The 50,133-nt window shown below is 59.7% G+C and carries 51 protein-coding genes; 33 read left to right on the top strand and 18 right to left on the bottom strand.

The features are described from left to right. The 4 genes from livH to ACIPIZ_RS12285 all read left to right on the top strand — a co-directional run. On the top strand, nucleotides 1–875 hold an 875-nt coding region (gene livH, locus ACIPIZ_RS12270; RefSeq protein WP_401165491.1), incomplete at its 5' end, for a high-affinity branched-chain amino acid ABC transporter permease LivH. Next, nucleotides 872–2,128 (top strand): high-affinity branched-chain amino acid ABC transporter permease LivM, encoded by a 1,257-nt coding sequence (locus tag ACIPIZ_RS12275; RefSeq protein WP_401165493.1) that lies wholly within the window; start codon nucleotides 872–874, stop codon nucleotides 2,126–2,128. The genes livH and ACIPIZ_RS12275, both read left to right, overlap by 4 nt. Continuing rightward, complete coding sequence (livG, locus tag ACIPIZ_RS12280) at nucleotides 2,125–2,892, top strand: high-affinity branched-chain amino acid ABC transporter ATP-binding protein LivG (protein ID WP_016771357.1); 768 nt, start codon at nucleotides 2,125–2,127, stop codon at nucleotides 2,890–2,892. The genes ACIPIZ_RS12275 and livG overlap by 4 nt, the downstream gene beginning before the upstream one ends. Then, on the top strand, nucleotides 2,893–3,594 hold the full coding sequence (locus ACIPIZ_RS12285) for an ABC transporter ATP-binding protein (RefSeq protein ID WP_008082262.1): 702 nt from the start codon (nucleotides 2,893–2,895) through the stop codon (nucleotides 3,592–3,594). It begins immediately after the preceding gene. Nucleotides 3,595–3,751: 157 nt separating this feature from the next. On the opposite strand, the gene ACIPIZ_RS12290 is transcribed toward ACIPIZ_RS12285, so the two are convergent. Together ACIPIZ_RS12290 and ACIPIZ_RS12295 are read right to left on the bottom strand one after the other, a co-directional pair. Continuing rightward, nucleotides 3,752–4,990 (bottom strand): DUF2599 domain-containing protein, encoded by a 1,239-nt coding sequence (locus tag ACIPIZ_RS12290; RefSeq protein WP_105707483.1) that lies wholly within the window; start codon nucleotides 4,988–4,990, stop codon nucleotides 3,752–3,754. 32 nt (nucleotides 4,991–5,022) lie between these two features. After that, nucleotides 5,023–6,744, bottom strand: a complete 1,722-nt coding sequence (locus ACIPIZ_RS12295) for a DUF2599 domain-containing protein (protein ID WP_401165495.1) — start codon at nucleotides 6,742–6,744, stop codon at nucleotides 5,023–5,025. A gap of 295 nt (nucleotides 6,745–7,039) precedes the next feature. On the opposite strand from ACIPIZ_RS12295, the gene ACIPIZ_RS12300 reads away from it, so the two are divergent. From ACIPIZ_RS12300 to ACIPIZ_RS12315, 4 genes are read left to right on the top strand one after another with little or no spacing between them, the layout of a single operon-like run. Then, nucleotides 7,040–7,342, top strand: a complete 303-nt coding sequence (locus ACIPIZ_RS12300) for a DUF2282 domain-containing protein (RefSeq protein ID WP_008086321.1) — start codon at nucleotides 7,040–7,042, stop codon at nucleotides 7,340–7,342. A gap of 25 nt (nucleotides 7,343–7,367) precedes the next feature. Next, nucleotides 7,368–8,255: a DUF692 domain-containing protein gene (locus tag ACIPIZ_RS12305; protein ID WP_064393064.1), complete on the top strand. Its 888-nt coding sequence runs from the start codon at nucleotides 7,368–7,370 to the stop codon at nucleotides 8,253–8,255. Further along, on the top strand, nucleotides 8,252–9,010 hold the full coding sequence (locus ACIPIZ_RS12310) for a DNA-binding domain-containing protein (RefSeq protein WP_122853607.1): 759 nt from the start codon (nucleotides 8,252–8,254) through the stop codon (nucleotides 9,008–9,010). The genes ACIPIZ_RS12305 and ACIPIZ_RS12310 overlap by 4 nt, the downstream gene beginning before the upstream one ends. Beyond that, nucleotides 9,007–9,483 carry a DoxX family protein gene (locus tag ACIPIZ_RS12315; RefSeq protein ID WP_401165498.1) on the top strand — a complete coding sequence of 159 codons (477 nt, stop codon included), beginning with the start codon at nucleotides 9,007–9,009 and terminating at the stop codon, nucleotides 9,481–9,483. Before ACIPIZ_RS12310 ends, ACIPIZ_RS12315 begins: the two co-directional genes overlap by 4 nt. A gap of 67 nt (nucleotides 9,484–9,550) precedes the next feature. Here the strand turns inward: ACIPIZ_RS12315 and ACIPIZ_RS12320 are convergent, their stop codons facing one another. Further along, nucleotides 9,551–10,465, bottom strand: coding sequence for a LysR family transcriptional regulator (locus ACIPIZ_RS12320; RefSeq protein ID WP_064393067.1), 915 nt, complete (start codon nucleotides 10,463–10,465; stop codon nucleotides 9,551–9,553). Nucleotides 10,466–10,569: 104 nt separating this feature from the next. On the opposite strand from ACIPIZ_RS12320, the gene ACIPIZ_RS12325 reads away from it, so the two are divergent. The 3 genes from ACIPIZ_RS12325 to ACIPIZ_RS12335 all read left to right on the top strand — a co-directional run bounded on the left by ACIPIZ_RS12325 (nucleotide 10,570) and on the right by ACIPIZ_RS12335 (nucleotide 13,647). Beyond that, nucleotides 10,570–11,169, top strand: coding sequence for a short chain dehydrogenase (locus ACIPIZ_RS12325; RefSeq protein WP_064393068.1), 600 nt, complete (start codon nucleotides 10,570–10,572; stop codon nucleotides 11,167–11,169). A gap of 113 nt (nucleotides 11,170–11,282) precedes the next feature. Further along, a complete protein-coding gene (locus tag ACIPIZ_RS12330; protein ID WP_064393069.1) occupies nucleotides 11,283–11,936 on the top strand; it encodes a COG3650 family protein in 654 nt (217 codons plus the stop codon). Between the two features lie 97 nt (nucleotides 11,937–12,033). Then, nucleotides 12,034–13,647 (top strand): NAD(P)/FAD-dependent oxidoreductase, encoded by a 1,614-nt coding sequence (locus ACIPIZ_RS12335; protein WP_064393070.1) that lies wholly within the window; start codon nucleotides 12,034–12,036, stop codon nucleotides 13,645–13,647. A 119-nt stretch (nucleotides 13,648–13,766) separates the two neighbouring features. On the opposite strand, the gene ACIPIZ_RS12340 is transcribed toward ACIPIZ_RS12335, so the two are convergent. Continuing rightward, on the bottom strand, nucleotides 13,767–14,861 hold the full coding sequence (locus ACIPIZ_RS12340) for a PLP-dependent cysteine synthase family protein (protein ID WP_105707476.1): 1,095 nt from the start codon (nucleotides 14,859–14,861) through the stop codon (nucleotides 13,767–13,769). A 250-nt stretch (nucleotides 14,862–15,111) separates the two neighbouring features. Here ACIPIZ_RS12340 and nhaA point away from each other — a divergent pair, with 250 nt between their 5' ends. The 5 genes from nhaA to ACIPIZ_RS12365 all read left to right on the top strand — a co-directional run bounded on the left by nhaA (nucleotide 15,112) and on the right by ACIPIZ_RS12365 (nucleotide 19,100). Next, nucleotides 15,112–16,299, top strand: coding sequence for a Na+/H+ antiporter NhaA (gene nhaA, locus ACIPIZ_RS12345; protein WP_064393072.1), 1,188 nt, complete (start codon nucleotides 15,112–15,114; stop codon nucleotides 16,297–16,299). A gap of 119 nt (nucleotides 16,300–16,418) precedes the next feature. Beyond that, nucleotides 16,419–16,565 (top strand): hypothetical protein, encoded by a 147-nt coding sequence (locus ACIPIZ_RS12350; RefSeq protein ID WP_224790786.1) that lies wholly within the window; start codon nucleotides 16,419–16,421, stop codon nucleotides 16,563–16,565. Nucleotides 16,566–16,897: 332 nt separating this feature from the next. Next, nucleotides 16,898–17,428 (top strand): zeta toxin family protein, encoded by a 531-nt coding sequence (locus ACIPIZ_RS12355; protein WP_256585442.1) that lies wholly within the window; start codon nucleotides 16,898–16,900, stop codon nucleotides 17,426–17,428. A gap of 189 nt (nucleotides 17,429–17,617) precedes the next feature. Further along, the gene (locus tag ACIPIZ_RS12360; RefSeq protein WP_122853604.1) at nucleotides 17,618–18,838 is read left to right on the top strand and encodes an S-type pyocin domain-containing protein; all 1,221 of its coding nucleotides are present in this window, start codon (nucleotides 17,618–17,620) and stop codon (nucleotides 18,836–18,838) included. 7 nt (nucleotides 18,839–18,845) lie between these two features. Further along, nucleotides 18,846–19,100, top strand: a complete 255-nt coding sequence (locus tag ACIPIZ_RS12365) for a colicin E3-like toxin immunity protein (RefSeq protein WP_064393075.1) — start codon at nucleotides 18,846–18,848, stop codon at nucleotides 19,098–19,100. A gap of 61 nt (nucleotides 19,101–19,161) precedes the next feature. On the opposite strand, the gene ACIPIZ_RS12370 is transcribed toward ACIPIZ_RS12365, so the two are convergent. After that, entirely contained in the window at nucleotides 19,162–19,626 is a 465-nt protein-coding gene (locus tag ACIPIZ_RS12370) for a glycine zipper 2TM domain-containing protein (protein WP_007918566.1), read from the bottom strand. A 178-nt stretch (nucleotides 19,627–19,804) separates the two neighbouring features. Between ACIPIZ_RS12370 and ACIPIZ_RS12375 the strand changes: the two genes are divergently transcribed. Then, nucleotides 19,805–20,041 carry a hypothetical protein gene (locus ACIPIZ_RS12375; RefSeq protein ID WP_095119201.1) on the top strand — a complete coding sequence of 79 codons (237 nt, stop codon included), beginning with the start codon at nucleotides 19,805–19,807 and terminating at the stop codon, nucleotides 20,039–20,041. Between the two features lie 5 nt (nucleotides 20,042–20,046). On the opposite strand, the gene pdxH is transcribed toward ACIPIZ_RS12375, so the two are convergent. From pdxH to dinG, 5 genes are all read right to left on the bottom strand, one after another. Beyond that, nucleotides 20,047–20,694 carry a pyridoxamine 5'-phosphate oxidase gene (gene pdxH, locus ACIPIZ_RS12380; RefSeq protein ID WP_105707465.1) on the bottom strand — a complete coding sequence of 216 codons (648 nt, stop codon included), beginning with the start codon at nucleotides 20,692–20,694 and terminating at the stop codon, nucleotides 20,047–20,049. A gap of 24 nt (nucleotides 20,695–20,718) precedes the next feature. After that, on the bottom strand, nucleotides 20,719–21,819 hold the full coding sequence (locus ACIPIZ_RS12385; RefSeq protein WP_122662107.1) for an OmpA family protein: 1,101 nt from the start codon (nucleotides 21,817–21,819) through the stop codon (nucleotides 20,719–20,721). Between the two features lie 113 nt (nucleotides 21,820–21,932). Further along, nucleotides 21,933–23,078 (bottom strand): serine hydrolase domain-containing protein, encoded by a 1,146-nt coding sequence (locus tag ACIPIZ_RS12390; RefSeq protein WP_064393078.1) that lies wholly within the window; start codon nucleotides 23,076–23,078, stop codon nucleotides 21,933–21,935. 189 nt (nucleotides 23,079–23,267) lie between these two features. Beyond that, nucleotides 23,268–25,748 (bottom strand): beta-galactosidase, encoded by a 2,481-nt coding sequence (locus ACIPIZ_RS12395; protein ID WP_401165504.1) that lies wholly within the window; start codon nucleotides 25,746–25,748, stop codon nucleotides 23,268–23,270. Between the two features lie 95 nt (nucleotides 25,749–25,843). Further along, nucleotides 25,844–27,988, bottom strand: a complete 2,145-nt coding sequence (gene dinG, locus ACIPIZ_RS12400) for an ATP-dependent DNA helicase DinG (RefSeq protein WP_064393080.1) — start codon at nucleotides 27,986–27,988, stop codon at nucleotides 25,844–25,846. A gap of 99 nt (nucleotides 27,989–28,087) precedes the next feature. Between dinG and ACIPIZ_RS12405 the strand changes: the two genes are divergently transcribed. Then, a complete protein-coding gene (locus ACIPIZ_RS12405) occupies nucleotides 28,088–28,546 on the top strand; it encodes a CopD family protein (protein ID WP_095125631.1) in 459 nt (152 codons plus the stop codon). A gap of 107 nt (nucleotides 28,547–28,653) precedes the next feature. On the opposite strand, the gene ACIPIZ_RS12410 is transcribed toward ACIPIZ_RS12405, so the two are convergent. From ACIPIZ_RS12410 to ACIPIZ_RS12425, 4 genes are all read right to left on the bottom strand, one after another. Then, the gene (locus tag ACIPIZ_RS12410) at nucleotides 28,654–29,412 is read right to left on the bottom strand and encodes a hypothetical protein (RefSeq protein WP_105707455.1); all 759 of its coding nucleotides are present in this window, start codon (nucleotides 29,410–29,412) and stop codon (nucleotides 28,654–28,656) included. Then, on the bottom strand, nucleotides 29,405–29,686 hold the full coding sequence (locus ACIPIZ_RS12415) for a DUF1145 domain-containing protein (protein WP_064393083.1): 282 nt from the start codon (nucleotides 29,684–29,686) through the stop codon (nucleotides 29,405–29,407). The genes ACIPIZ_RS12410 and ACIPIZ_RS12415 overlap by 8 nt, the downstream gene beginning before the upstream one ends. 162 nt (nucleotides 29,687–29,848) lie before the next feature. Further along, nucleotides 29,849–30,571, bottom strand: a complete 723-nt coding sequence (locus ACIPIZ_RS12420; RefSeq protein WP_064393084.1) for an OmpA family protein — start codon at nucleotides 30,569–30,571, stop codon at nucleotides 29,849–29,851. Nucleotides 30,572–30,660: 89 nt separating this feature from the next. Further along, entirely contained in the window at nucleotides 30,661–31,356 is a 696-nt protein-coding gene (locus ACIPIZ_RS12425; protein WP_064393085.1) for an OmpA family protein, read from the bottom strand. A 199-nt stretch (nucleotides 31,357–31,555) separates the two neighbouring features. On the opposite strand from ACIPIZ_RS12425, the gene ACIPIZ_RS12430 reads away from it, so the two are divergent. The 4 genes from ACIPIZ_RS12430 (at nucleotide 31,556) to ACIPIZ_RS12445 (ending at nucleotide 33,348) form a co-directional block, all read left to right on the top strand. Then, a complete protein-coding gene (locus ACIPIZ_RS12430) occupies nucleotides 31,556–32,053 on the top strand; it encodes a DUF6231 family protein (RefSeq protein ID WP_064393086.1) in 498 nt (165 codons plus the stop codon). A 4-nt stretch (nucleotides 32,054–32,057) separates the two neighbouring features. Continuing rightward, nucleotides 32,058–32,534 carry a YchJ family protein gene (locus ACIPIZ_RS12435; RefSeq protein WP_064393087.1) on the top strand — a complete coding sequence of 159 codons (477 nt, stop codon included), beginning with the start codon at nucleotides 32,058–32,060 and terminating at the stop codon, nucleotides 32,532–32,534. 113 nt (nucleotides 32,535–32,647) lie between these two features. Next, nucleotides 32,648–33,142, top strand: coding sequence for an LEA type 2 family protein (locus ACIPIZ_RS12440; RefSeq protein WP_064393088.1), 495 nt, complete (start codon nucleotides 32,648–32,650; stop codon nucleotides 33,140–33,142). Then, complete coding sequence (locus ACIPIZ_RS12445; protein WP_008083915.1) at nucleotides 33,139–33,348, top strand: SEC-C metal-binding domain-containing protein; 210 nt, start codon at nucleotides 33,139–33,141, stop codon at nucleotides 33,346–33,348. Before ACIPIZ_RS12440 ends, ACIPIZ_RS12445 begins: the two co-directional genes overlap by 4 nt. Before the next feature lie 201 nt (nucleotides 33,349–33,549). Here the strand turns inward: ACIPIZ_RS12445 and ACIPIZ_RS12450 are convergent, their stop codons facing one another. After that, on the bottom strand, nucleotides 33,550–34,107 hold the full coding sequence (locus tag ACIPIZ_RS12450) for a cysteine hydrolase family protein (RefSeq protein WP_064393089.1): 558 nt from the start codon (nucleotides 34,105–34,107) through the stop codon (nucleotides 33,550–33,552). Nucleotides 34,108–34,253: 146 nt separating this feature from the next. On the opposite strand from ACIPIZ_RS12450, the gene ACIPIZ_RS12455 reads away from it, so the two are divergent. From ACIPIZ_RS12455 to ACIPIZ_RS12495, 9 genes are all read left to right on the top strand, one after another. Next, nucleotides 34,254–34,898, top strand: a complete 645-nt coding sequence (locus tag ACIPIZ_RS12455; protein ID WP_105707448.1) for a glutathione binding-like protein — start codon at nucleotides 34,254–34,256, stop codon at nucleotides 34,896–34,898. 191 nt (nucleotides 34,899–35,089) lie between these two features. After that, nucleotides 35,090–37,540 (top strand): penicillin acylase family protein, encoded by a 2,451-nt coding sequence (locus tag ACIPIZ_RS12460; protein ID WP_150646995.1) that lies wholly within the window; start codon nucleotides 35,090–35,092, stop codon nucleotides 37,538–37,540. A 622-nt stretch (nucleotides 37,541–38,162) separates the two neighbouring features. Next, nucleotides 38,163–39,197 (top strand): ligase-associated DNA damage response exonuclease, encoded by a 1,035-nt coding sequence (locus ACIPIZ_RS12465; RefSeq protein WP_064393092.1) that lies wholly within the window; start codon nucleotides 38,163–38,165, stop codon nucleotides 39,195–39,197. Then, entirely contained in the window at nucleotides 39,194–40,882 is a 1,689-nt protein-coding gene (locus ACIPIZ_RS12470) for an ATP-dependent DNA ligase (protein ID WP_401165509.1), read from the top strand. Before ACIPIZ_RS12465 ends, ACIPIZ_RS12470 begins: the two co-directional genes overlap by 4 nt. 317 nt (nucleotides 40,883–41,199) lie before the next feature. Further along, nucleotides 41,200–41,982, top strand: coding sequence for a transporter substrate-binding domain-containing protein (locus tag ACIPIZ_RS12475; RefSeq protein WP_007918608.1), 783 nt, complete (start codon nucleotides 41,200–41,202; stop codon nucleotides 41,980–41,982). Nucleotides 41,983–42,038: 56 nt separating this feature from the next. After that, on the top strand, nucleotides 42,039–42,767 hold the full coding sequence (locus tag ACIPIZ_RS12480) for an ABC transporter permease (protein WP_105707439.1): 729 nt from the start codon (nucleotides 42,039–42,041) through the stop codon (nucleotides 42,765–42,767). Next, on the top strand, nucleotides 42,764–43,474 hold the full coding sequence (locus ACIPIZ_RS12485) for an ABC transporter permease (protein ID WP_008083897.1): 711 nt from the start codon (nucleotides 42,764–42,766) through the stop codon (nucleotides 43,472–43,474). The genes ACIPIZ_RS12480 and ACIPIZ_RS12485 overlap by 4 nt, the downstream gene beginning before the upstream one ends. 13 nt (nucleotides 43,475–43,487) lie before the next feature. Next, a complete protein-coding gene (locus ACIPIZ_RS12490; protein ID WP_064393095.1) occupies nucleotides 43,488–44,606 on the top strand; it encodes a succinylglutamate desuccinylase/aspartoacylase family protein in 1,119 nt (372 codons plus the stop codon). Between the two features lie 13 nt (nucleotides 44,607–44,619). Beyond that, a complete protein-coding gene (locus ACIPIZ_RS12495) occupies nucleotides 44,620–45,384 on the top strand; it encodes an ABC transporter ATP-binding protein (protein WP_401165512.1) in 765 nt (254 codons plus the stop codon). Between the two features lie 58 nt (nucleotides 45,385–45,442). On the opposite strand, the gene ACIPIZ_RS12500 is transcribed toward ACIPIZ_RS12495, so the two are convergent. Further along, nucleotides 45,443–45,649 carry a hypothetical protein gene (locus ACIPIZ_RS12500; RefSeq protein ID WP_401165514.1) on the bottom strand — a complete coding sequence of 69 codons (207 nt, stop codon included), beginning with the start codon at nucleotides 45,647–45,649 and terminating at the stop codon, nucleotides 45,443–45,445. A 49-nt stretch (nucleotides 45,650–45,698) separates the two neighbouring features. Between ACIPIZ_RS12500 and ACIPIZ_RS12505 the strand changes: the two genes are divergently transcribed. Then, entirely contained in the window at nucleotides 45,699–48,188 is a 2,490-nt protein-coding gene (locus ACIPIZ_RS12505; RefSeq protein WP_253479941.1) for a ligase-associated DNA damage response DEXH box helicase, read from the top strand. Further along, nucleotides 48,185–48,841: a ligase-associated DNA damage response endonuclease PdeM gene (gene pdeM, locus ACIPIZ_RS12510; protein WP_064393098.1), complete on the top strand. Its 657-nt coding sequence runs from the start codon at nucleotides 48,185–48,187 to the stop codon at nucleotides 48,839–48,841. The genes ACIPIZ_RS12505 and pdeM overlap by 4 nt, the downstream gene beginning before the upstream one ends. A 117-nt stretch (nucleotides 48,842–48,958) precedes the next feature. Here pdeM and ACIPIZ_RS12515 read toward each other — a convergent pair whose 3' ends face one another. Both ACIPIZ_RS12515 and dcd read right to left on the bottom strand, forming a co-directional pair. Beyond that, a complete protein-coding gene (locus ACIPIZ_RS12515; RefSeq protein WP_064393099.1) occupies nucleotides 48,959–49,168 on the bottom strand; it encodes a hypothetical protein in 210 nt (69 codons plus the stop codon). A 107-nt stretch (nucleotides 49,169–49,275) separates the two neighbouring features. Continuing rightward, entirely contained in the window at nucleotides 49,276–49,842 is a 567-nt protein-coding gene (gene dcd, locus ACIPIZ_RS12520; RefSeq protein ID WP_008083888.1) for a dCTP deaminase, read from the bottom strand. Nucleotides 49,843–50,133 lie beyond the last annotated feature (291 nt).

Genomic DNA, 50,133 nt, shown 5'->3' on the forward strand with positions numbered 1-50,133 from the left:
GTGGCAGCATGTATGCCTTGATCGCCATCGGCTACACGAGGGTTTACGGCATCATTGGAATGATCAACTTCGCCCACGGCGAGGTGTACATGATCGGCTCCTACGTGGCGTTCATCGCCATCGCCGGGTTGACCATGATGGGACTCGACAGTGTCCCGCTGTTGATGACTGCGGCGTTCATCGCCAGCATCGTCGTCACCAGTTCCTACGGTTACAGCATCGAACGCATTGCCTACCGCCCCCTGCGCGGCAGCAACCGTCTGATCCCGCTGATTTCCGCGATCGGTATGTCGATCTTCCTGCAGAACACGGTTCTGCTGGCGCAAGACTCCAAGGACAAAGCTATCCCCAACCTGATTCCGGGCAACCTTGCCTTCGGCCCAGGTGGCGCACAAGAAGTGCTGATTTCCTACATGCAAATCGTGGTGTTCGTGGTGACGCTGATCGCCATGCTCGGCCTGACACTGTTCATCTCCCGCTCTCGCCTGGGTCGCGCCTGCCGCGCCTGCGCCGAAGACATCAAGATGGCCAACCTGCTCGGCATCAACACCAACAACATCATCGCCCTGACCTTCGTCATTGGTGCCGCGCTGGCAGCCGTTGCGGCTGTACTGCTGAGCATGCAATACGGGGTGATCAACCCGAACGCCGGTTTCCTCGTCGGCCTCAAAGCCTTCACCGCAGCGGTACTCGGCGGTATCGGCAGCATCCCTGGCGCCATGCTCGGCGGGTTGGTGCTTGGGGTGGCGGAAGCGTTTGGCGCCGATATCTTCGGCGACCAGTACAAGGACGTCGTGGCTTTCGGCTTGTTGGTTCTGGTGCTGTTGTTCCGTCCGACCGGCATTCTGGGCCGTCCGGAGGTTGAGAAAGTATGACTAGGAATCTTAAACAGGCGCTGTTCAGCGCTTTGCTGGTGTGGGCCGTGGCCTACCCGGTACTCGGTCTGAAACTGACCATCGTCGGCATCAACCTGGAAGTGCACAACACCAGTCCGACCGTGCTGGCGACCATCGCCATCTGCTCGGTGCTGATGTTCCTGCGGGTGCTGTTCAACCAGCAGATCAGCAAGGCCTGGCGTTCATCGCCGGGTCTGCCGCTGATCCCGGCCAAAGCGAGCAACTTCCTCACACTGCCAACCACCCAGCGCTATTTCATCATTGCGCTGATCCTGGTGGCGCTGGTGTGGCCGTTCTTCGGTTCCCGTGGCGCGGTGGACATCGCGACGCTGATCCTGATCTACGTGATGCTCGGCCTGGGCCTGAACATCGTCGTCGGTCTGGCCGGTCTGCTCGACCTTGGTTACGTCGGCTTCTACGCCGTCGGCGCCTACAGCTACGCGCTGCTGTCGCACTACTACGTCCTGAGCTTCTGGATCTGCCTGCCGATTGCCGGCCTGATGGCGGCGACGTTCGGCTTCCTGCTGGGCTTCCCGGTGTTGCGTCTGCGCGGTGACTATCTGGCGATCGTGACCCTCGGCTTCGGCGAGATCATCCGTCTGTTCCTGCGTAACCTGACCGACATCACCGGTGGTCCGAACGGCATCAGCAACATCGAGAAACCGACGTTCTTCGGCCTGACCTTCGAACGCAAGGCCGCGGAAGGCATGCAAACCTTCCACGAGTATTTCGGCCTGCAATACAACTCGATCAACAAGGTGATCTTCCTTTACCTGGTTGCCCTGTTGCTGGCGCTGGCGGCGCTGTTCGTCATCAACCGCCTGCTGCGCATGCCGATCGGCCGTGCGTGGGAAGCGCTGCGTGAGGACGAAATCGCTTGCCGCGCACTGGGTCTGAATCCAACGATCATCAAGCTGTCCGCGTTCACCCTCGGTGCTGCGTTTGCCGGTTTCGCCGGTAGCTTCTTCGCTGCGCGTCAGGGGCTGGTGACGCCGGAATCGTTCACCTTCATCGAGTCGGCGATCATCCTCGCCATCGTCGTATTGGGTGGCATGGGCTCGCAGCTGGGCGTGATTCTCGCGGCCGTGGTGATGATCCTGTTGCCGGAAATGATGCGTGAGTTCAGCGAGTACCGCATGCTGATGTTCGGTGCCCTGATGGTATTGATGATGATCTGGCGTCCACAAGGTCTGCTGCCGATGCAACGCCCACACATGGAGTTGCGAAAATGAGCCGCGAGATCTTGAAAGTTGAGAACCTGAGCATGCGCTTCGGCGGCTTGCTGGCGGTCAACGGCGTGGCCCTGACCGTCAAAGAGAAACAAGTGGTTGCACTGATCGGGCCGAACGGCGCCGGCAAGACCACCGTGTTCAACTGCCTGACCGGTTTCTACCAGCCAACCGGCGGTAGCATCCTGTTGGACGGCGAGCCGATTCAAGGCCTGCCGGGGCACAAGATCGCGCTCAAAGGCGTGGTGCGCACCTTCCAGAACGTGCGTTTGTTCAAGGACATGACGGCGGTCGAGAACCTGTTGATCGCCCAGCACCGTCACCTCAACACCAACTTCCTGTCCGGTCTGTTCAAGACTCCGGCGTTCCGCAAAAGCGAGCGCGAGGCCATGGAGTTTGCCGAGTACTGGCTGGAAAAGGTCAACCTCAAAGAGTTCGCCAACCGTACCGCCGGCACCTTGGCTTACGGTCAGCAACGGCGTCTGGAAATCGCTCGCTGCATGATGACCCGTCCACGGATCCTCATGCTCGACGAACCGGCCGCCGGCCTGAACCCGAAGGAAACCGAAGACCTCAAGGCGCTGATCGGCGTGCTGCGTGAAGAGCACAACGTCACCGTGCTGTTGATTGAGCACGACATGAAACTGGTCATGAGCATTTCCGACCACATCGTCGTGATCAACCAAGGCACGCCTCTGGCCGACGGCACGCCGGAACAGATCCGCGATAATCCTGAAGTGATCAAAGCCTACCTGGGGGAAGCGTAAATGCTGCAGTTCGAAAACGTTTCCACCTTCTACGGCAAGATCCAGGCCCTGCACAGCGTCAACGTCGAAGTCCGCCAGGGCGAGATCGTGACCCTGATCGGCGCCAACGGTGCCGGCAAGTCGACGCTGCTGATGACGCTTTGCGGTTCGCCGCAGGCGCACAGCGGCAGCATCCGCTACATGGGTGAGGAACTGGTCGGCCAGGACTCGTCACAGATCATGCGCAAGAGCATCGCGGTGGTGCCGGAAGGTCGTCGGGTGTTTGCCCGTCTGACCGTTGAAGAAAATCTGTCCATGGGCGGCTTTTTCACCGACAAGGGCGACTATCAGGAGCAAATGGACAAGGTTCTCGGCCTGTTCCCACGCCTGAAAGAACGCTTCAACCAGCGTGGCGGCACCATGTCCGGCGGCGAACAGCAAATGCTCGCCATCGGCCGTGCGTTGATGAGCAAGCCGAAACTGCTACTGCTCGACGAGCCGTCGCTGGGCCTGGCACCGATCATCATCCAGCAGATTTTCGACATCATCGAAATGCTGCGCAAGGACGGTGTGACGGTGTTCCTGGTCGAGCAGAACGCCAACCAGGCGCTGAAAATCGCTGACCGCGCCTACGTTCTGGAGAACGGTCGTGTGGTCATGCAAGGCACCGGTGAAGCACTGCTGACCGACCCGAAAGTGCGCGAGGCGTACCTCGGCGGTTGATGCATTTCACTGAACAAAAAAACGGCCTTCGGGCCGTTTTTTTTTACCTCACACATCCCCCCGTAGGAGCTGCCGAAGGCTGCGATCTTTTGACTTTGGTTGTTAAAAACAAGATCAAAAGATCGCAGCCTGCGGCAGCTCCTACAGAGCATCGGTGTCAGTACGGATTGCAGTGCTGTGCTACCGCCGTGGCCTGATCGACATACGGACGTGCCGGTTCCAGATTCCATTCAGGCTTGTTGCGCACAGGCTTGCCCTCGTACGTTGCCGCGAGGTGGCAAACCATCTGCCGACGCAACGAGCCACCATTGACGCTGTACTGCCGCCACTGCTGATCGTCTTTGTGCTTGTTGTACAGCTCGGCAAACATGCGATCAGTCTGGTCATCCTTGATCGCGCGACCGCAAGCGGTCGGTACCACCGAGAGTGACCAGGTGTTCGGCCCCAGTTTCGGATCAGGACGCTGTGTCCAGGTGCTGGATTCGATGTACTTGTCGCAGAATTTCGGTTCTGCCGGCGTCGAGGTCTGGATGCACGAGAACGAAGCCTTGGCGACCGGGGTTCGCGGGAAGTCGATCTTGATGATATTGCGGTCCTTGCCAGTCTTGGCTTTGTAGTCCTTTTGATTGGCCAGTGCGTCATTCAGGCCGCGTTGATCGCTGTAGAAAAACGCCAGAATCGGCAGCTCATCGGTTTTCGGATTGCCCAGACGCAGCTCCGTCTGCGTTTGAAACTCGCGGCTGTTGATGACTTTGCGCGCGCCCAAGAAATTGCGAAAGGCATCGACACGCTCCCTGCTGCTCATCGGATTGCGCATGTTGAAACCACACTGCAACTGATCCTGCTGCCGATTGTTGTTGTACTGGGTGAAGTGTGCGACCCAGGCATTCGGGCTGGTGATCGGTGGTTTCATGGCCTGGCAAACCGCTTCGGCCGGCGCAGTGTTTTTGTTGTCGCCACAGCCGCGGTCGTTTCGATAGTCGGTCCAGGCATCATTGGGAAAGGCGCAATAGACGTGCACGGGTGTTTCCGGATCGCGGATCAGATCTCTTGGTGTAATCAGATAGCCGTTTTGCGTACTCATGCCGGGGTCTTCATAGCTGATGCCGTCGGCACGCATATACGAAGCGGCGAACGTGCCCAGCTCCACGGCTTTCGGGCTGGGATTCCACACATCCCATTTCTGCCCCTTGGCCGGATCGGCGCGGTGGGTGCCACGAACCAACAGTCCCGAACAGTCCGACGCGGGGTCCTGACCGCAACTGTCGACGGTTTTGTTGTACAGGCTTTCGACCTTCTTCAGCGTCTCGTCGCAAGATTCGGCACGGGCCCATGTCGCGTGCAACAGCAGCGGCAACATCAGCAATGGAGCGGTCCTGATCAGACGTTTTTTCATGGCTTGCATCTCCTTGATTAGCCAATACACACTCAACGGGGAACGGGGTTGCAGCCGGCCGCCCGGGTCTCGGCGTCCGATAACGCCGGCCGGAACGGCTCGAGATTCCACGGTGTCTTGTTGCGATAATTGGCCAGGACACAGCCCAATTGCTGACGCATGCTGCCGGCCGACGTTTCGTTATCGCGCCAATGGCTGTCCGCGCCCTTGAGGGCGAACAGTTGCGCATAGATCGCCTCGAGTTGCTCGTTGGGCAAGGCACGTCCCGTCGCCGTGGGCACGATGCTCAGGCTCCATTCCTCCTTGCGGGTGCCGGGGTCGAAACGATTGACCCAGTCGGCCGAGGCGATGTATTGCGGTGACGCAGCCGCCACCGGATTGCACCCGGCCTTCGCCGCTTGCTGCGGGCTGACAGCAGGACGGAAGGGTTCCAGATTCCATTCGGTCTTGGCCGGATAGTTCTGCACCAGACAGGCCAGTTGCTGGCGCATGCTGCCCGCCGACTTTTCGTTGTCGCGCCATTGGCTGTCAGCCCCCCGCAGCGCCAGCAGTTCCTGATAGACAGCATCCTGATTGCTGGCCTGAATCGCTTTGCCCTGGACGGTCGGCGTCACGCTGAGCGACCATTCGTTTTTCTTGCTGCCCGGGTCGTAGCGCTCGATCCAGATGGCGTTGGCGATGTATCTCGAGGTCGGTGCATCCGGTGGCGGCCGGGTATCCCCCGTCACCGTCAGATCAATCGCCTGATCGGCGGCGACATAACTGAAACGCTGTTCGGCAGGCTTGGTGAAATCCAGCCGCAGGATCGGCACGCTGTAGCCTTGCGCCTGAAGTTTTTTCTGAAAGTTGCGCGCACTGTTCAGGCCGTTCTCGGGCTTGGGTGGCGCCTGATCACCGCGGGTGGCGAAGTTCTGCGTGCTGTTGACGTTGTAGATGAAGGCGTCGATGTACTTCATGTTTTCGCTGCCATCGTTGGTTGCCGTGGCATTTTTCAACATGAACTCGTTGACCTGGGCGCTGAAGGCAAACGGATCCTTGTTGGTCGTGTTTGGCCGCGACTCGTGCACCCGAATCATTGCGTTCCAGTCGCTGGGTTTTTCCGCGTTCCATGAGCATTGGCCGTACTGAATCGGCCCCTTCATCAACCCGGTGTATTTCTGCGTCCATTGCTCGGCCGTGCTGACCCCCGCCTCGGCGCAAGTGCCGTAGGCCAGTGCAGCATTGCGATTGTTCATCGTGCCCTGAGCCGCGCGCGGCGGTTCACGGCTGTCGAAGAAACCGCAGCCATACCATTTGCGCTCCGGTCCGGTACCGCCATCAAAGGCATAGATGCAGGTAAAGCCCTGCTCCTTGACCGGTAGATTCAGCGCCGCCGCATCGGTGGGTGTACGCAGGATGAAGCCGGCCGGATGAATGAGAATGCGCGTGCTCAGATCCTTGCGGATCCATGAGTAGGAGGTCGCGCCAATCCTGATCGCGTAAGGACTGTAGTCCCACGGATTGAAAGGCCCGTCATTGACCATGCGTAGCGTCACACCGCTGCAATAGTAGAGACCGCGCGCGGCACCGGTATCGGGCTCCTGGCATGAGTCCTTGAGGGTGTTGTAGTTGTGATTGATACGCTTGAGTGTGTCCTGCGGATCGGCTTGCGACTGGGCGTGAACCGTGGAGAACAGCAAAGGCAGCGTGCAGGCCAGAGCAAACGATGAAGCCTTGCGCGACAGCACAGCGAAGACTGAGCGATCCTTGGTCATGAGATACCGTCCTGGTAAATCGGCCTGTTGGAGTGGCCGTTGAAGTGACTATAGAACACTGCCGGCAACTCGGATAAATCACTGCAGGAGCTGCCGCAGGCGGCGATCTTTTGATTTTGATTCACCAGGTAAAAAGCCAGATCAAAGGATCGCAGCCTGCGGCAGCTCCTACAGGGGTTTTGCATTATCTGGAAAAAAATTGCTGTGGGCTGTAACGCATCGTCGACTGGTTTCTCTAGAGGGGTAAGCAAGCGCAAATCGCTTGTAAAAACCCTGACAAGACTGGAGAAACATCATGACTGCTACCACTCGTACCCTGTCCGCCACCGCCCTGGTTCTGGCCCTCGGTTCTGCCCTGAGCATGGCCGCCGTCTCCACCGCCCACGCTGCCGACGACATGGAAAAATGCTTCGGCGTGGCCATGAAAGGTCATAACGATTGCGCCGCAGGCGCAGGCACTACCTGTGCCGGCACGGCGAAAATGGACTACCAGGCCAACGCCTGGAAACTCGTCCCGAAAGGCACCTGTGCTACCACCGAAAGCAAGACCTCGCCGACCGGCTTCGGTCAGATGGAAGCGTTCAAAGCCAAGTCCTGATCCGCGATCTGCCTGAGTGACGATCATGTTCACAACACAACAAACTCCTCTACCCGGCACCCAGGCAGCCCTCACAGAACTCCCGCCGCGTGCCGGGCTGGGGCTCAAGACCGGGCATTTTCGTGAAGTGCTCGGTTTGCAACCGGACCTCGGTTTCTTCGAGGTCCACGCCGAAAACTACATGGTCGACGGCGGCCCGTTTCATCATTTTCTGGGTTTGATTCGCCAGCAGTATCCGCTGTCGCTGCACGGTGTCGGGTTGTCCATCGGCGCTGAAGGGCCGCTGGATAAAGACCATCTCAAGCGTCTTGCCGAGCTGAACCGGCGCTATCAACCCCAGTCCTTTTCCGAACATCTGGCCTGGTCCAGCCATGGCCCGGTGTTTCTCAATGATCTGCTGCCACTGGCCTACGACATGCCGACACTGAACCGCGTCTGCGCGCATATCGATCAAGTGCAGGACTGCCTGCAACGGCCCATGCTATTGGAGAATCCGGCGACTTATCTGGCGTTTCAGCGCTCGACCATCGATGAGCCGGAATTCATCGCCGAGGTCATTCGCCGAAGTGGCTGTGGCCTGTTGCTCGACGTGAACAATGTCTACGTTTCGTGCATCAATCATCAGCGCGCTCCGCTGGCCTATCTCGACGCACTGCCGTTGCACCGGGTGGGCGAGATTCATCTGGCCGGGTTTGCCGAAGATTCCGACAACCCGGGTGAGCGCTTGCTGATTGACGATCACGGCGCAGCGATCGATGACGCGGTGTGGGATTTATACCGGCAAGTGCTCGAACGCATTGGCCCGGTAGCCACGCTGATCGAACGTGACAATCAAGTGCCAGCGTTCAATGTGTTGCTGGCCGAAGCACAGCAGGCCGATGATTTTTTGCTGCAAGCGAGGGGGCGCGCATGAGCACGCACAGCGCTTTCGCTGCCGCGCTCATCGACACGCGACTAACCTGTCCAGAGGGCTTGTGCAGTGCCAGCGGCGCCGATCCGGCCAGGCGTTTCGCGGTGTATCGCAACAACGTGCAAAGCTCGCTGATCAACGCATTGGCCGACAGTTATCCAGTGGTCAGGCAATTGGTCGGCGAGGAGTTCTTTCGGGCGATGGCGGCCGTTTTCGTTCAGGCCCAACCGCCGCAAAGTCCGCTGATGAGCCGTTACGGCGAAAATTTCGCTGACTTCACTGCCGCGTTCGAACCGGCGTCCAGTGTGCCCTATCTGGCCGATGTCGCGCGCCTTGAGCGTTTGCGCACCTGTGCTTATCACGCGGCCGATGCGCTTGCGGTGCGGCCGGAAGAAATCACTGCCGCATTCGCCAATCCGCACTCCCTGAGCGCACTGACCGTCAAGCTGCATCCGTCGCTGCATCTGCTCGACTCGCCCTGGCCGACGGTGGCGATCTGGGCAGCACATCAACGGCAAGCAACGCTCGCGGGCCTCGACTTGCAGCAAGCACAGCACGCGCTGGTACTGCGCAACCATCTCGACGTCGAAGTGTTTGTCATCGAACCCGGCGCCAGCGCGTTTATCCGCCATCTCATCGATGGCCAGCCATTACTGGCGGCAGTTGCACACAGCCCTCCCTTCGATCTTGCACAAACCCTCGGCTTGTTGATCGCGCACAACGTCATCACCCACTTGAGCTACAAGGAACTGCCATGAGCAACCTCATCACCCGCGCCATCGCGCTGCTGGAAAAAATCCCCCACAGCCTGATCGCCTTCATCGCGCGCTTCTCGATTGCAGCGGTGTTCTGGAAGTCCGGGCAGACCAAGGTCGAAGGGTTGGCCATCGACCTGATCGACGGCACCTTTGAATTAGGCTGGCCACGACTGGCGGACTCGACGATTCCGCTGTTCAAGAGCGAATACCCTGTGCCGCTGTTGTCGCCAGAGATTGCTGCGCACATGGCCGCATTCGCCGAGCACTTTTTTCCGGTGTTGATCCTGATCGGTTTCGCCACACGGTTTTCTGCGTTGGCATTGCTGGGTATGACCCTGACGATTCAACTGTTTGTGTACCCGGATGCGTATCCGACTCACGGCACCTGGGCGGCGGTATTGCTGTACCTGATGGCGAGCGGGCCTGGGAAGCTGTCGATCGATCATCTGATTGCCAGACACCACAACCGCTGATATTCCTCCAGCAGGCTTCGACAGCTCCAGGGAATGGGTTGGCAGGGAACGGGATAGCAGGGGATGGTCAGCGCTGGAGACGATCCAGCGCCTCTCCGCTGCGCTTGAACCAGCCGATCAGATAGTCCGCCAGCACCTGCGTACGTTTGGGCAGCCCTCCCTGATACGGATGCACCAGGTACATCGGCATGCGTCGGGTCTGAAAATCGCGCAGCAGCCATTTCAATCGCCCGTCCGCCAATTCCGCTTGCAGCAGGTACGAAGGCAATCGAGCGATGCCGGCGCCGGACAGCGCAGCTTTTTTGAGCAGGCTGTAATGGTTGCTGGCGAACGGCCCGGACACCCGCACCCGCAACAGTTCGTGCTGCAGGTGATATAGCCACTCTTCGCGCCCGCTGTAGTGGCTGTTGAGCAAGCAACGGTGTTCGGCCAATGCCTGCGGCATCGTCGGCTCACCGAAACGCTCAAGATAAGCCGGGCTGGCGCAGGTCATTTCCTGCCAGGCCAGCAGCGGCTTGGCCACCAGCCGCTGATCATTGGCGACCTCGGAACGAATCGCCAGATCAAAACCATCCCGCGACAGGTCGCGATAACTGTTGTTCAGTTCCAGCTCGATCTGCACCTCGGGGTATTTCTGCGAGAACTCCAGCAGCAAGCCGTCAAAGAAGGTTTCCCCCAACGACACCGGAACCGTCATACGCACGGGACCGGCCATATCGTCCTTCAAACGCGCCAATGCCTGACGCGCCTTTTCGACCTGGACTACCAGCGCCTGGGCCTGCGGCAACAACGCCGCGCCCGCGGCGGTCAGGCTCAAACGCCGGGTGGTCCGTTGCAACAACACCACAGAAAACTGCGCTTCGAGCTGGCTGATGCGCTTGGACAACTGGCCCTTGCTACAGCCCAGTTGCTGCGCCGCCAGGGTGAAACTGCCAGCCTCGATCAGCACGGCAAACGCCGCCAGATCATCCATTTCGCTCATGGATTGTTTCCATTTGAAAACCAAAGGTTGCCTATTAGTGCGCTTATCGGCAGAAAAAACCACTCTAGACTGAAACCTCGTTCAATCACTTGAGGCACAGCACGATGAAAATTCTGTTGATAGGCGCTGGCGGCACCATCGGTTCGGCCGTGGACAAAGAACTGGCGCAACGCCACGAAGTCATTCGTATTGGCCGCAATAGCGGTGACTTGCAGGTGGATATCAGCGACAGCACCTCGATTCGCAAGCTGTTCGAAAAAACCGGCAAGTTCGATGCACTGGTCTGCGCCGCGGGCAACGTGACCTTTGCCTCGCTGGATGAAATGACTGAAGACAGCTTTGCCCTCGGTCTCAAGGACAAACTGATGGGCCAGGTCAATCTGCTACTGATCGGCCGTGAATTCGCCAACGACGGCGCCTCGTTCACCTTCACCACTGGCGTGCTCAGCCACGATCCGATTCGCAGTGGCGCATCGGCAGCGCTGGTCAACGGCGCACTCGACAGTTTTGTCCGCGCCGCCGCCATCGAACTGCCACGCGGCCTGCGGGTGAACTCGGTCAGCCCGACCGTATTGCTGGAAGCGATGGGTAAATATGCGCCGTACTTCCGTGGCTACAAGCCAGTTGCTGCGGCAGATGTGGCGTTGGCTTACGCGAAAAGTGTCGAAGGCTTGCAGACAGGTCAGACGTTTCACGTCGGTTAAGATCAAAAGATCGCAGCCTGCGGCAGCCCCTGCAGGAGAATGTCGGGGCGGCGATCTTTTGCATTTGCCTGACAGGCTGCGTAACGTGGCGGCACTTGTCTGGAGAGCCGAAGATGCGTGTTGCCCGATCGTTAGCCGTTGTTGCCCTGCTGCCGTTGTTTGCCGCCTGCCAGTTGTTCGATGGCCAGCGAGAAAGTGCCTCGCACGTCGGGCAGACGCGGATGCAAGGGCAATTGACCGCCGCTGACGGCAAACTGGTGTTTCAGCCGTGCCAGGATCAGCGCCAATTGGTGGTCAATGACATCGGCGGCACCAGCGTCCTGCAAGAAGCCGCCACTCTGGCCGACGAGCAAGGCAAACTGTTTGCCGATGTTCGCGGCAAAGTCTCGGGCGATCGACTCGATCTGACTCAGTTGTACCGCGTCGAACGCTCCGGCACAGCCTGCGACGACCCCAATTTCAAACTGCTGATCCTGCGCGCTGCCGGCCATGGCCCGGAATGGAACGTCAAGGTCAGCGGCAAAGGCATGGTCATTGACCGCGAAGGCCAGCCACCACTCGCCGTACCTTATGTTGAAGAACAACTGGGCGACGGCCGCTTCAACCTCAGCAGCGAGGCCAACAACCAGCGCATCGAATTGTGGGTCGCGCCGCAACGCTGCGTCGACAGCAGCACCGGCAGCGTGCAGCACATGAGCGCCGAGTTGCGCATCGACGGCCAGGTGCAGCGCGGTTGCGGGTATTTCGGCGGATCGCGCAACGACTGAGCGTTTTAGCCTCACCGGATCCGGCCTTTGCGGCTTATAATCGCGGCCTTCAAACGCCTTGGCGCAGTTGTGCGCCCCGCGAACCCGGATCCTCGCCATGTTACGAATCACTGAACTCAAGCTGCCAATCGACCATCCCGAAGAAGACCTGCGCCCTGCCATCGTGCAGCGCCTGGGCATCGCCAGCGATGACTTGCTCGATTTCACCTTGTTCAAGCGCAGCTACGATGCGCGCAAAAAGTCCTCCGAACTGTGCTTCATCTACACCATCGACCTCCAAGTGCGCGACGAGGCCAAAGTGTTGGGCAAGTTCGCCGACGACCGTAACGTCAACGTGGCGCCGGATGTCAGCTACAAATTCGTCGGTCAGGCGCCGAGCGACCTGAGCCAGCGCCCGATCGTCGTCGGTTTCGGCCCGTGCGGAATCTTCGCCGGCCTGCTGCTGGCGCAAATGGGCTTCAAGCCGATCGTCCTCGAGCGTGGCACGGAAGTCCGTCAGCGCACCAAGGACACCTGGGGCCTGTGGCGTAAAAGCGTACTCAACCCCGAGTCCAACGTGCAGTTCGGCGAAGGCGGCGCGGGCACGTTCTCCGACGGCAAGCTGTACAGCCAGATCAAGGATCCGAAATTCCTTGGCCGCAAAGTCCTGCACGAGTTCGTCAAGGCCGGCGCGCCGGAAGAAATCCTCTACGTCAGCAAGCCGCACATCGGTACGTTCCGTCTGACCGGCATGGTTGAAAACATGCGCGAACAGATCCGCGAATTGGGCGGTGAAGTGCGCTTCCAGGAACGCGTCACCGACGTGCTGATCGAAGACGGCCAATTGGTCGGCGTCGAATTGGCCAGCGGCGAAACCCTGCATTCGAAACACGTGGTTCTGGCCCTCGGCCACAGCGCCCGCGACACTTTCCGCATGCTCCACAGCCGTGGCGTGTTCATGGAAGCCAAACCGTTCTCGGTGGGTTTCCGCATCGAACACCCGCAATCGCTGATCGACCGCGCGCGTCTGGGCAAATATGCCGGCCACCCGAAACTGGGCGCCGCCGACTACAAACTGGTGCACCACGCCAAAAACGGCCGTTCGGTCTACAGCTTCTGCATGTGCCCGGGCGGCACCGTGGTCGCGGCGACTTCCGAGCCAAATCGCGTGGTCACCAACGGCATGAGCCAGTACTCGCGTAACGAGCGCAATGCCAACTCCGGCATCGTCGTTGGCATCACCCCGGAAGTCGATTATCCGGGCGGGCCGCTGGCCGGGATCGAGTTGCAGGAACGTCTGGAATCCCACGCCTTTATCCTCGGCGGCAGCGATTACAAGGCGCCGGCGCAACTGGTTGGCGACTTCATCAACGACATTCCTTCGACCGAACTGGGCGAAGTCGAACCGTCGTACAAACCGGGTGTGGCGCTGGGTGATCTGGCCTTGGCCTTGCCGGATTTTGCCATCGAGGCAATCCGCGAAGCGTTGCCGGCGTTCGAGAAGCAGATTCGCGGTTACTCGTTGCACGATGCGGTGTTGACCGGGATCGAGACCCGCACTTCCTCGCCGCTGCGCATTACCCGTAACGAGACGCTGCAGAGCATGAACGTCAAAGGCTTGTTCCCGGCCGGTGAAGGCGCGGGTTATGCGGGCGGGATTCTGTCGGCGGGTGTGGACGGGATTCGCATTGCTGAAGCCGTGGCGCGCGATATTCTCGGCCTGACTGACTGACTGACACAAAACCCTGTAGGAGTGAGCCTGCTCGCGATAGCGGTAGTCCATTCAACATCAATGTTGAATGTTATTCCGCCATCGCGAGCAGGCTCACTCCTACAGTTGATTTCGGTGTGTCAGATATTGGCACGCAGGACTGAAGTCGGCAGCGCCTCACCGCGCTCGGCACTCGCCGCCACCGCTTCGATCAACCCAGCCAGCTCATACCCCTGCGCCTGCAGCCAATCCTGATCGTAATACGTGTCGGCATACCGCTCGCCGCCATCGCACAGAATCGCCACGATCGACCCCGACTCCCCCGCCGCTTGCATCTGCTGCGCCGCCATCAAGGCGCCGATCAGATTGGTCCCGCTCGATCCGCCGACATGCCGGCCCAGACGCTGCGCCAGATAATGCATGGCCGCCAGCGACAAGGCGTCCGGCACCTTGACCATCGCATCGATCACCTTGGGCAGAAACGACGCCTCAACGCGAGGCCGACCAATGCCTTCAATGCGCGACCCACAATCCAGCCGCAAACTGGCATCGCCAGTCTGGTAGTAATCGAAGAACACCGAACGCTCGGCATCGGCGCACAACACGCGAGTGCAATGCTGGCGATAGCGCACGTAACGACCGAGGGTAGCGGTGGTGCCGCCGGTGCCCGGACTGGAAATCAGCCAGCTTGGTTCCGGGTGCTTTTCGTAGCGCATCTGCTGGAAAATCGATTCGGCGATGTTGTTGTTCGCACGCCAGTCAGTGGCGCGCTCGGCGTAGGTGAACTGATCAATGAAATGGCCATCGTGCTCACGGGCCAGACGCTCGGATTCGGCGTAGATCTGCGTCGGATCTTTTACCAGATGGCTTTTGCCGCCATAGAACTCGATCTGCGCGATCTTCTCTTTGGAGGTGGTCGCTGGCATTACGGCAATGAATGGCAAACCGAGCATCCGCGCGAAATACGCCTCGGAAATCGCCGTCGAACCACTGGACGCCTCGATCACCGGCGCACCAGGTTTCAGCCAGCCGTTACACAGCGCGTAGAGAAACAGCGAACGGGCCAAGCGATGTTTAAGACTGCCGGTCGGATGGCTGGACTCATCCTTGAAGTACAACTCGATGCCCGCAAAACCTGGTAGCGGCAAAGGGATCAGGTGGGTGTCGGCGCTGCGCTGAAAATCCGCTTCGATGATGCGGATGGCTTCGCGGGCCCACTGTCGGTTGTCGCTCATGGTGATGGTTCTCGTTGAATCGGCAGGAGATGAACCTGTTCGAAAGGCTCACTCATCAGCTTAGGAAAATTCCGATAGCGCGCACAGATACAGCTGAGTCTCAATATGTCAGGCAACTGCTAGGCTCAGCGTGGCTTGGGCCAGACACCTTGTAACGACATATAACAAAAAAGAATATAACTTTTGTTTTAACAACTAACAGTACGGGTTAGGGTGTCCCACCTTTTTGACGATTCGATGGAGAGCGACCTTGCCTCTGCGTAGCACTTTCACGCGTTTCTTTCAGTTGGAAGCTGCCAGCGGTCTGTTATTGATCGCCGCAGCCGTCCTGGCCCTGATTATCAACAACTCGCCGCTGTCGTGGCTGTACACCGGCCTGCTCGACACCCCCGTGGTGGCGCAGATCGGTGCGTTGAAAATCGCTAAACCCCTGCTGCTGTGGATCAACGACGGTCTGATGGCGATGTTCTTCCTGCTTATCGGCCTGGAAGTGAAGCGCGAAGTCCTCGACGGCCAACTGTCAAAGCCCTCGCAAATCGTCCTGCCCGGCGCGGCAGCGATCGGCGGCATGCTGGTACCGGCGCTGATCTACTGGTTCCTCAACCGTGACAACCCGGCAGCCCTTGATGGCTGGGCGATTCCGACCGCGACCGACATCGCCTTCGCCCTCGGCGTATTGGCCTTGCTCGGCAAGCGTGTGCCGGTATCGCTGAAACTGTTCCTGATGACCCTGGCGATCATCGATGACCTCGGTGCCATCGTGATCATCGCGATCTTCTACTCCGGCGAACTCTCGACCCTGTCGCTGGGTCTGGCGGCGGCGTGCATTGCGTCGCTGGTGGCGATGAACCGGCTCGGGGTGGTCAAACTCGGGCCGTACATGATCATCGGGTTGATCCTTTGGGTCTGCGTCCTCAAGAGCGGTGTCCACGCGACGCTGGCCGGCGTGACCCTGGCCTTCTGCATTCCACTGCGCACGAAAAACGCCGAGCCGTCGCCACTGCTGACCCTGGAACATGCGCTGCATCCGTGGGTGGCCTACGGCATCCTGCCGCTATTCGCCTTCGCCAACGCTGGCCTGTCGCTGAGCGGCGTCACCATGGAAAGCTTCACCCATCACGTGCCGATGGGTATTGCGGTCGGCCTGCTGCTGGGCAAGACCGTCGGTGTGTTCGGTCTGACCTGGCTCGCGGTCAAAACCGGCATCGCCGCCCTGCCGCAAGGCGCCAACTGGGGTCAGGTGCTGGGCGTGGCGATCCTCTGCGGCATTGGCTTCACCATGAGCCTGTTTGTCGGCTCGCTGGCGTTTGAGCCGGGTGTGAGTGACTACGCAGGCATGGACCGGATGGGCATTTTGACCGGGTCGATTCTGGCGGCGTTGATTGGTTATGCGGTGACGGCGGCGGCGAGTCGCCGGAATACTCTGCAAAACGTCTGAAACGCTTCCTTAAGAAATCATAGCCCTTCTATATAGAGGGGCTTGGCTCTGAACCTTGCAAGTGTGCTATATCTTTCATTGACAGCCACACCTACGCAACATCGTTTCTGGAGTCATCCATGTCACGTAAAGCAGAAAAACGCCCAATGACGGACGATCAGATTTCCGTACAGGAATCGCGAATTCCGGATATCGCTCTGAAGGCATTCAGCAACGCGTACAAGATGGCGCTCGCCAATGGCGCCCGCCGCGGTGCTCGTTGCTAAAGATGGTCAGCTGTTTGAAGTGACAGAGAAGAGTTCTGTCGCTTTGCGCACAATCGGTACCTATGGAAACCTGAAAAGCGGCACTCGCCTGCACATCAACAAATCCTCGAAACAGGTCACTTCTTGAGCACACCGAGAATACGGATATTCGCTGGGCCCAACGGGTCAGGAAAAAGCACTTTCAATCGACTGGTTCCCGCGCATTTGCTGGGCAACTACATAAATCCTGATGACATATAGCGCTCAATCAAAGATACCGGTTTTTTTGACTTCACCTCTTATCGTATCGAAGACCACAAGAAGACATTTTTGAGTTTTTCCGTGAGCACGCTTTGCTCAAGAAAGCCCCTCACTCATTGGCAAAGCTGGATTCTCTGACAATTGACGGTGAACGGCTCAGCTTCGCAAATACTGAAATCGACTCCTACGTCGCATCAGCCCTTTCCGACTTCATACGAAGATCTTTGATCAAAGAGCGCATCAGCTTTACGTTTGAAACCGTCATGTCGTCCTCTGACAAGGTCAAACTGCTCGCTGAAGCTCACGCCTCCGGTTACAGAGTGTATGTTTACTACGTCGCTACCGCCGATCCTCAGATCAACATTGCCAGGGTCGCCTATCGAGTCTCACAAGGCGGGCACAGCGTTCCCCCTGAAAAAATAGAAGCGCGGTATTGGAGATCTTTGGAGCTTCTATCTGATGCCATCCTGACCTCCAACAGAGCTTATATTTTCGATAACTCGGATGAAGGTAGCGAGGGCCTCACGCAGATTGCGGAAATCACTGATGGCGAGTTGATTGAAATCAAATCAGATACTCAGCCACCGTGGTTCAAAGAGTTCGTGCTCGACAAATTACTGTAGTGCGCTGAACGAATTTTTCCTGAGGGCTCAATCCTCTGAGTCTCGAACAACAGCCTATCTACAGATCAGAATCCGTCGAACAATCCCCACGTCTTTAGAGACGCGTCCTACAGCCACCATTTTCCTCCTTCGTTAACGTTGCGCAGCCCTTTGCGAAGGGCTGTCGATGGATGAGCGAAAGGACGATCAGTGGCTCGCAACAAGGAGATTCCTCGGGTTCAAAACCCACCGCAAGGCGACGGGCATCACGTCACCTACCGCCATATGACGGCCACTGAACTGGCCGAGCGCGACGCCAGACAAAACGCTTACGACGGCATGCTGGCGCGGCAGGAGGCTTTCGAGCGCAGCCGTGAGGTGGCGGTCAAAAAGACAGAGGCCGTTCGTGCCGGCTGCGTATTCGCCAAGTCCTGCAAATTGCCGGATGCGATTATCGATTACTCCAGTCCTTCGGGGATGGTGCCGACTGACAGCCTGAAGGATTACGGCGACCTGATCCTGCTAGGCGCGCGTGAGGCCGATGAAAACGGCGCAGTTCCTCTAAAGAAAATCGGTGCGACAGCTATTCCAGTTGGGTTTGGCAGTCTGGCGTTGGCGGGATCGGTGTTTGAAGCACTGCCCGCTGCTTTATCTAGTGCGGCTGTTGCGCCTTTAGTTGGTTTGGTTGCGCTGTTCATGCCATCGAGCCTTGGTGACAGCGCGCTCTATACCGACGAACAACTGCGTGGACTTGAACAGGCGCGAACGCGTGTTCGGTTGAGGGTCGAACAGCAGGCCGACGGCTGCCTGAAGGGCTACGGCTTCTACACCGGCAAGAATCGCGATTGGGAAATGGTTGATGTCGTGCAGTTCAAGTTGCGTGGCAGCCAGTTCATTGCTGACTTGGGCGAAGGCGTAGAACTGATCTGGACGCCTGCTGTAGATGGCTCGGACATCCTTGGTATTCCCGCGCTGGAGGCTGCACCGCAGGCACCGAACATCTGGGTTTATCCGCCGACGAAAGCGGCAGAAGGGATTCTGGTTAACCCGGTTTATCCGCCGGAGTACCGGGATTTTATTCTGGTGTTTCCCCCTAACTCCGGGGTTCGGCCGGTTTATATTGTTCTAAATGTTCGACGCCACGGTACCGCCGAAGCTGGACATACCTACCATCCTGCTCCCGAAACACGCGATATCACTGCATTTCCCGGTTTGAGAAGAGCAAAAAAGAAAACCCCATACGCGGGTGGTCTCCGAGATCGCTGGACGGATGCGAAAGGCAGAACAATATATGAATGGGATTTTCTACATGGAGAACTTGAGACGTACCGGGCAAGTGATGGCACTCACTTGGGATCGTTCGACCACAAAACCGGTAAGCAGTTAGATCCGCCAAAAAAGAAGAAACGCAGCATTAAGAAATTTCTATGAGGGGTCTATGGGATTAAGAGCCAGGCTTGAATGGTATGACAAGAAAACTGAACTGGGCGAAGGAGAAGAGTTATCGAAAGACTTCGGTGACGACGGTTCAATTATCGAATCACTTGGAATGCCAATCGAAAATAATGTGAACAACGGAGGATTCGATGTGCCCTCGCAATGGGTCAATATCCTGCAACCCCATTTTAGACAAACCATTGATTTATCCTCTTTCGACTTTCAGGTCGCTTTCGTCTACCGCGACCATTGGTAAGCGACCAACAAAAAACCCCGACCAGTCACCTGATCGGGGTTTTCTTTACCTTGAATTCCGCTTAGTGCGAAACGCGGCTGGTCCCGCCAACGGTGGAGATGCGCACGCGCTCGCCAACGCGGAACACTTCATTCTCCTGAACCTGCTGCACGTAGGCACGCATGCTGCCGTCGTCTTCACGCACGGTGATTTCCACACCTTGGGTACGGGTCAGACCTTCTTCAGTCGCCGAGCCGATCAGGCCACCGGCCACCGCACCGATGACCGCAGCAACGATGCTGCCCTTGCCGCCGCCGATAGCGCTGCCGCCAACACCGCCGACTGCCGCACCGGCGAGGCCGCCGATCGGGGTTTTGGTGCCTTCGATCTTGACCGGGCGCAGGGATTCGATGGTGCCCATGCGAATCGTCTGCACGCGACGCGCTTCGTCACGGGAGTAGGAGTCACCGGTCAGGCTCGATTGGCAGCCGGTGAGCAACATCGCCATCGTGGAAAAGGAAGCAACCAGCAGAACAGACTTACGCATAGCATCAACTCCAAAGGAACATATATTCATTAAACTCCGTGGCTTGACGCCTGTCACGACGCAGCCCGGACAAATTCGCTTTCATTCAGGCGCGGTACAGACGCCGCACGCATTCCCTGACATAGCCCTACAGTAGCGCCAAATTGCCGATTCTGCGCCACCCGACCCCAGGATTTTCATGGATTACTTCATCATCGTCGTCACCACGGCCGCCGGTTTGTACTTCCATTGGTGGTTGTACGTGCGGATCAAACGCTGGATGGATCGCGACCTGGCGCTGTCATTGGCCGGCAAGGACGAGGGCAAACGTGCCTTCATGCTCGAACAGTTGGCGAACGCTCAGGCGCAGAAGATCAAGCGCCGGGATCTGCCGAAGTGGCTGGAGGCCGCTGCGGCAGGCTATCCCGCTCGGTAGACTGCTTAGGGTGCCAGTCGTTCAAGAATCCAGTCGGCGCCCTGCACACGGTAGTTGAGGCGATCGTGCAGACGGCTCGGACGGCCCTGCCAGAATTCGATGCGCTCAGGCAGCAAGCGGTAACCGCCCCAGTGTTCCGGGCAGTCGGGCTGAGTATCGGAGAAGCGCTGCTCGGTAGCCTTGAGCAGATCTTCCAGTTCACCGCGCCCGTTAATCACCCGGCTCTGCGGTGATGCCCAGGCACCGAGACGGCTGCCCAGCGGACGCACCTGATAATACGCATCGGACTCCGCAGGACTGACCTTCACCACCCGCCCTTCGATGCGCACTTGGCGCTCGAGGGTCGGCCAGAAGAAGGTCATGGCAGCGAACGGGTTGGCCGCCAGATGCTGGCCCTTGGCGCTGTCGTAGTTGGTGAAGAAGGTGAAGCCCTGCTCGTCCAGCCCCTTGAGCAGCAGAATGCGGCAATGCGGTCGCCCAGCCTTGTCGACCGTGGCCAGGGTCATGGCGTTGGCTTCCACCGGTGCCTGTTCGGTTTTCACCGCGTCGGCGAACCACTGGTGGAACAACGCAAACGGCTCGGCCGGGGCTTGCGCCTCGGTCAGACCATCCCGGGTGTAATCACGACGCATATCTGCCAGAGCCTGGGTCATGGCGCATTCCTTTTCGTTAGCGGATCACTTCTTGGTGGTATCGGTCGCGGCGACTTTCTTGTCGGTCGCGGCGGCTTTGGCTGGTGTGGTTTTCTTCGCCGGGGCCTTGGCTGGAGCTTTTTTCGCTGGGGCCTTGGCAGCGGCTTTCTTGGCTGGAGCCTTTTTGGTTGCCGGCACAGCGGCTTTTTTCGCGGCTGGAGCCGGGGTTACCGGTTTGGCAGCTGGCTTGACGTCTTGCGCCGCGACCAGGGTCACCGGCTTCGGCGCGGGCATGTTGTACTTGCTCAGCAGCGCGACCATGGTGTTCTGTGGGGTCACCAGCAGTTCGACACGACGGTTCAGGGCACGACCTTCAACGCTGTCGTTGGCGGCGCGCGGCGCTTCGGAACCCATGCCGCGCAGCATCAGGCGATCACGCTGCAAGCCGCTGAGACGGAAGATCGCCGCAATGGACTGGGCACGTTCCTGGCTCAGTTTGATGTTGGCAGGTGCGGCACCACTGGAATCGCTGTGGCCAAGAACCAGCACGGCGGTTTTCGGGTCGGCCTCAAGGATTTTCGCCACTCGGGTGAACGGACCGAGGGTGACCGGCAGCAGCATGGCGGGACGATCCGGGTTGAACGAGCCTTCGACGGGGGCAGTCACGACCAGCACGTTTTCACGGCGTTCGAGTTGCAGGTTGCTGTCCTTGACCGCTTCACGCAGGCGCGGCTCGTAGTCATCCAGCCAGGCTTGAGTGACTTTCGGATCGGGCATCGGCACCGCTTTAGTGGTCGGCTGATCCTTGCCGCCGAACGGCCACCACCATTTGCTGCCGGTATCGGCGTCAGCCTTGGCCACGGCAACCGGTTTCCTGGCTTCAGGCGCTACTTCTGCCTTCATGTCAGCCTTGGCGGCTTCGTCATCGGAACCGAACGGCCAGTACCAAGGGTTGCTGCTTTCAGTTTTGGCCACCGGTGCAGTCGCCGCCGGCTTCAAAGGCGCCGGAGCCGGCTCCTTGGCCGCCACTTTGTCGGAAGAACCGAACGGCCACCAACTGCTGCCGTCCGCATCGTTTTTAGGGGTCTGTGCGCAACCGGTGATCGCTACACACAGGGCCAGGGCGAGGGTCTTTTTCGATGACATTGAAAATCCACAAAATGAAGTAATGAAAAATCAGAGCACTTTCGCCCGGATAAACAGCCGTTTTGAAACGAAAAACCGCTTGAGGTTCCGACCCTGGGACCTCGGATGAAACTTTACAGACAAGTGGCAAGTACCCGCGCGAGCTTCTGCGCACGCGGATCCATCAAGACGTATGGCCCAAGGGTATTTGTCACAAAACCGAAGGCGACATCATGCTCAGGATCAGCAAAACCGATGGAACCGCCCGCGCCCGGATGGCCGAATGCACGAGGACCGAGGCCGTAGGTAGCGTTGGGCACGTCCGGTTGATCGAGCATGCAGCCCAGACCGAAACGGGTCTGGGTCAACAGTGTCTTGTCTTCGCCGAGGCTGTGTTCGCGGGTCAGCTCTTCAAGCATGTCGCTTTCGAGCAGACTGCCGTCGAGCAGGCCCGCGTAGAAACCGGCCAGACTGCGCGCATTGCCGTGGCCATTGGCCGCCGGTTGCTGCATGCGCCGCCATTCCGGTTTGTTGGTGCTGGTGAGCACTGAAGGTGGGTTGGTAAAAGCGCGGGTGGTCATCGCGGCGGGCTCGCGCATGGTCACCTGCAGCAGGCGTTGCGCGGCGGCATCGCCAGCGTTGCCCTTGCCGCGGGCAATGTGCGCCACGCGGTGGAACTCTTCGTCAGCCAGACCGACATGAAAATCCAGACCCAGAGGTTTAGCGACACGAGCGACGATGGATTCACCCGGCCCACGACCGTCGGCGCGGCGCAGCAGCTCGCCGATCAGCCAGCCGTAAGTGATTGCGGCGTAACCGTGGCCAGTACCTGGCGTCCACCATGGCGCTTCGGCCGCAAGCGCGTCGACCATGGTTTGCCAGTCATACAGCGCTTCCGGCGCCAGCAATTCACGCAGAGCTGGCAGACCGGCCTGGTGGCAGAGCAATTGGCGCAGGGTCACGGATTCTTTGCCGGCGGCGGCGAATTCCGGCCAGTAGCGCGCAACCGGAACATCCAGTTGCAGCTTGCCTTCGCCGACCAGTTGCAGCGCGGTGACCGCAGTAAACGTTTTGGTGCAGGAGAACAGATTGGCAATGGTGTCGCTGTGCCAGGCCTCGGCGCCGTCCTTGTCGGCAGTACCGGACCAGAGGTCGAGGACAGTCTCTCCGCCGACCTTGATGCACAGGGCTGCGCCGCGTTCCTGGGGATCGTCGAACAGTGCGGCGAAGGCTTCGCGCACCGCTTCGAATTGAAGCTCGTAATGTCCCTGAATCTGCACCCGCAACTCCCCCGCGAAAACGCTCTACAAAGTGGCCCGCATTGTTCCAGCCCTTGAGGGATTTGGGAACAGCTGCGGGCCAGACGGTTAAAAGCCAAGTCAAAAGATCGCAGCCTGCGGCAGCTCCTACATGGATTGCGTTTCCATGTAGGAGCTGCCGCAGCTGCGATCTTGTTAGAGCATCACAGGTTAGTGACCATTGCCGGAATGACCACCGGCATGCCCTGCCCCCGGACCTTTACCGGCTTCGCCTTTGCGGCCGCCCTCAGCCTCATGCCCCGCTGCGGCGGCCGCTTTCTCAGCCTCTTTGCCAAGCTGATCAATCGCCTGCAAATTGCTCTTGCGCACCGATTCGACGAAACCCTGATACGGCAGATCTGTCACCCCGACCAGACCGAAATGACCGTTCTCGCCATCCAGCAAACGCCCGGTCACCGGTTGATCCAGATACTGGAACCAGTGCACGCCGACAATCGAAGGCTCGCTCAAGGCCTGCTTGAGGAAATTGGCATACGCCGGGCCACGATCCTCTTCCTTGCTCAGTTGCGTCACGCCGCCCCAGAACGGGCCGCGATCAGCGGAGCCGAAGTTGAACTCGGTAATCAACACCGGTTTGTCCAAAGCCCCCAGCGCGGCAAAGTCATAACCATCCTGCGGCGTGAGCGTGTACATATTGAAACTCAGCACATCGCAATACTGCGCGCAGGACGCCACGGCTTCCGGGGTGCTGATCGCAAAGCGCCCGCCCAACAGCATCTGATTCGGCGCGTGCCATTTCAGCGAATCGGAGATGGTCTTGAAGTAGGTGTCGGCAAAGACCTTCTGGAAATATTTGAAGTCCGCTTCGATTTCCGGGTGTTCGGGATTCGGCAATGGCGGCACAAAACCCGGGTCTTCCATCAGCTCCCACGCCGGCAGATCAATGCCCCATGCCTTCGACAACCCGGCCTGATTGCGGTACTTGTCGCGCAACTGCTTGAGGAACGCGCGCTTGGCCGGCACGTCGGTGGTCATCTTCAACGTGCCGTAAGCCAAGGCGTAACGCGATTTCGGATCGTCGCCCGGCCCGGCCCAGGCCAATTCGTTGTCAGCGTAATAACCGATCAGCCAAGGATCATCGCGATGGTCGCGGGCGGCGATGGCCACGGCACGCTCGGTGGCCATGGCGAAACGCGGATCGAACGGATCCGGCATGCCGCCCCACCAGTCGCTGCCGGTGCTGATGCTGGTGTAGTCGCCGACAATCGACAGCGGCAAGGTGTACGGCACGCGTTCGGCTTCACTGAGCGAATCGGCGCTCCAGTTGCCGACCGTGTTGAAACCCCAGGCTTGCAGGCGATCAAGCGTGTGGTTGGCCCACTGCGACTCATCAATAGTTGCTTTGCACGGTGCGGCAGCCGGTTCGCTGGCCACTTGCACGGTTTCAGTCTTGGCCACTTCGGCGACGCCTGACTTCGGCTCAGCCGGCACAGCGACAGGTTCTGATGCCTTGGCGGCAGCGCTTTCTGCCGCTTCAGTCTTCGCCGCTTCAGCGACCCCGGATTTACTCTCGCTGTCCCCTTTGCACGGCTCGCCGTACACGCGCTGCAGGTTGGCGCCGTAGAAGTCATACCAACGCCCGTTGCCGTAGCCTCGACCTTGATCTGCGCCATTGCCGCCACGGTTGTCGCCTTCACCAAAGTGACTGGCCAGCGGCTCATCCGGTTTCGGCAAGGATTCGAACATGAATTCGCGACCCGCCACATAAGTCTGGCTGACGTCCGGGCTGACAGTGTTGACGCCGAGGGAGTAGAACGGATGCCCCTCAGGCGTGACCAGGTACCAGCGGCCGTCACGTTTTTCGGTGCGGAAGAAACCGCTGGCCTTGAACGCCGGGCCTTTGCTCCAGCCACCGAACTTGTCCAGCGATGACTTTTCGCGCTCGGCCAGCCAGGTTTTCAGCTGTTGCTGTTCCTTGGCGGCAGCGGATTTAAGCTGTTCATCGTTAGCGATTTTTTCTGGCCACTTGCTGCGAGTCGATTGCCCGTAAGCGTCGACCAGATTGCCATACACCGCTTGGCTGACCGACTCGCCGTCCTGCACGCCGAAACGCTCAAGCAGCAAACTCTGCGCGACTTTCGGCTGATCCATCGACAAACTCACCGACACCACTTGGCTGCGATCAATCTCACCGCTGCTGCTGGCCAGCAAAATGCGCTGACCATCGACAGTCATCGGCATCGGCGGGCCGGCCTTCATGCCTTGGCTCAACGGCGCAGTAGCCACCAGTGGCACCAGCAACGTCTGCGCAGGTCCGGCCGGCAGATCGACGCGGCTGACCAGTGTGCGGCCGTCATTGCTCTGGATCTGCACGTAAACGGTAACCGCCCAGTTCATCGCACTCTGCAGGCGCAGGGTCATCATCCCCGACTGCGACCAGTCCCACGCACCGGTTTGCGGCGTCAAACGCAAGGTCGGGCGGGCCACCGGGTTGAAGGTCACTCGGCGCAGCACTTCGCCCTCGGGGGTTTGCTCGGCGTTGGCTTGCGGCAGGTCGGCGTTTTCGGTGGCGATTTTCACCACGTCGGCAGGACGGACAAAGTTGAACAGGGTCTGCTGTCCCGCAGGCGCCGCGAGTAGCGGCGTGGCGAAGATCAAGGCGAATACGGCAGGCAACGAACGGCGGATCATAAGAACGGAGTTCTCCCTAACGACCAACATTGGCCAATGGAAAAGTGATGGCAGAGAGATAGACAACACGGCGGGCAAAACTGCCCACCGTTGTCTCAGGATATTTCACGACGGAAAGGCGGCAACGCATTGAGGATCGCCTTGCCATAGCGCTGGGTGACCAGGCGCCGATCCAGCAAAGTGATGGTGCCGCGGTCTTCTTCGGTGCGCAGCAGACGCCCGCAAGCCTGAACCAGCTTCAGCGAGGCATCGGGCACGGAGATTTCCATGAACGGATTGCCGCCACGGGCCTCGATCCACTCCGACAGCGCCGCTTCGACCGGATCATCCGGCACCGAAAACGGGATCTTGGCGATTACCACGTGCTCGCAGTAGGCACCCGGCAAGTCGACACCCTCGGCGAAACTGGCGAGACCGAACAGCACGCTGGAATCACCGCCATCGACCCGCGCCTTGTGCTTGTTCAGGGTTTCCTGTTTCGACAGGTTGCCTTGAATGAACACTTGCTTGCGCCAGTCGCGATCGAGGCCGTCGAACACGTCCTGCATCTGTTTGCGCGAAGAGAAAAGCACCAGGGTGCCGCGCGAACCTTCGACCAGGTCCGGCAGCTCACGAATGATCGCTGCCGTGTGTGCGGCGGCATCGCGTGGATCGGCCTTCAGATCGGGCACGCGCAGCACACCGGCGTCGGCGTGATGGAACGGGCTCGGCACCACCGCGGTGACGGCTTTTTTCGGCAGACCGGCGCGCATGCGGAAGCGGTCGAAAGTGCCCAGCGCGGTCAGGGTTGCCGACGTTACGAGGCAACCATAGGCGACATTCCACAGACTGCGACGCAAGGTTTCCGCCGCCAGAATCGGGCTGGCGTTGACCTCGATGTCGAACAGCGAACCGCTTTCGGCCAGGGTCAGCCAGCGCGCCATTGGGGGGCTGTCTTCCGGATCTTCGGCGGTGAACGCCGTCCACAATTCCCAGTTGCCGGAGGCGCGGGACAACAGGCTGCCGAACAGCGGATACCACTCTTCGGCCTGATTGCTGGCGATGCCGATGTTGACCTCGCCGTCCATGCCTTCCTTGAGCAGGTCGGTCAGGCGCGTGAACAGATCATTGAGGCGCGAAAAGCCCTTTTTCAGCTCGATGCCCATTTCGCGGATGTGCTCGGGAATCACCCCGGCGACAAAACGATAACGCGGCCGCTCACGGCCCTCGACATCTTCGCCGGGCTTGAAGTCGGCAACCTGCTCGCAGGCGCTGAACATGAACTGTTGCTGGGCCTTGATCTCCCGCGCCAGTTCCGGCACTTGTTCGATCAACTTGCCGAGATCGCCCGGCAGCGGATGCTGGGCCAGCAGCTTGGTCAGGTTTTTCGCCGTGGTTTCCAGCCAGTCGGCAGTGGAACGCAGGCGCGTGTAGTGAGCGAAGTGGCCGATCGCCTTGTCCGGCAAGTGATGGCCTTCGTCGAACACGTAAATGGTGTCGCGCGGATCGGGCAGTACCGCACCGCCGCCCAGCGCCAGATCAGCCAGAACCATGTCGTGGTTGGTGACGATCACGTCGACCTTGCCCATGCCTTCGCGGGCCTTGTAGAAGGCGCACTGGCCGAAGTTCGGGCAATGACGGTTGGTGCACTGGCTGTGATCGGTGGTCAGACGCGCCCAGTCGGCGTCTTCCAGCGCATTCGGCCAACTGTCACGATCGCCGTCCCACTTATTGCCGGCGAGTTTCTCGATCATGCTGGTGAACAGCTTCTGACTGGCCTCATCGACCTCGATCTTGAAGCCTTCTTCTTCGAACAGCTGCGCGGTGGCAGTTTGCGCGTGGCCTTCCTGCAGGAGCATGTCGAGTTTGGACAGGCACATGTAGCGGCCACGGCCCTTGGCCAGCGCGAAGCTGAAGTTCAGCCCGCTGTTGCGCATCAGGTCGGGCAAATCCTTGTAGACGATCTGTTCTTGCAGCGCCACGGTCGCGGTGGCGATGACCAAGCGTTTGCCGGCGAGCTTGGCGGTCGGAATCGCGGCCAGGCTGTAGGCCACTGTCTTGCCGGTACCGGTGCCGGCTTCCACCGCAACAATCGCGGGGTCGCCACTGCGCCGGCCTTCGTCGTCGGTGTCGATATCCCCGAGGACTTTGGCGATTTCAGCGATCATCAGGCGCTGGCCGTAACGCGGCTTGAGGCTCTTGGCCTCTAGAAAACGCGAGTAGGCGCCCTGGATCGTGGTTTTGAGTTCAGTGCTGATCATGAATTTTCGGGCGCAAAAAACGCTGGATAAATTTTCAGTGGTTTCGGATGGCGGCTATCATACCCCGCTAATTAATCCCGCGCAGAACGGAGTGCCCCAATGACACCTTTTAGCCTCGTCTATCCCCTGCATGTGCTGTCCGCCCTGGTCTGGGTCGGCGGTATGTTTTTCGCCTGGATGGTCTTGCGCCCGGCGGCTGTGAAGGCCCTCGACGGACCTGCCCGGCTGACCTTGTGGGTGGAAGTGTTTCAAGGTTTTTTTCGCTGGGTCTGGGTTGCGGTGATCCTGCTGCCGATCAGCGGCGTGGGCATGTTGCATTTGCAGCAGGTCGGGTTCGAGACCGCGCCGAAATATGTGCAGGTGATGATGGGCTTGTATGTGGTGATGACGGCGCTGTTTATCCGCATTCAGGGCTTGATGCTGCCGGAGTTGCGTACGGCGGTGGACGCGAAGGACTGGCCGGCGGGTGCGGCGGTGCTGGGGCGGATTCGGCGGGTGGTGGGGCTTAATCTTATTGTCGGGTTGGTGCTGGTGGCGATTGCGGCGGCAAGACCGTGATCGTTCCCACGCTCTGCGTGGGAATGCCGCAAGGGACGCTCTGCGTCCAGTGACGCGGAGCGTCACGGGCTGTGTTCCCACGCGGAGCGTGGGAACAATCAGTGATCTTACAGGCGCTGCACAGTCACAGCACCCGCCGCCCCCACCGGCCCAGGCTGTCCATCCGCCCCGGCCTTGCCGTTCTTGCCGCCATCGGCGCGGTACACCAGGCAGCCCTTGGACTTGCCGCCCTTGCCTGCCTTGCCGCCAACACCCGCCGGGCCACCGGCACCGCCAGCAACATTGACCTTGATCAGCTCGGCCGGAAATTCGCGCGGCACTTCAAGGCGCACCAGCGCACCCGGTGCGCCTGGCTGACCGTCACTGCCGTTGCTGCCATCAAAACCGTGCCCGGCCGAGCCATAGGTGCAGCCCGGGTCTTCACCGTTGCCGCCGTCCAGCCCGACAAAACCCGGCGCGCCGGTGCCGCCACGGGCATCGACCAACAGTTGCGGCGCGTTCAACGCCTTGAATTGCAGATTCAGATTGCGTCCGGCTCGGGCGGCTTTTTCATAAGTGCCCGGCGCTCCACGCGCAGTAATCTGGCTGCCATCGCTCAGCTCTGCGCGAACGACCTTCATGTCCAAAGCGTTCTCGCCCGGAACGATCGCGATGCGTGCTTCATGGCCAAGACGCAACTCACCGACACTCAACTCGGTCACGTTGGCCGGAATCAGCAGCGTGCCGTAATCAGCGACTTCGAGTTTCTCCAGTTGCAAGGTACTGGCGGTGTTGGGCAGGCGCATCAGCGAATTGGTTTCGACGCTGACCACTTGGGCGCAGGCCAAAGGGCTGATGAATGCAGCGAGCAAGCAAAGTTTACGCATGGGAAGAAGCCTCCGGAGCGGCCGGGGCCGGGATGGTTTGCAGGTGGAATACGCCGAACAACAGGATGCGGCCACGGTCACGCCAAGGGTGCGGACGGCCTTTGAGGCTGCGGTTGCACAGCAACACTTCGAGTACATGGATCAGCAACAACAGACCGCCGGCCAGATTGACCAACAGATTCAACGGATGTACGAACGGCACCAGCTGATTGGCCAGCACCACGCAGCAGAACAGCAGGGTCAACAACCGCCCCAGCCCCCAGAACACTTTCATACGCCCCCCGTGTTGCGAATTATTCTTTGGGCGCACAGTAACGGCTTCTGCGGGGGATAAGCCAGAGGGATAAATGAAAAAAATTCGATCGCCTGCCAAATGGCTGCCGAAACGACACCGATCGTCGTCCGGCAGCTCTAGCCTGCGCCCTACAGACGCGTCCTAACGATTGATGTGCAACTCCACCCGGCGGTTCTGCGCGCGGCCTTCATCGGTGGCGTTATCGGCGACCGGCTCGCTTTCACCGCGACCCTCACTGGTGAGTTTGTTCGGCGCCAGGCCCTGGCTCAGCAGATAAGCGGCGACACTGCTCGCACGCCGTTCCGACAATGCCTGGTTGTAGGCATCCGACCCTTTACTGTCGGTGTGGCCGATGACCTTGATGCTCACCACGTCGGCATTGCGCAGTTTGTCCATCAGCGTATCGAGCTGGGCTTTGGCAGCCGGGGTCAGGTCGGACTTGTCGAAATCGAACAGCACATTGCCGGCATCGCTGAGTGTGATGACTTCCGTCTGCGGTGCAGGCTCCGGCACTTTTTCCGTGACCGGGTACTGCGGCAACGGGCAACCACGGTGATCGACCGGGGTATTGGCCGGCGTATCCGGGCAACGGTCGCGGCGGTCGAACACGCCGTCGTCGTCTTCATCGCCGTCCTGGGCGTAACAGATCAGTCCGCCGGTGAGTATCCCCAGCGCCGCACCGCCGCCGGCCCAGCCAGCACTTTCAATGGCGCCGAGACCGCCACCGACCAGCCCGCCGATAAGGCTGCAGATCGGCCACGTACGTTGATTGAGGGGGGCATCGCCATCGCTGTGAGTGGCGCAACCGGTGAGCAAGCTGCCTAACAGCAGTACCGGCAAGACGGACCTTGAGAAAACAGTCATTGTGAAAGCTCCTGTGTCACCGGCCCATACCGGTTACACAGGAGTAAAGACCCGCATCCGCGACTGCACAAGCCGCGGATGCGAGAGGTCTAGCGGACGATTTTGATTTCGGTACGACGGTTTTGCGCACGACCGTCAGCGGATTTGTTGTCGGCCACAGGCTGGCTTTCACCCAGACCGGACACCGAAACGAAGCTGGCGCGCGGCACACCTTGCTGAATCAGGTAGTCCACCACCGAGTGGGCGCGACGATCCGACAGTTTCTTGTTGTAGGCATCGCTGCCCACGCTGTCGGTATGGCCGGTCACGGTCAGTTGTGCTGTAGAGGATTCCTGTTTCAGGCGCGTGGCGACCTTGTCGAGTACTTGCTTGTCAGGGCCGGTCAATGTGGCTTTGTCGAACTGGAAGTGCACATCACGGATGACAATGGTTTCTTCCTTGACCACTACAGCTTCTTCGACCACAGGTGCAGGCGTTGGTGGAGGGCAACCGTCAGCGTCGACCTGTACGCCTTTAGGCGTGCCCGGGCACTTGTCGCGACTGTCCGGCACGCCATCGCCATCTTCGTCGCCATCACCGTGCACCCAGCAATAAGCCGCTGCCGTGCCACCGATCAGCAACGCGCCGTAGCCGGCCCACGCCGAACTCTCGGTCGCGCCGAGACCGGCACCCACCACACCACCGACCGCCGCACAGGTCGGCCAGTCGGTTTTCTGCAAACCTGCACAACCAGTCAACACACTGGTTAGCAGAATCAAAGGTAATGCTGTCCGAACTATGCTCATCTGGTTTTCTCCTGAGGGATCGGCTTAGAACCGATTCAGGGAGTAAAGACCGGAGTTTTAATCTCCGCCAGCAATAGGCCACCGCTGTTTGCGAGCGTGTTCACAGGACTTTGACGCTTTTGCCGCAAACCCGCGAGACAGGGCGCTAGGCTCCAATGATAGAGCGCGCTAGTCTTGGCGGTCTGATTGAGGAGCTTCGATGAACGTCGCCATTTCTTCCCGCACGCCGCAACAGGCGTTGGCCGCTTTGCTGGATCGCTACGCACCGGCGCGTCTTTTGCTGATCGGCGCCAGCGAGTTTCCGGCCCTGAGCGCCTTTAAAGAGGCGCATCCTGACACAGTCGTCGCCCACGCCGCGCCCGGCGCCTTGCCTGCCGAACTGGCGGCGCAGCGCTTCGATCTGGCGCTGGTGGTCGATTGCCTGGAACATTTGCCCAAGCGCGATGGCCTGAATCTGTTGGGCGGGATTCGTAATCTCAATGCCAGCCGCATCGCGGTGCTGGCGGATCTGTCCGCCAGCGGTTGGCAGGAAACCGACTTCTATTCGCTGGCGCTGCAAGCCAGCGAACGCTTTCAACGCGACGATCAAGTGCTGACGCTGTTCACCTATGATCTGCTTGAATACAAACAAGTCCCCGACTGGCTCAATTCGCGCTTCTGGGCCAATCCGGAAAACTTCGGGAAATACTGGTGGTAATGCAATGAGTACAGCCATTTGCCCTTGCGGCAGCGGCAATCTGCTGGATGCCTGCTGCGGCCATTATCACGACGGCCATCCTGCGCCGTGCGCCGAGGCACTGATGCGTTCGCGCTACAGCGCGTATGTGCTGGGGCTGATCGACTATCTGGTAGCGACTACCCTGCCCGCCCAGCAAACGGGGCTGGATAGGCAGTCGATCGGCAACTGGAGCGCGCAAAGTACCTGGCTCGGTCTTGAAGTAGAAAGTTCGGAGGTCTTTGGCGGCCAGCCGGAACACGCCTTCGTCACCTTCACCGCGCGCTGGCACGATGATCAGGGTGAACACAGCCATCGCGAGCGCTCCTCGTTCGTGCAGAACACCGGACGCTGGTACTTCATTGATCCGACAGTGCAAATGAAGCTGGGGCGCAATGACAGTTGCCCGTGCGCGAGCGGGCAGAAGTTCAAGAAGTGCTGTGCAGCGTATTTCGGCGCTTAAGATCAAAAGATCGCAGCCTGCGGCAGCTTCTAAAGAGGTAGGCGATCTCATGCAGGAGCTGCCGCAGGCTGCGATCTTTTAGGACTAGACTGAGCATCAAAGGGAGTTATCACATGCTCGGTCGCAGGCGCACATTTCAGTTCTTGATGCTTACGCTGGTACTCAACCTCGGCGGTTGTGCGTCGTGGTTCAGCGATGACAGCGTCGACCCCGCCGTGCACCTGGTAAAAGTCGAGGTGGTGCGCGCCAAGCTGCTCGAACAGAAATTCATCCTGCACTTTCGCATCGACAATCCCAATGACAGCGACCTGACCGTGCGCGGTCTCGAATACCGCATTCATCTGGCCGACATGTTGCTGGCCGAAGGCGAGCATGAACACTGGTTCACCGTCGGGCCCAGGCACAGCGCCTATTTCAAAGTGCCGATCCGCACCAACCTCTGGCCGAAGGTAAAAGACGTGGTGAAACTGCTGAAAAATCCGAATCAGCAGATTCCCTATCGTTTGCAGGGCGAAATGGAAACAGGTTTATTCATCGCCCACTACGTGCACCTTGAGCGCAATGGCGTGATAATCCCCGCCGATTTAATTCCGGAGCAACACCGATGACCCAGCAACCTCATGTCCATGGCCCAGACTGCAACCACGATCATGATCATGACCATCATCACGATCATGACCACGGCCACGTGCACGGCCCGAACTGCGGCCACGCCCACCAGGAACCGGTGCGCAATGCCCTGAAAGATGTCGGCCGCAACGATCCTTGCCCATGCGGCAACGGCAAGAAATTCAAGAAGTGCCACGGCGCGTGATGCCCGGGGCGGACAGTCGTTTCGCCTGACACACCGCTTTCGCGAGCAAGCTCGCTCCCACCGTTGATCTGCACTGAACATTTTTTTTGTGGACATCCGCAGGCCCTGTGGGAGCTGGCTTGCCAGCGATGAGGCCGGCACATTCAACATTGATGTCGCCTGTTACTCCGCCATCGCTGGCAAGCCAGCTCCCACAGGTTATCAGTCGGCTGCCAAAATCTGTGCAGCACTGACCACCGTCGCATACTCCCCCTGCAAATTCCCCAGCGACATTGCGTGCACCTCTTCCGCCGTGCGCAATGTGCCGAAATAATCGGCCTTGTCGAAGGTGAAACAGGCATCCTCGGCCACCCATGCATCAAACCCCAGATTCCCCGCCGTACGCGCCGTTGACTCCACCGAGTTGTTGGTCGCCACACCGACGATGACCAACTGCCCGATGCCCGCCTCGCGCAACTGCGCCTCTAATCCGCTGGCACAAAACGCATCCGGCACCTGCTTCTGAATCAGCCATTCGCCATCCTGCGGCAAAAACCTGTCCTGAAATTCCACCCCTTCCTGCTCGGGCCAGAACACCGAATCCAGCTCACGCGACAGATGCTGCACATGAATCACCGGCCTTGCACTACGCCGCCACAGCCCCAACAGATCAAGGATTCGCTCTTGCGCCTGAGGATTGTTTCTTCGCCCCAAACGCGGCTGCAGGATGCCTTTTTGCTGGTCGATGATGATCAGTGCAGCGTTGGCCTGAAGCTCCATGGCGATTTTTCTCATGTGGGGTCATTGAATTTGCCCCAGTTCAGCATCACCTCTTCCAGTCAGGCAAGCTTTCGAATGCACACGGGATCACCTGACGCCGGCGTTTGCTGTCCGCACGCAAGTCCATTTCTGCTTTGGAGTTCTCCATGATCGACCTGTATTACTGGACCACCCCCAACGGCCACAAGATTTCCCTGTTCCTTGAAGAAGCCGGCCTGCCGTACAACGTGCACCCGATCAACATCAGCCAGGGTGAGCAGTTCCAGCCACACTTTCTGAAGATCGCGCCGAACAACCGCATCCCCGCCATCGTCGATCACGAGCCGGCCGATGGCGGCGAGCCGTTGTCGCTGTTCGAATCCGGGGCGATTCTTTTATATCTGGCGGAAAAAACCGGCCAGTTTCTGCCCAAAGACCTGCGCGGTCGGCAGACGGCCCTGCAATGGTTGTTCTGGCAAATGGGCGGCCTCGGGCCGATGGCCGGGCAGAATCATCACTTCAGCCAGTTTGCGCCGGAGAAAATCCCCTACGCGATCAAACGCTACATTGATGAAACCGCGCGGCTGTATGGCGTGCTGGACAAACAATTGGCCAACAACGACTTCGTCGCCGGCAGCGAATACAGCATTGCCGACATGGCGATCTATCCGTGGATCGTCTCGCACAAATGGCAAAGCCAGAACCTTGAAGACTTCCCGCATGTGCAGCGCTGGTTCAACCACATCAAGGATCGCCCGGCGACCGTGAAGGCGTATGCGCTGGTGCAGAAGATCAATCCGCCGAAATCCTGAATGAAGATCAAAAGATCGCAGCCTGCGGCAGCTCCTGCATTGGAATGCGCGTCCCTGTAGGAGCTGCCGCAGCCTGCGATCTTTTCCATTCGACAGAAATGCACAAATAACCCCCGCCCCCGCTTGCGCGGCCACCTCCTGCTCACTAACGTAGCGGCTTTACTGACGCTACCCCCCGCAGGAGCTTTGCCATGGCCTCGCCAGCCCTTACTCATTTTCTTCCCCGGTTCGGCGTTGCCGCAGCAGTGGCCGGTGTTTTGGGCCTGTCCGGTTGCCAGACCTGGAACGCTCAGGACACTCTCCCGCCGACCTCCGGCGTGCAACCGCTCAAGGGTCTGGCGCAGAACGTGTCGGTGCGCCGCAATGCCATGGGCATGCCGCTGATCGAAAGCAATACCTTCCACGACGCGCTGTTCAGCCTCGGCTACGTGCACGCCAGCGACCGCATCAACCAGATGGTCACCCTGCGTTTGTTGGCTCAGGGCCGTCTGGCGGAAATGTCCGGCGCCTCGATGCTCGATGCCGACCGCTACATGCGCGCGGTCAACCTGAAGAAAAGCGCCGGTGAGCTGTACAAGGCTTCGTCGCCACGCCTCAAGCGCTTCTTCGAAGTCTATGCGCGGGGGGTCAATGCTTACCTGTTCCGCTACGCCGACAAGTTGCCGGGCGACCTCGCCTCCAGCGGTTACAAGCCTGAATACTGGAAACCGGAAGATTCGGCGCTGATTTTCGCCCTGCTGAATTTCAGCCAGTCAGCCAACCTGCCGGAAGAAATTTCCTCGCTGGTGCTCGCGCAAACCGTGACCACCGACAAACTCGCCTGGCTGACGCCGTCCGCACCCGACGAGAATCTGCCACTGGCCGAAGCCGACAAGCTGCAAGGGCTCAAACTCAACGGGCAGATTCCCGGCCTGACTGAATTGAGCAGCGCCAGCCAGCAACTGTCGACACTGAACATGCTCGGTGCTACGTCTTCGAACAACTGGGCGCTCGCCCCGCAACGCAGCCGCAGCGGTAAAAGCATTCTCGCCAGCGACGCCCACGGGCCGCTGGCCGCGCCGTCGCTGTGGAGCTTCGTGCAGATCCGCGCCCCGAAATATCAGGCCGCTGGCGTCACCGTCGCCGGTCTGCCGCTGGTCCTCGGTGGCTTCAACGGCAAAGTGGCGTGGAGCACCACCAGCGTGCTCGGCGACAACCAGGACCTGTTCCTGGAAAAAATCCGTCGCCAGGGCAGCAGCCTGACCTATGAGGTCAATGGCAAATGGCAGCCGCTGGGCGTGCGCAACGAAACCTATTTCGTCAAAGGCCAGCGACCGGTTCGTGAAGCGGTGTACGAAACCCGTCATGGCGCGTTGCTCAACAGTGCTCAAGCCGCCGCACAAGGCAGCGGTTTCGGCCTGGCCTTGCAGACGCCGAGCTTCACCGACGACAAGTCGCTGGATGCGTTTTTTGACCTGACCCGTGCACAAACCGTTGAACGTGCTTCGGACGCCAGCCGCGAGATCCGCGCCATTGCGCTGAATCTGGTGTTTGCCGACGCGAGCAACATTGGCTGGCAAGTCACTGGCCGTTTCCCGAACCGTCGTGAAGGCGAAGGTCTGCTGCCATCGCCGGGCTGGGAAGGCCGCTACGACTGGGACGGTTACGCCGACCCGATGCTGCACCCCTACGATCAAGACCCGGCGCAAGGCTGGCTCGGCACCGCCAACCAGCGCGTGATTCCTCACGGTTACGGCATGCAGTTGTCGAATTCCTGGGCGGCGCCGGAGCGTGGCGAACGCTTGGCGGAACTGGCCGGCAGCGGCAAACACGACAGCCGCAGCGTGATCGCCATGCAATACGACCAGACCACCACGTTCGCCGCCAAGCTGAAAAAAGTGTTTGAAGCTCCAGGCATGAAGCAGCCGCTGAAGCAGGCCATCGATGCGCTGCCGGAAGCGGATCGCAGCAAGGCGCGTGAAGCGTTTACACGATTGATGGCGTTCGACGGCAAGCTCAGCCCGACCTCGGCGGATGCGGCGATCTATGAGTTGTTCCTGCAGGAAAGCATGAAGCAGATTTTCCTCGACGAACTCGGCCCGGAATCGAGCGCGGCGTGGAAAGCGTTTATTGCCAACGGGGATTTGTCCTACGCGGCGCAGGCCGATCATCTGTTGGGACGTGAAGACAGCCCGTTCTGGGACGACACTCGCACGCCGCAGAAAGAAGACAAAGCAGTGATTCTTGCCCGCAGTCTTGCGGCGGCGATCAGCGCTGGCGACAGTCAGTTGGGCGGCGATCACCGCGCCTGGCAGTGGGGCAAATTGCACAGCTATGCCTGGAAAAACAGCAATGGTCAGACGGTACGCGGCCCATTGGCGGCGGGTGGCGACCACACCACGTTGAACACGTCGGCCTTCGCCTGGGGTCAGGACTTCAACACCACGCGCGCGCCGTCGATGCGCTTTATCGTCGACTTCGGTCAGGCTGAACCGCTGATGGGGCAGAACGGTACGGGGCAATCGGGTAATCCGCTCAGCCCGAACTATCTCAATGGCATCGATGCGTGGTTGAAGGGGCAATACATCGGTTTGCCGATGCAGCCGCAGAACTTTGACCGGGTGTATGGCAAAACCCGTTTGACCCTGACTCCCGGCAAATAAGGCAAAGGTCAAAAGCCCCTCACCCTAACCCTCTCCCGGAGGGAGAGGGGACTGATTGGGGGTTGCTGCAGGTCTACGCCGACCTGAAGGAGTGTGCCGAATCCGGAATTTGCTCGGTTTAACTCGTCGGGCATCTCGGTCGGCCTTGTAAATCAAAAGCCCCTCACCCTAACCCTCTCCCGGAGGGAGAGGGGACTGATTGGAGGTTGCTGCAGGTCTACGCCGACCTGAACGGGCACTGCCGAATCCGGAATTTGCTCGGTTCAACTCGTCGGGCATCTCGGTCGGCCTTGTAAATCAAAAGCCCCTCACCCTAGCCCTCTCCCGGAGGGAGAGGGGACTGATTGGAGGTTGCTGCAGACTTGCGCCGACCTGAAGGTGCTGTGCTGAATCCGGAATTGGATCGGTTCGTGTCTTTCCAGATCCGAGATTTGCTTGGTTCTTGCTGTGTCGAATCCATAATCGACTCGGTTTTTCAGGTCGATGGATAGCGCCAGACACCTCGGTCGGCCCCCTCTCCCTCGGGGAGAGGGCTGGGGTGAGGGTTGCTCTTCAAAGTCGATAGAACTTCTGGACTCGCGCCAACCTCATAGCTAACAAGCCCCCCATTCCTGGTAACGACATGGACCTTGTTATCGCCCGCCCCGAAGGTCTCTATTGCCCTGCCGGGGATTTCTACATTGATCCGTGGCGCCCCGTCGAGCGCTCGGTCATTACCCATGCCCACGGCGATCACGCCCGTACCGGCAACCAGCATTACCTCGCCAGCAGCGCCAGCGAAGGAATTCTGCGCGCAAGACTGGGGCAGGACATCAACCTGCAAACCCTCGCCTACGGCCAGCGCCTCACCCATCACGGCGTCACTTTGAGTTTTCACCCTGCCGGCCACGTGCTCGGCTCGGCACAGGTGCGTCTGGAGTACGGCGGCGAAGTCTGGGTCGCGTCCGGCGATTACAAGATCGAGCCGGACGGTACCTGCGCGCCGTTCGAACCGGTGCGCTGCCACACCTTCATCACCGAATCGACCTTCGGCCTGCCAATCTATCGCTGGCAGCCGCAGGCGCAGGTGTTCGCCGAGATCAATCAGTGGTGGGCAGCGAACATTGCCGCCGGCAAAGCCAGCGTGTTGTTCTGCTATTCGTTCGGCAAGGCCCAGCGGATTCTCCACGGCATTGACGAAAGCCTCGGGCCAATCCTCAGCCACGGCGCGGTCGAGCCGCTGAATCGGGTGTACCGCGAGGCCGGCGTGTACCTGCCGCCGACGATCTACGCCGGTGACGTCGCCAAAAATGATCCACGGATGCGTGAGGCACTGGTCATCGCCCCGCCCTCGGCCGGTGGCAGTAGCTGGATGCGCCGTTTCGGTGATTTCAGCGATGCCTTCGCCAGCGGCTGGATGCGCCTGCGCGGTACCCGGCGGCGGCGCGGTGTTGATCGCGGCTTCGTCCTTTCCGATCACGCCGACTGGCCTGGCCTGTTGTGGGCAATCAACCAGACCGGTGCCGAACGGGTGATGGTCACGCACGGTTCGATCGGAGTGCTGGTGCGTCATCTGCGCGAGCACGGTCTGGATGCGCAAGGTTTTAACACCGAATACGGTGATGACGAGGAAGACAACATCGCCGCCGAACCCACCGTCGCCGAGACTTCAACATGAAAGCCTTCGCCGAGTTGTACGCCGAGCTCGACGCCACCACTTCAAGCAACGCCAAACTGGCAGCGATGCAAGCTTACTTTGCCCTGGCGGCACCGCAGGACGCGGCGTGGGCGGTGTACTTTTTGTCCGGCGGACGGCCTCGGCAATTGGTCCCGGTGCGGATTCTGCGCGAAATTGCCGTGGAGATGTCAGGCCTCGAACCGTGGCTGTTCGAGGAGAGCTATCAGTCGGTCGGCGATCTGGCGGAGACCATTTCGCTGGTACTCCCGGAAAACCCGCACAGTTCTGAAGCCGGCCTCGCCGAATGGATCGAGGACAAACTGCTGCCGCTGCGTGGTGAAACGCCGGAGTTTCTTTCCCGACAATTGCCGGCGCTGTGGGCACAACTCGATCGATCAAGCCTGATGTTGTGCATCAAACTGATCACCGGCAGCTTCCGCGTCGGCGTGTCGAAATTGCTCGTCACCCGCGCGCTGGCCTCAATGGCTGGCCTTGACAGCAAACGCGTGGCGCAGCGGCTGGTGGGTTACACCGACCTGTCGAACCGCCCCAACGCCGCCAGTTACCTGAAACTGATTGCCCCGGAATCCGCCGACGAACACGCCCAGCGCGGCGGTCAGCCGTACCCGTTTTTCCTCGCCCACGCGTTGTCGCAACCGGTTGAGGAATTTGAAGCGCTGATCGGCCCGGCCAGCGACTGGCAGATTGAATGGAAATGGGATGGCATCCGCGCACAAGTGGTCAAACGCGAGGGCCGCTTGTGGGTGTGGTCGCGCGGCGAAGAACTGGTCACCGAGCGCTTCCCCGAGCTGGATGTGCTGGTCCACGGTTTGCCGGACGGCACGGTGATCGATGGCGAGATCGTCGTGTGGAAAAGCACGCATCCGCGCACTGAAGACGCCTTCGATCCGCAATCGACCGAACCACCGGCCGTACAGCCCTTCGCTCTGCTGCAACAACGCATCGGCCGCAAGACTCTCGACAAGAAAATCCTCGAAGACGTGCCGGTGGTGGTGCTCGCCTACGACTTGCTCGAATGGCAGGGCGAAGACTGGCGCAACCAGCCGCAAGCCAAACGTCGTGCGCAACTTGAAATGGTTATCGCAAGCTGCAAAAGCCCGGTGTTGCTGCCCTCCCCCGTGCTGACTGGCAGTGACTGGTTCGACCTCGCCCGTCAGCGCGAGGCCTCTCGGCGTTTGGGGGTGGAAGGCATGATGCTCAAGGCGCGGGATTCGCTGTATGGCGTCGGCCGCACCAAGGACATGGGCGTCTGGTGGAAGTGGAAAGTCGATCCGTTCAGTGTCGATGCCGTGTTGATTTATGCGCAACGAGGGCATGGTCGACGGGCCAGTCTCTACAGCGATTACACCTTTGCCGTGTGGGACGGGCCACCGGAGTCAAGCCAACGGGCGCTGGTGCCGTTCGCCAAGGCCTATTCGGGACTGACCGATGCGGAGATGCGTCAGGTCGACAGCATCGTGCGCAAGACCACGGTGGAGAAATTCGGCCCGGTGAGCAGCGTGAAACCGAGCCTGGTGTTTGAGCTGGGTTTCGAGGGCATCGCCCTTTCGCGGCGACACAAGAGCGGAATTGCCGTGCGGTTTCCACGGATGCTGCGCTGGCGACAAGATAAAACCGTGGATGAGGCGGATAGCCTAGCCACATTGCAGGATCTTCTCGCCTGAGTTCAACATGACGCGAAGATCGTTCCTACGCTCCGCGTGGGAATGCCTCAACGGTCCGCGTTCGGCTCTGGATGGGACGCGGAGCGTCCCGGGCTGCATTCCCACGCAGAGCGTGGGAATGCAGCCCTAAATCAGTGCAAGCTATTTTCAGTGCCCGTTTGCGGGCACTGACTCGCTCATCCAATCGCTGCGCCAACCTTTTAAAACGCTTGTTCGGGACTATGGTTCGGAAATTGCTACTTTCTATAGGTCGTACGCGTTCCAGTAACAATAATTCTGCGCCACAAGCGCTCATATTGGTTCTTAGGGATTGAATAATGAAAAAAGCATTGCTGACCCTTTCTGCACTGGCGTTGTGCATGGCCGCTGGCTCCGCGCTGGCCAAGGAATACAAAGAGCTGCGCTTTGGCGTTGACCCTTCGTACGCACCGTTTGAGTCGAAAGCGGCCGACGGCAGCCTGGTGGGCTTCGACATCGACCTGGGCAACGCGATCTGCGCCGAACTGAAGGTCAAGTGCAAGTGGGTCGAAAGTGACTTCGACGGTATGATTCCGGGCCTCAAGGCCAACAAATTCGACGGTGTGATCTCGTCGATGACCGTGACCCCGGCCCGCGAAAAAGTCATCGACTTCTCCAGCGAACTGTTCTCCGGCCCGACCGCTTATGTGTTCAAGAAAGGTTCCGGCATCACCGCAGACGTCGCGTCCCTCAAGGGCAAAACCGTCGGCTACGAGCAAGGCACTATTCAAGAGGCCTACGCCAAAGCCGTGCTGGACAAGGCCGGCGTGAAAACCCAGGCCTATCAGAACCAGGATCAGGTGTATTCCGACCTGACCTCCGGCCGTCTCGACGCCGGTATCCAGGACATGCTGCAAGCCGAACTGGGCTTTTTGAAGTCACCACAGGGCGCCGACTATGACGTCAGCAAGCCAGTTGACAGCGAATTGCTGCCAGCCAAGACCGCTGTCGGTATTAAGAAAGGTAACACTGAGCTGAAGGCGCTTTTAGATAAAGGTATCAAAGCGTTACACGATGACGGCAAATACGCCGAGATTCAAAAGAAACACTTTGGCGATCTGAATCTGTACAGCGGCAAATAATGCCCCGGCGCCCATCATCGATGGGCGCCTTTTCCATCCGCTCAGGTTGCTGATTTATGTTCGAAACCCTCCTGCAAAATCTGGGGCTCGCCGCCTTCAGCCTCAAGGGCTTTGGTCCTTTGTTGCTGGAAGGCACCTGGATGACTATCAAATTATCGGCGTTGTCGCTGCTGGTGGCCGTTTTGCTCGGCCTGCTCGGCGCCAGTGCCAAACTGTCAAAAATTAAACTGGTACGCCTGCCCGCCCAGCTCTACACCACGCTGATTCGCGGCGTGCCGGATCTGGTGCTGATGCTGCTGATCTTCTACAGCCTGCAAACCTGGCTGACGTCCCTGACTGACTACATGGAATGGGAATACATCGAGATCAACCCATTCAGCGCCGGGGTACTGACCCTGGGCTTCATTTATGGTGCGTATTTCACTGAGACCTTCCGTGGCGCGATCCTCGCGGTGCCACGCGGTCAGGTTGAAGCCGCCACCGCGTATGGCCTCAAACGCGGTCAGCGCTTTCGCTTTGTGGTGTTCCCGCAAATGATGCGTTTCGCCCTGCCCGGCATCGGCAACAACTGGATGGTGATGCTCAAGGCCACCGCGCTGGTGTCGATCATCGGCCTGGCCGATCTGGTCAAAGCCGCGCAGGACGCCGGTAAAAGCACCTATCAACTGTTCTACTTCCTGGTCCTTGCTGCGTTTATTTACTTGCTGATCACCAGTGCGTCGAACTTCATCCTGCGTTGGCTGGAACGCCGCTACGCCGCCGGTGCCCGGGAGGCCGTGCGATGATCGAACTTTTGCAGGAATACTGGCGCGCCTTCCTTTATACCGACGGCCAGAACATCACCGGGCTGGCGATGACGATGTGGCTGCTCACGGCCTCAATCGTTATCGGTTTCCTCGTCTCGATCCCGTTGTCGATCGCGCGCGTCTCGCCGCACTTCTACATTCGCTGGCCGGTGCAGTTCTACACCTACCTGTTCCGTGGCACGCCGTTGTATATCCAGTTGCTGATTTGCTACACCGGTATTTACAGCTTGGCCGCCGTGCGGGCGCAGCCGCTGCTCGACAGTTTCTTTCGCGATGCGATGAACTGCACGATTCTGGCGTTCGCCCTCAATACCTGCGCCTACACCACGGAGATTTTCGCCGGGGCGATCCGCAGCATGAACCACGGCGAAGTCGAAGCGGCCAAGGCATACGGCCTGACCGGCTGGAAGCTGTATGCCTACGTGATCATGCCGTCGGCGCTGCGCCGTTCGTTGCCTTATTACAGCAACGAAGTGATCCTGATGCTGCACTCGACCACCGTGGCTTTCACCGCGACTATCCCCGACATCCTGAAAGTCGCGCGGGACGCCAACTCGGCGACCTTCCTGACCTTTCAGTCGTTCGGCATCGCCGCGCTGATCTACCTGACCATTACCTTTGCGCTGGTCGGCCTGTTCCGCCTTGCCGAACGCCGATGGCTGGCCTTCCTCGGCCCGACTCACTAGGACAACACAGCAAATGCGCCACCTGATCCATGACTTGCTGGCCCCGCTGCCGGGGACCGCACGACAGATCCACAGCTTCCACTTCGGCCCGGAGCAGGCCAAAGGCAAGATCTACATCCAGTCTTCACTGCATGCCGACGAATTGCCGGGCATGCTCGTCGCCTGGCATCTCAAGCAGCGCCTGACGGAGCTGGAAGCTGCCGGCCGCCTGCGCAGTCAGATCGTGCTTGTACCGGTGGCCAACCCGGTCGGCCTCGAACAAGTGCTGATGGATGTGCCGCTGGGCCGCTACGAACTGGAAAGCGGACAGAACTTCAACCGCTGGTTCGTCGACCTCAGCGAGGAAATCGGCAACGCCATCGAGGGCAGGCTGAACGACGATCCGCAGCACAACCTTGAACTTATCCGCACGCATCTGCGTGACGCCCTCGCCCGCCAGACCGCCGGTACGCAACTGCAATCCCAGCGTCTGACCCTGCAACGGCTGGCCTGCGATGCCGACATGGTGCTGGATTTGCACTGCGATTTCGAATCGGTGGTGCACCTTTACACCACGCCTGAAGCCTGGCCGCAGGTCGAGCCATTGGCGCGTTATATCGAGGCTCAGGCGAGCTTGCTGGCCACCGATTCCGGCGGCCAGTCGTTCGACGAATGTTTCACCCTGTTGTGGTGGCAATTGAAGGAACGCTTCGCCGAACATTTCGAGATTCCCCTCGGCAGTTTCTCGGTGACCGTCGAGTTGCGCGGCCAAGGTGACGTCAATCATCCGATGGCCAGCCGCGACTGTCAGGCGCTGATCGACTATCTGATCCAGTTCGATGCAATCGTCGGCGAAACCAAACCGCAGCCGCCATTGCCGTTTCCGGCCACCCCGCTGGCCGGTGTCGAACCGGTGACCACGCCGGTTGGCGGCTTGCTGGTGTACAGCGTCACAGCAGGGCAATACCTGGAAGCCGGCCAGCAAATCGCCGAAATCATCGACCCGATCCACGACAAGGTCACCCCCATTCATTGCGTCGCCGCCGGCCTGCTGTATGCCCGTTCGCTGCGACGCATGGCCACGGCCGGCATGGTCATCGCCCACGTCGCGGGCGCCGAAGCCTACCGCAGCGGCTACCTACTTTCGCCTTGAGGATGTCTGTCCCATGTACAAACTGACCGTTGAAGGCCTGCACAAAAGCTATGGCGACCATCAGGTGCTCAAAGGCGTTTCGCTCAAGGCCAAGACCGGCGACGTGATCAGCCTGATCGGCGCCAGCGGCTCGGGCAATAGCACCTTTTTGCGCTGCATCAACTTTCTCGAACAACCCAACGACGGCGCCATGAGCCTCGATGGCCAGGCGATCCGCATGGTCACCGACCGCCACGGCATGCATGTCGCCGACGCCGATGAACTGCAACGCCTGCGCACGCGACTGGCCATGGTGTTTCAGCATTTCAACCTGTGGAGCCACATGACCGTGCTGGAAAACATCACCATGGCCCCGCGCCGGGTACTGGGTTGCAGCAAACAGGAAGCCGACGATCGTGCCCGGCGTTATCTGGACAAGGTCGGCTTGCCGGCGCGGGTGGCGGATCAGTACCCGGCATTTCTTTCTGGCGGTCAGCAACAGCGCGTGGCGATCGCTCGGGCGTTGGCGATGGAACCGGAAGTGATGTTGTTTGACGAACCGACTTCAGCGCTCGATCCGGAGTTGGTCGGGGAAGTGTTGAAGGTGATTCAAGGCCTGGCTGAAGAGGGTCGAACCATGATCATGGTCACCCACGAAATGAGCTTCGCACGCAAGGTGTCGAGCCAGGTGCTGTTCTTGCACCAAGGTCTGGTGGAAGAAGAAGGTGCGCCCGAAGACGTATTGGGTAACCCGAAGAGCGAACGCTTGAAGCAATTTCTCAGTGGCAACCTGAAGTAGCCTCAGGGTTGAAACAGCAGCAGCCGGTTTTCCGGCTGCTGTTATTCAGGCATCAGGTTCAAGCTGGATGATCGAACTTGAAACTGCCATTTTCAATCAGGATTGCATTTTCATCGGTACCGCTGAAGGTGCCGGAAAACTGCGCGTTGCCGCCTACCGTCAATTCCATTGTCCCCGGAAAAACCACGGCCTCTGAAGTCTGATTTTCACCTCGCATAGCTGCGGTTGCTCGCGGCTGCGAAGTGATGGAAATTAAACTTGTCATAGCGCTGCATGGTCACTGGAAGAACATCTTCTGAGCGCACGTAGCCGGCATGCCCATCTCGCCCGACCTCGCAAAAATCTGGTTCAGCGCCCGCCACTGGAAGCCGTTCGCTTTTCAGAAACAAGTCTGGGCGGCGGTCAAACGTGGGGAATCCGGATTGCTCCATGCCAGCACCGGTGCCGGCAAAACCTATGCGGTGTGGTTCGCTGCGCTCAACCGTTTCGCCAAACCCGCTGCCATCGTTGAAACCTCTCGCAAGCGCAAACCACCGGCCGAACCACTGACCGTGTTGTGGATCACGCCCATGCGCGCCCTCGCCGCCGACACCGCACGCGCGCTGCAAGCCCCTGTCGAGGATTTGCAAATACCGTGGAGCGTCGGTCTGCGCACCGGCGACACCAGCAGCAGCGAACGCGCCCGCCAAAGTCGACGCCTGCCGACCACGTTGATCACCACACCGGAAAGCCTGACATTGCTGCTGGCCCGCGCTGATGCGCAGGTAGCGCTGTCGACGCTGCGGATGATCGTCGTCGACGAATGGCACGAACTGCTTGGCAACAAGCGCGGTGTGCAATTGCAACTGGCCCTCGCGCGTTTGCGGCGCTGGCAACCGGATCTGATTGTCTGGGGCGTCTCCGCCACGCTCGGTAATCAATCCCACGCCGAGGAAGTACTGATCCCACAGGGCGATGGCATCAGTGTTCAAGGGCAAAGCGAAAAATCGCTGAAAGTCGACACCCTTATCCCGCCGTCCATTGAACGCTTTCCGTGGGCTGGGCACATCGGTCTGAAGATGCTGCCCCAGGTCGTTGCCGAACTCGACGCCTGCGTTAGCACGCTGGTCTTCACCAACACCCGGGCGCAGTCGGAGATCTGGTATCAGGCGTTGCTTGAAGCGCGGCCGGACTGGGCTGGATTGATCGCGCTGCATCACAGCTCTCTGTCTCGCGACACCCGCGACTGGGTCGAGAAAGCCTTGAAGGATGGCCTGTTGAAAGCCGTGGTCTGCACCTCGAGCCTGGATCTGGGCGTGGACTTTCTGCCGGTCGAGCGCGTGCTGCAAATCGGTTCGGCCAAAGGTGTCGCACGTCTGATGCAGCGCGCCGGGCGTTCGGGCCATGCACCCGGGCGTACCTCTCGGGTGACGCTGGTGCCGACCCACAGCCTTGAATTGATCGAAGCCGTTGCGGCCCGCGATGCAGTCGAGCAACGGCGCATCGAACCGCGCCTGTCACCGCACAAACCGCTGGATGTGCTGGTCCAGCATTTGGTCAGCATGGCGCTGGGTGGTGGATTTTTGCCGGATGAGTTGTACGAAGAAGTCCGCGGCGCCTGGGCTTATCGTGATCTGACGCCTGCGGACTGGACGTGGGCGCTGGCTTTCGTACGCCACGGCGGAATGTCTCTGACAGCCTATCCGGATTACCGCCGGGTTGAACCGGATGAACATGGCGTCTGGCGTGTACCGGATGCGCGTCTGGCACGGCGCCACCGCATGAGCGTGGGCACCATCGTCAGCGATGCCAGCATCAACCTGAAGTTCTGGAGCAAGGGCGGCGGCGGTAAACAGCTGGGCAGCGTCGAAGAAGGTTTTATCGCCCGGCTCAAACCCGGCGATGGGTTTCTGTTCGCCGGGCGTTTGCTGGAGTTGGTGCGCGTGGAAAACATGACCGCTTACGTCAAGCGCAGCAGCGTGAAAAAAGCGGCGGTGCCGCGCTGGAATGGCGGGCGCATGCCGCTCTCCAATGAACTGGCGCAAGCCGTGGTGACACGCTTCAGTGCGGCCGCAGAAGGTGAGTTCATCGGCGCGGAAATGCAGGCACTGCGACCGCTGCTGGAGACTCAGGCTCGCTGGTCGGGTCTGCCGACCGTTAACAATATGCTCGCGGAGGTGCTGAAATCCCGCGAGGGCTGGCATCTTTTCCTCTATCCGTTCGCCGGGCGGCAGGTGCATCTGGGGCTGGCGAGTTTGCTCGCCTGGCGCGTCAGTCAGCGCCAACCGGTGACGTTCTCGATTGCGGTGAATGATTACGGTCTGGAGCTGCTCAGTGCCACGCCGGTGGATTGGTCGAAGCAGCTCAACGCTGAACTGCTCGACCCTGCGCATCTTTTGGCTGACGTTCTGGCAAGTCTCAATGCTGGCGAACTCGCTTTGCGGCGTTTTCGCGAAATCGCGCGAATTGCCGGGCTGGTGTTCGCCGGTTACCCCGGCGCGCCGAAAAGCACCCGACAGGTGCAGGCTTCGAGCGGACTGTTCTTTGAAGTATTTAAACAATATGACGCGGACAACCTGTTGCTCGCCCAGGCCGGGGAAGAAGTCCTGCGCGAAGAGCTGGATATTCGTCGACTGGAACAGACCCTGGATCGCATCAATCGGATGAAACTCGACGTGCAGCAGATCAAACGTCCTACGCCGTTGGGCTTTCCGTTGCTGGTGGAGCGCATGCGCGAAAGTATGAGTTCGGAAAAACTCGCCGACCGGATCAGACGGATGGTCGGGGATCTGGAAAAATCGGCCGACAAGGGCAAACGCCCATGAATACGCCTTATCCCGTAAGACTGGCCGGGGAAGAGCTTTGGCTGCTGCCGGAAAAAGCCCTGTACTGGCCGGCGCAACAGGCGCTACTGATAGCCGACGTGCATTTCGGCAAAGCCGCGGCTTACCGCAGCCTCGGCCAACCGGTTCCGCAGGGCACCACGGCGAGCAATATCGCGGTGATTGATCGTTTGCTGGCAACGCTGCCCTGCCGACAACTGATATTTCTCGGAGACTTCCTGCATGGCCCCGGCTCGCACGCTGCGGGCACTTTAGGGGCGTTGGCGGAATGGCGTGCACGCCACGCGGGTCTGCCGATGACGCTGATTCGCGGCAATCATGACAAACGCGCAGGGGATCCACCGGCGGCGCTGAACATTCGAGTGGTGCCAGAGCCGCTACTGTTGGGCCCATTCGCCCTGCAGCACGAGCCCGAGCCACATCCTCAACGGCATGTGCTGGCCGGACATGTGCATCCGGTTTATCGGCTGCATGGCAAGGGCCGCCAGAGTTTGCGGCTGGCGTGTTTCAGGTTGGGTGAACGCATCAGTCTGATGCCAGCGTTCGGCGCGTTTACCGGCGGTTATCCGGTCGAGAGGGATGACTGCTGCAAAATCTTTGTCATCGGTGATAACCAAATCTGGCCAGTCAGTTGAACCGCCCCTCAACCCTGCAGGAGCAGAGCTTGCTCACGAAGGCGTCCGCCCATTCACCCAGGATGAAACAGACAGACCGCTTCGCGAGCAAGCTTCGCTCCTACAAAAGCACAAGCATCAGGCCACTGGCGCCGGTGGTGGCTCATCCGGCAGAGTCGGCTCGCCCGGTTCGGTCGGCTGTTCGTTGGGCGTGTCGGGATCAGGCTGTCCGGGAATTCCACCGGCCATGCTCAAGGATGGTTGTGCCAACAGGGACCAGGCCAATACGCCAACCTGATTGGGCTCAAGCCTTGCCAGCTCGGCACTGATATGCGGATCGATCTTCATGGAGCACTCCTCGGCGAAGGCCCGTTTTGCCAGAAGCAAGAGCGGGCAGTACACCCCATAGAGTGTCTGCCCGCCAAAGAATTCCCGACATCCGCCGGATGGACGAATCAGGTACGCGGCAGAGTCACGCCACGCTGGCCCTGGTACTTGCCGCCGCGATCCTTGTAGGAAACTTCACATTCTTCATCGGATTCAAGGAAGAGCATCTGCGCCACGCCTTCGTTGGCGTAGATTTTCGCCGGCAGGTTGGTGGTGTTGGAAAATTCCAGGGTCACATGACCTTCCCACTCAGGCTCAAGCGGCGTGACGTTGACGATGATGCCGCAACGCGCGTAAGTGCTCTTGCCCAGGCAAATGGTCAATACGTTGCGTGGAATGCGGAAGTATTCGACGGTGCTGGCCAGGGCGAACGAGTTCGGCGGAATGATGCAGACGTCGCTGTGGACGTCAACGAAGCTGCCCGGGTCGAAGTTTTTCGGGTCGACGATCGACGAGTTGATGTTGGTGAACACCTTGAAATGGTTGGTGCAACGCACGTCGTAGCCGTAGCTCGACACACCGTAGGAGATCACCCGGCTGTCGTCGCTGCCGCGCACCTGGCGCTCGACGAACGGCTCGATCATGCCCTGTTCCTGCGCCATGCGGCGAATCCACTTGTCCGATTTGATGCTCATGGCGGGGTGTCCTGAATAGCGAGGTGGAAAAATTCTGTCCGGCATCTTACCGGGCGCGCCGCCTCGTTCAAAGTGCGCACTGCAATTCTCGGCGATCCCCCATGATTTACGCGGTCTGGCGACGAACCGTCACACCGCCGATCCCTAAATCGAAGAAACCTTCGCAAGAAGCATTGGCACGTCTCGGAAAAAGGGTTAAGGTGGCGCCACTGTGCTGCTTGTGTCACTGAGAATCTCTACACGATATGTTGAATTTCGATCCAACCATCTACAAGTATTTTTCCTGCTCTT

This window comes from Pseudomonas sp. NPDC087690 (genome assembly GCF_044743175.1).
GTDB lineage: Bacteria > Pseudomonadota > Gammaproteobacteria > Pseudomonadales > Pseudomonadaceae > Aquipseudomonas.

What these genes read in the sequence shown, in the direction of transcription:
- ACIPIZ_RS12425 (WP_064393085.1), bottom strand. Translation starts at nt 31,356, where the DNA reads ATGAGCATAGTTCGGACAGCATTACCTTTGATTCTGCTAACCAGTGTG.
- ACIPIZ_RS12340 (WP_105707476.1), bottom strand. Translation starts at nt 14,861, where the DNA reads ATGAGCGACAACCGACAGTGGGCCCGCGAAGCCATCCGCATCATCGAA.
- ACIPIZ_RS12375 (WP_095119201.1), top strand. Translation starts at nt 19,805, where the DNA reads ATGGATTACTTCATCATCGTCGTCACCACGGCCGCCGGTTTGTACTTC.
- ACIPIZ_RS12485 (WP_008083897.1), top strand. Translation starts at nt 42,764, where the DNA reads ATGATCGAACTTTTGCAGGAATACTGGCGCGCCTTCCTTTATACCGAC.
- ACIPIZ_RS12440 (WP_064393088.1), top strand. Translation starts at nt 32,648, where the DNA reads ATGCTCGGTCGCAGGCGCACATTTCAGTTCTTGATGCTTACGCTGGTA.
- ACIPIZ_RS12515 (WP_064393099.1), bottom strand. Translation starts at nt 49,168, where the DNA reads ATGAAGATCGATCCGCATATCAGTGCCGAGCTGGCAAGGCTTGAGCCC.
- ACIPIZ_RS12495 (WP_401165512.1), top strand. Translation starts at nt 44,620, where the DNA reads ATGTACAAACTGACCGTTGAAGGCCTGCACAAAAGCTATGGCGACCAT.
- ACIPIZ_RS12335 (WP_064393070.1), top strand. Translation starts at nt 12,034, where the DNA reads ATGTTACGAATCACTGAACTCAAGCTGCCAATCGACCATCCCGAAGAA.
- ACIPIZ_RS12500 (WP_401165514.1), bottom strand. Translation starts at nt 45,649, where the DNA reads ATGACAAGTTTAATTTCCATCACTTCGCAGCCGCGAGCAACCGCAGCT.
- ACIPIZ_RS12365 (WP_064393075.1), top strand. Translation starts at nt 18,846, where the DNA reads ATGGGATTAAGAGCCAGGCTTGAATGGTATGACAAGAAAACTGAACTG.
- ACIPIZ_RS12450 (WP_064393089.1), bottom strand. Translation starts at nt 34,107, where the DNA reads ATGGAGCTTCAGGCCAACGCTGCACTGATCATCATCGACCAGCAAAAA.
- ACIPIZ_RS12420 (WP_064393084.1), bottom strand. Translation starts at nt 30,571, where the DNA reads ATGACTGTTTTCTCAAGGTCCGTCTTGCCGGTACTGCTGTTAGGCAGC.
- ACIPIZ_RS12385 (WP_122662107.1), bottom strand. Translation starts at nt 21,819, where the DNA reads ATGTCATCGAAAAAGACCCTCGCCCTGGCCCTGTGTGTAGCGATCACC.
- ACIPIZ_RS12295 (WP_401165495.1), bottom strand. Translation starts at nt 6,744, where the DNA reads ATGACCAAGGATCGCTCAGTCTTCGCTGTGCTGTCGCGCAAGGCTTCA.
- ACIPIZ_RS12455 (WP_105707448.1), top strand. Translation starts at nt 34,254, where the DNA reads ATGATCGACCTGTATTACTGGACCACCCCCAACGGCCACAAGATTTCC.
- ACIPIZ_RS12475 (WP_007918608.1), top strand. Translation starts at nt 41,200, where the DNA reads ATGAAAAAAGCATTGCTGACCCTTTCTGCACTGGCGTTGTGCATGGCC.
- pdeM (WP_064393098.1), top strand. Translation starts at nt 48,185, where the DNA reads ATGAATACGCCTTATCCCGTAAGACTGGCCGGGGAAGAGCTTTGGCTG.
- ACIPIZ_RS12415 (WP_064393083.1), bottom strand. Translation starts at nt 29,686, where the DNA reads ATGAAAGTGTTCTGGGGGCTGGGGCGGTTGTTGACCCTGCTGTTCTGC.
- ACIPIZ_RS12430 (WP_064393086.1), top strand. Translation starts at nt 31,556, where the DNA reads ATGAACGTCGCCATTTCTTCCCGCACGCCGCAACAGGCGTTGGCCGCT.
- ACIPIZ_RS12445 (WP_008083915.1), top strand. Translation starts at nt 33,139, where the DNA reads ATGACCCAGCAACCTCATGTCCATGGCCCAGACTGCAACCACGATCAT.
- ACIPIZ_RS12370 (WP_007918566.1), bottom strand. Translation starts at nt 19,626, where the DNA reads ATGCGTAAGTCTGTTCTGCTGGTTGCTTCCTTTTCCACGATGGCGATG.
- ACIPIZ_RS12315 (WP_401165498.1), top strand. Translation starts at nt 9,007, where the DNA reads ATGAGCAACCTCATCACCCGCGCCATCGCGCTGCTGGAAAAAATCCCC.
- ACIPIZ_RS12275 (WP_401165493.1), top strand. Translation starts at nt 872, where the DNA reads ATGACTAGGAATCTTAAACAGGCGCTGTTCAGCGCTTTGCTGGTGTGG.
- ACIPIZ_RS12350 (WP_224790786.1), top strand. Translation starts at nt 16,419, where the DNA reads ATGTCACGTAAAGCAGAAAAACGCCCAATGACGGACGATCAGATTTCC.
- ACIPIZ_RS12290 (WP_105707483.1), bottom strand. Translation starts at nt 4,990, where the DNA reads ATGAAAAAACGTCTGATCAGGACCGCTCCATTGCTGATGTTGCCGCTG.
- ACIPIZ_RS12480 (WP_105707439.1), top strand. Translation starts at nt 42,039, where the DNA reads ATGTTCGAAACCCTCCTGCAAAATCTGGGGCTCGCCGCCTTCAGCCTC.
- ACIPIZ_RS12505 (WP_253479941.1), top strand. Translation starts at nt 45,699, where the DNA reads ATGCCCATCTCGCCCGACCTCGCAAAAATCTGGTTCAGCGCCCGCCAC.
- ACIPIZ_RS12435 (WP_064393087.1), top strand. Translation starts at nt 32,058, where the DNA reads ATGAGTACAGCCATTTGCCCTTGCGGCAGCGGCAATCTGCTGGATGCC.
- ACIPIZ_RS12330 (WP_064393069.1), top strand. Translation starts at nt 11,283, where the DNA reads ATGCGTGTTGCCCGATCGTTAGCCGTTGTTGCCCTGCTGCCGTTGTTT.
- ACIPIZ_RS12490 (WP_064393095.1), top strand. Translation starts at nt 43,488, where the DNA reads ATGCGCCACCTGATCCATGACTTGCTGGCCCCGCTGCCGGGGACCGCA.
- pdxH (WP_105707465.1), bottom strand. Translation starts at nt 20,694, where the DNA reads ATGACCCAGGCTCTGGCAGATATGCGTCGTGATTACACCCGGGATGGT.
- dinG (WP_064393080.1), bottom strand. Translation starts at nt 27,988, where the DNA reads ATGATCAGCACTGAACTCAAAACCACGATCCAGGGCGCCTACTCGCGT.
- ACIPIZ_RS12470 (WP_401165509.1), top strand. Translation starts at nt 39,194, where the DNA reads ATGAAAGCCTTCGCCGAGTTGTACGCCGAGCTCGACGCCACCACTTCA.
- ACIPIZ_RS12285 (WP_008082262.1), top strand. Translation starts at nt 2,893, where the DNA reads ATGCTGCAGTTCGAAAACGTTTCCACCTTCTACGGCAAGATCCAGGCC.
- ACIPIZ_RS12465 (WP_064393092.1), top strand. Translation starts at nt 38,163, where the DNA reads ATGGACCTTGTTATCGCCCGCCCCGAAGGTCTCTATTGCCCTGCCGGG.
- ACIPIZ_RS12325 (WP_064393068.1), top strand. Translation starts at nt 10,570, where the DNA reads ATGAAAATTCTGTTGATAGGCGCTGGCGGCACCATCGGTTCGGCCGTG.
- ACIPIZ_RS12320 (WP_064393067.1), bottom strand. Translation starts at nt 10,465, where the DNA reads ATGAGCGAAATGGATGATCTGGCGGCGTTTGCCGTGCTGATCGAGGCT.
- dcd (WP_008083888.1), bottom strand. Translation starts at nt 49,842, where the DNA reads ATGAGCATCAAATCGGACAAGTGGATTCGCCGCATGGCGCAGGAACAG.
- ACIPIZ_RS12310 (WP_122853607.1), top strand. Translation starts at nt 8,252, where the DNA reads ATGAGCACGCACAGCGCTTTCGCTGCCGCGCTCATCGACACGCGACTA.
- ACIPIZ_RS12305 (WP_064393064.1), top strand. Translation starts at nt 7,368, where the DNA reads ATGTTCACAACACAACAAACTCCTCTACCCGGCACCCAGGCAGCCCTC.
- ACIPIZ_RS12460 (WP_150646995.1), top strand. Translation starts at nt 35,090, where the DNA reads ATGGCCTCGCCAGCCCTTACTCATTTTCTTCCCCGGTTCGGCGTTGCC.
- livG (WP_016771357.1), top strand. Translation starts at nt 2,125, where the DNA reads ATGAGCCGCGAGATCTTGAAAGTTGAGAACCTGAGCATGCGCTTCGGC.
- ACIPIZ_RS12405 (WP_095125631.1), top strand. Translation starts at nt 28,088, where the DNA reads ATGACACCTTTTAGCCTCGTCTATCCCCTGCATGTGCTGTCCGCCCTG.
- ACIPIZ_RS12410 (WP_105707455.1), bottom strand. Translation starts at nt 29,412, where the DNA reads ATGCGTAAACTTTGCTTGCTCGCTGCATTCATCAGCCCTTTGGCCTGC.
- ACIPIZ_RS12300 (WP_008086321.1), top strand. Translation starts at nt 7,040, where the DNA reads ATGACTGCTACCACTCGTACCCTGTCCGCCACCGCCCTGGTTCTGGCC.
- ACIPIZ_RS12395 (WP_401165504.1), bottom strand. Translation starts at nt 25,748, where the DNA reads ATGATCCGCCGTTCGTTGCCTGCCGTATTCGCCTTGATCTTCGCCACG.